General features: G+C 45.1%; 52 protein-coding genes (1 of these 52 running past the window's edge). 18 read left to right on the forward strand and 34 right to left on the reverse strand.

Going from position 1 to position 57,671, the window contains the following annotated elements; genetic code table 11:
• Positions 1–315 precede the first annotated feature (315 nt).
• The 3 genes from treR to gmhB form a co-directional block, all read right to left on the reverse strand.
• Positions 316–1,260, reverse strand: a complete 945-nt coding sequence (treR, locus tag AB6E51_RS15815) for a trehalose operon repressor TreR (RefSeq protein WP_102331962.1) — start codon at positions 1,258–1,260, stop codon at positions 316–318.
• A gap of 91 nt (positions 1,261–1,351) precedes the next feature.
• Complete coding sequence (locus tag AB6E51_RS15820) at positions 1,352–1,693, reverse strand: MliC family protein (RefSeq protein WP_017060761.1); 342 nt, start codon at positions 1,691–1,693, stop codon at positions 1,352–1,354.
• Positions 1,694–1,805: 112 nt separating this feature from the next.
• Positions 1,806–2,390, reverse strand: coding sequence for a D-glycero-beta-D-manno-heptose 1,7-bisphosphate 7-phosphatase (gene gmhB / locus AB6E51_RS15825; protein ID WP_017060762.1), 585 nt, complete (start codon positions 2,388–2,390; stop codon positions 1,806–1,808).
• Positions 2,391–2,597: 207 nt separating this feature from the next.
• Between gmhB and metN the strand changes: the two genes are divergently transcribed.
• The 3 genes from metN to AB6E51_RS15840 all read left to right on the forward strand — a co-directional run bounded on the left by metN (position 2,598) and on the right by AB6E51_RS15840 (position 5,181).
• Positions 2,598–3,632: a methionine ABC transporter ATP-binding protein MetN gene (gene metN / locus AB6E51_RS15830; RefSeq protein WP_017060763.1), complete on the forward strand. Its 1,035-nt coding sequence runs from the start codon at positions 2,598–2,600 to the stop codon at positions 3,630–3,632.
• The gene (locus AB6E51_RS15835) at positions 3,622–4,305 is read left to right on the forward strand and encodes a methionine ABC transporter permease (protein WP_017060764.1); all 684 of its coding nucleotides are present in this window, start codon (positions 3,622–3,624) and stop codon (positions 4,303–4,305) included. The genes metN and AB6E51_RS15835 overlap by 11 nt, the downstream gene beginning before the upstream one ends.
• Positions 4,306–4,371: 66 nt before the next feature.
• The gene (locus AB6E51_RS15840; RefSeq protein WP_017060765.1) at positions 4,372–5,181 is read left to right on the forward strand and encodes a MetQ/NlpA family lipoprotein; all 810 of its coding nucleotides are present in this window, start codon (positions 4,372–4,374) and stop codon (positions 5,179–5,181) included.
• Between the two features lie 120 nt (positions 5,182–5,301).
• Here the strand turns inward: AB6E51_RS15840 and AB6E51_RS15845 are convergent, their stop codons facing one another.
• Both AB6E51_RS15845 and syd read right to left on the reverse strand, forming a co-directional pair.
• The gene (locus AB6E51_RS15845; protein WP_017060766.1) at positions 5,302–6,078 is read right to left on the reverse strand and encodes a Zn-ribbon-containing protein; all 777 of its coding nucleotides are present in this window, start codon (positions 6,076–6,078) and stop codon (positions 5,302–5,304) included.
• A 4-nt stretch (positions 6,079–6,082) separates the two neighbouring features.
• Complete coding sequence (gene syd / locus AB6E51_RS15850) at positions 6,083–6,628, reverse strand: SecY-interacting protein (protein ID WP_050633962.1); 546 nt, start codon at positions 6,626–6,628, stop codon at positions 6,083–6,085.
• A gap of 131 nt (positions 6,629–6,759) precedes the next feature.
• On the opposite strand from syd, the gene queF reads away from it, so the two are divergent.
• The 5 genes from queF (at position 6,760) to xni (ending at position 14,133) form a co-directional block, all read left to right on the forward strand.
• Positions 6,760–7,605 (forward strand): NADPH-dependent 7-cyano-7-deazaguanine reductase QueF, encoded by an 846-nt coding sequence (gene queF / locus AB6E51_RS15855; RefSeq protein ID WP_171732499.1) that lies wholly within the window; start codon positions 6,760–6,762, stop codon positions 7,603–7,605.
• Between the two features lie 58 nt (positions 7,606–7,663).
• A complete protein-coding gene (locus AB6E51_RS15860) occupies positions 7,664–9,922 on the forward strand; it encodes a tetratricopeptide repeat protein (RefSeq protein ID WP_372057895.1) in 2,259 nt (752 codons plus the stop codon).
• 118 nt (positions 9,923–10,040) lie between these two features.
• Positions 10,041–11,606 carry a GGDEF domain-containing protein gene (locus tag AB6E51_RS15865; RefSeq protein ID WP_017069497.1) on the forward strand — a complete coding sequence of 522 codons (1,566 nt, stop codon included), beginning with the start codon at positions 10,041–10,043 and terminating at the stop codon, positions 11,604–11,606.
• A 243-nt stretch (positions 11,607–11,849) separates the two neighbouring features.
• Positions 11,850–13,214, forward strand: a complete 1,365-nt coding sequence (gene ppnN, locus AB6E51_RS15870) for a nucleotide 5'-monophosphate nucleosidase PpnN (RefSeq protein WP_010436397.1) — start codon at positions 11,850–11,852, stop codon at positions 13,212–13,214.
• A gap of 145 nt (positions 13,215–13,359) precedes the next feature.
• Positions 13,360–14,133, forward strand: a complete 774-nt coding sequence (gene xni, locus AB6E51_RS15875) for a flap endonuclease Xni (RefSeq protein WP_372057897.1) — start codon at positions 13,360–13,362, stop codon at positions 14,131–14,133.
• An 80-nt stretch (positions 14,134–14,213) separates the two neighbouring features.
• Here the strand turns inward: xni and rlmM are convergent, their stop codons facing one another.
• The 7 genes from rlmM to pomA form a co-directional block, all read right to left on the reverse strand.
• Positions 14,214–15,305 carry a 23S rRNA (cytidine(2498)-2'-O)-methyltransferase RlmM gene (rlmM, locus tag AB6E51_RS15880; protein ID WP_017070491.1) on the reverse strand — a complete coding sequence of 364 codons (1,092 nt, stop codon included), beginning with the start codon at positions 15,303–15,305 and terminating at the stop codon, positions 14,214–14,216.
• Positions 15,302–15,700 carry a DUF423 domain-containing protein gene (locus AB6E51_RS15885; protein ID WP_372057898.1) on the reverse strand — a complete coding sequence of 133 codons (399 nt, stop codon included), beginning with the start codon at positions 15,698–15,700 and terminating at the stop codon, positions 15,302–15,304. Before AB6E51_RS15885 ends, rlmM begins: the two co-directional genes overlap by 4 nt.
• The gene (locus AB6E51_RS15890) at positions 15,690–16,313 is read right to left on the reverse strand and encodes an alpha/beta family hydrolase (RefSeq protein WP_372057900.1); all 624 of its coding nucleotides are present in this window, start codon (positions 16,311–16,313) and stop codon (positions 15,690–15,692) included. The genes AB6E51_RS15885 and AB6E51_RS15890 overlap by 11 nt, the downstream gene beginning before the upstream one ends.
• The gene (locus AB6E51_RS15895; RefSeq protein ID WP_012604639.1) at positions 16,306–17,214 is read right to left on the reverse strand and encodes a transcriptional regulator GcvA; all 909 of its coding nucleotides are present in this window, start codon (positions 17,212–17,214) and stop codon (positions 16,306–16,308) included. Before AB6E51_RS15895 ends, AB6E51_RS15890 begins: the two co-directional genes overlap by 8 nt.
• Before the next feature lie 671 nt (positions 17,215–17,885).
• On the reverse strand, positions 17,886–19,334 hold the full coding sequence (gene thiI, locus AB6E51_RS15900) for a tRNA uracil 4-sulfurtransferase ThiI (protein WP_372057901.1): 1,449 nt from the start codon (positions 19,332–19,334) through the stop codon (positions 17,886–17,888).
• A 318-nt stretch (positions 19,335–19,652) separates the two neighbouring features.
• Positions 19,653–20,600: a flagellar motor protein MotB gene (locus AB6E51_RS15905; protein WP_017060777.1), complete on the reverse strand. Its 948-nt coding sequence runs from the start codon at positions 20,598–20,600 to the stop codon at positions 19,653–19,655.
• A gap of 12 nt (positions 20,601–20,612) precedes the next feature.
• The gene (gene pomA, locus AB6E51_RS15910) at positions 20,613–21,377 is read right to left on the reverse strand and encodes a flagellar motor protein PomA (protein ID WP_017060778.1); all 765 of its coding nucleotides are present in this window, start codon (positions 21,375–21,377) and stop codon (positions 20,613–20,615) included.
• A 297-nt stretch (positions 21,378–21,674) separates the two neighbouring features.
• Here pomA and xseB point away from each other — a divergent pair, with 297 nt between their 5' ends.
• From xseB to dxs, 3 genes are read left to right on the forward strand one after another with little or no spacing between them, the layout of a single operon-like run.
• Positions 21,675–21,917 carry an exodeoxyribonuclease VII small subunit gene (xseB, locus tag AB6E51_RS15915; RefSeq protein ID WP_004734405.1) on the forward strand — a complete coding sequence of 81 codons (243 nt, stop codon included), beginning with the start codon at positions 21,675–21,677 and terminating at the stop codon, positions 21,915–21,917.
• A gap of 20 nt (positions 21,918–21,937) precedes the next feature.
• Entirely contained in the window at positions 21,938–22,822 is an 885-nt protein-coding gene (gene ispA, locus AB6E51_RS15920) for a (2E,6E)-farnesyl diphosphate synthase (protein ID WP_102393211.1), read from the forward strand.
• Between the two features lie 21 nt (positions 22,823–22,843).
• Entirely contained in the window at positions 22,844–24,727 is a 1,884-nt protein-coding gene (dxs, locus tag AB6E51_RS15925; protein ID WP_102331960.1) for a 1-deoxy-D-xylulose-5-phosphate synthase, read from the forward strand.
• Between the two features lie 119 nt (positions 24,728–24,846).
• On the opposite strand, the gene pgpA is transcribed toward dxs, so the two are convergent.
• From pgpA to AB6E51_RS15995, 14 genes are all read right to left on the reverse strand, one after another.
• Positions 24,847–25,353 carry a phosphatidylglycerophosphatase A gene (gene pgpA, locus AB6E51_RS15930; protein ID WP_017060782.1) on the reverse strand — a complete coding sequence of 169 codons (507 nt, stop codon included), beginning with the start codon at positions 25,351–25,353 and terminating at the stop codon, positions 24,847–24,849.
• Positions 25,353–26,327, reverse strand: a complete 975-nt coding sequence (gene thiL, locus AB6E51_RS15935) for a thiamine-phosphate kinase (RefSeq protein WP_017066823.1) — start codon at positions 26,325–26,327, stop codon at positions 25,353–25,355. The genes pgpA and thiL overlap by 1 nt, the downstream gene beginning before the upstream one ends.
• 114 nt (positions 26,328–26,441) lie before the next feature.
• Positions 26,442–26,909, reverse strand: coding sequence for a transcription antitermination factor NusB (gene nusB / locus AB6E51_RS15940; RefSeq protein WP_004734399.1), 468 nt, complete (start codon positions 26,907–26,909; stop codon positions 26,442–26,444).
• The gene (ribE, locus tag AB6E51_RS15945; RefSeq protein WP_004741508.1) at positions 26,909–27,379 is read right to left on the reverse strand and encodes a 6,7-dimethyl-8-ribityllumazine synthase; all 471 of its coding nucleotides are present in this window, start codon (positions 27,377–27,379) and stop codon (positions 26,909–26,911) included. The genes nusB and ribE overlap by 1 nt, the downstream gene beginning before the upstream one ends.
• A gap of 295 nt (positions 27,380–27,674) precedes the next feature.
• On the reverse strand, positions 27,675–28,784 hold the full coding sequence (gene ribBA, locus AB6E51_RS15950) for a bifunctional 3,4-dihydroxy-2-butanone-4-phosphate synthase/GTP cyclohydrolase II (RefSeq protein WP_102398343.1): 1,110 nt from the start codon (positions 28,782–28,784) through the stop codon (positions 27,675–27,677).
• A 108-nt stretch (positions 28,785–28,892) separates the two neighbouring features.
• Positions 28,893–29,549: a riboflavin synthase gene (locus tag AB6E51_RS15955; RefSeq protein ID WP_010436361.1), complete on the reverse strand. Its 657-nt coding sequence runs from the start codon at positions 29,547–29,549 to the stop codon at positions 28,893–28,895.
• Positions 29,550–29,618: 69 nt separating this feature from the next.
• A complete protein-coding gene (ribD, locus tag AB6E51_RS15960) occupies positions 29,619–30,698 on the reverse strand; it encodes a bifunctional diaminohydroxyphosphoribosylaminopyrimidine deaminase/5-amino-6-(5-phosphoribosylamino)uracil reductase RibD (RefSeq protein ID WP_017060785.1) in 1,080 nt (359 codons plus the stop codon).
• Positions 30,699–30,738: 40 nt separating this feature from the next.
• Positions 30,739–31,188 (reverse strand): transcriptional regulator NrdR, encoded by a 450-nt coding sequence (gene nrdR / locus AB6E51_RS15965; protein WP_004734394.1) that lies wholly within the window; start codon positions 31,186–31,188, stop codon positions 30,739–30,741.
• Between the two features lie 156 nt (positions 31,189–31,344).
• Positions 31,345–32,595, reverse strand: a complete 1,251-nt coding sequence (locus tag AB6E51_RS15970; protein ID WP_017060786.1) for a glutamate-5-semialdehyde dehydrogenase — start codon at positions 32,593–32,595, stop codon at positions 31,345–31,347.
• Between the two features lie 66 nt (positions 32,596–32,661).
• The gene (gene proB, locus AB6E51_RS15975) at positions 32,662–33,846 is read right to left on the reverse strand and encodes a glutamate 5-kinase (RefSeq protein ID WP_012604650.1); all 1,185 of its coding nucleotides are present in this window, start codon (positions 33,844–33,846) and stop codon (positions 32,662–32,664) included.
• A 76-nt stretch (positions 33,847–33,922) separates the two neighbouring features.
• Positions 33,923–34,312, reverse strand: a complete 390-nt coding sequence (gene crl, locus AB6E51_RS15980; protein ID WP_017060787.1) for a sigma factor-binding protein Crl — start codon at positions 34,310–34,312, stop codon at positions 33,923–33,925.
• Between the two features lie 144 nt (positions 34,313–34,456).
• The gene (gene frsA, locus AB6E51_RS15985; protein ID WP_372057904.1) at positions 34,457–35,710 is read right to left on the reverse strand and encodes an esterase FrsA; all 1,254 of its coding nucleotides are present in this window, start codon (positions 35,708–35,710) and stop codon (positions 34,457–34,459) included.
• 89 nt (positions 35,711–35,799) lie between these two features.
• Positions 35,800–36,264: an oxytetracycline resistance phosphoribosyltransferase domain-containing protein Tet(34) gene (gene tet(34), locus AB6E51_RS15990; protein ID WP_009847475.1), complete on the reverse strand. Its 465-nt coding sequence runs from the start codon at positions 36,262–36,264 to the stop codon at positions 35,800–35,802.
• A gap of 84 nt (positions 36,265–36,348) precedes the next feature.
• Positions 36,349–37,638: an NCS2 family permease gene (locus AB6E51_RS15995; protein ID WP_017066820.1), complete on the reverse strand. Its 1,290-nt coding sequence runs from the start codon at positions 37,636–37,638 to the stop codon at positions 36,349–36,351.
• Positions 37,639–38,702: 1,064 nt separating this feature from the next.
• Between AB6E51_RS15995 and AB6E51_RS16000 the strand changes: the two genes are divergently transcribed.
• Positions 38,703–40,175, forward strand: a complete 1,473-nt coding sequence (locus AB6E51_RS16000; protein ID WP_372057905.1) for an aminoacyl-histidine dipeptidase — start codon at positions 38,703–38,705, stop codon at positions 40,173–40,175.
• 138 nt (positions 40,176–40,313) lie between these two features.
• Here the strand turns inward: AB6E51_RS16000 and AB6E51_RS16005 are convergent, their stop codons facing one another.
• Positions 40,314–40,853, reverse strand: a complete 540-nt coding sequence (locus AB6E51_RS16005) for a DUF3332 family protein (protein ID WP_048605541.1) — start codon at positions 40,851–40,853, stop codon at positions 40,314–40,316.
• Positions 40,854–41,124: 271 nt separating this feature from the next.
• Between AB6E51_RS16005 and AB6E51_RS16010 the strand changes: the two genes are divergently transcribed.
• A complete protein-coding gene (locus tag AB6E51_RS16010; protein ID WP_372057906.1) occupies positions 41,125–42,171 on the forward strand; it encodes a succinylglutamate desuccinylase/aspartoacylase family protein in 1,047 nt (348 codons plus the stop codon).
• 201 nt (positions 42,172–42,372) lie between these two features.
• Here AB6E51_RS16010 and AB6E51_RS16015 read toward each other — a convergent pair whose 3' ends face one another.
• Entirely contained in the window at positions 42,373–42,690 is a 318-nt protein-coding gene (locus AB6E51_RS16015; RefSeq protein ID WP_017069509.1) for a DUF3622 domain-containing protein, read from the reverse strand.
• Between the two features lie 354 nt (positions 42,691–43,044).
• Between AB6E51_RS16015 and AB6E51_RS16020 the strand changes: the two genes are divergently transcribed.
• Positions 43,045–44,055 carry an adenosine deaminase gene (locus tag AB6E51_RS16020; protein WP_102547986.1) on the forward strand — a complete coding sequence of 337 codons (1,011 nt, stop codon included), beginning with the start codon at positions 43,045–43,047 and terminating at the stop codon, positions 44,053–44,055.
• Between the two features lie 91 nt (positions 44,056–44,146).
• On the opposite strand, the gene AB6E51_RS16025 is transcribed toward AB6E51_RS16020, so the two are convergent.
• Positions 44,147–45,331, reverse strand: coding sequence for an NnrS family protein (locus tag AB6E51_RS16025; protein WP_017084194.1), 1,185 nt, complete (start codon positions 45,329–45,331; stop codon positions 44,147–44,149).
• Between the two features lie 308 nt (positions 45,332–45,639).
• Between AB6E51_RS16025 and AB6E51_RS16030 the strand changes: the two genes are divergently transcribed.
• Positions 45,640–46,194, forward strand: coding sequence for a gamma-glutamylcyclotransferase family protein (locus AB6E51_RS16030; protein WP_102495364.1), 555 nt, complete (start codon positions 45,640–45,642; stop codon positions 46,192–46,194).
• 46 nt (positions 46,195–46,240) lie between these two features.
• On the opposite strand, the gene AB6E51_RS16035 is transcribed toward AB6E51_RS16030, so the two are convergent.
• Positions 46,241–46,573: a tRNA-binding protein gene (locus tag AB6E51_RS16035; RefSeq protein WP_004734420.1), complete on the reverse strand. Its 333-nt coding sequence runs from the start codon at positions 46,571–46,573 to the stop codon at positions 46,241–46,243.
• 197 nt (positions 46,574–46,770) lie between these two features.
• Here AB6E51_RS16035 and AB6E51_RS16040 point away from each other — a divergent pair, with 197 nt between their 5' ends.
• A complete protein-coding gene (locus AB6E51_RS16040) occupies positions 46,771–47,769 on the forward strand; it encodes a substrate-binding domain-containing protein (protein ID WP_065205070.1) in 999 nt (332 codons plus the stop codon).
• A 219-nt stretch (positions 47,770–47,988) separates the two neighbouring features.
• Here the strand turns inward: AB6E51_RS16040 and galM are convergent, their stop codons facing one another.
• From galM to galE, 4 genes are all read right to left on the reverse strand, one after another.
• Positions 47,989–49,068: a galactose-1-epimerase gene (gene galM, locus AB6E51_RS16045; RefSeq protein ID WP_372057908.1), complete on the reverse strand. Its 1,080-nt coding sequence runs from the start codon at positions 49,066–49,068 to the stop codon at positions 47,989–47,991.
• A 111-nt stretch (positions 49,069–49,179) separates the two neighbouring features.
• Positions 49,180–50,340, reverse strand: coding sequence for a galactokinase (gene galK, locus AB6E51_RS16050; RefSeq protein WP_372057910.1), 1,161 nt, complete (start codon positions 50,338–50,340; stop codon positions 49,180–49,182).
• 279 nt (positions 50,341–50,619) lie between these two features.
• Positions 50,620–51,675 carry a UDP-glucose--hexose-1-phosphate uridylyltransferase gene (locus tag AB6E51_RS16055; RefSeq protein WP_102483416.1) on the reverse strand — a complete coding sequence of 352 codons (1,056 nt, stop codon included), beginning with the start codon at positions 51,673–51,675 and terminating at the stop codon, positions 50,620–50,622.
• Positions 51,676–52,015: 340 nt separating this feature from the next.
• Positions 52,016–53,035 carry a UDP-glucose 4-epimerase GalE gene (galE, locus tag AB6E51_RS16060; protein WP_372057911.1) on the reverse strand — a complete coding sequence of 340 codons (1,020 nt, stop codon included), beginning with the start codon at positions 53,033–53,035 and terminating at the stop codon, positions 52,016–52,018.
• Positions 53,036–53,428: 393 nt separating this feature from the next.
• Here galE and ebgR point away from each other — a divergent pair, with 393 nt between their 5' ends.
• Both ebgR and ebgA read left to right on the forward strand, forming a co-directional pair.
• Positions 53,429–54,412: a transcriptional regulator EbgR gene (gene ebgR / locus AB6E51_RS16065; RefSeq protein ID WP_017069515.1), complete on the forward strand. Its 984-nt coding sequence runs from the start codon at positions 53,429–53,431 to the stop codon at positions 54,410–54,412.
• A 324-nt stretch (positions 54,413–54,736) separates the two neighbouring features.
• A protein-coding gene (gene ebgA / locus AB6E51_RS16070; RefSeq protein WP_372057912.1) for a beta-galactosidase subunit alpha crosses the window boundary here: on the forward strand, positions 54,737–57,671 show its 5' portion. The gene runs 197 nt beyond the window's last position; 2,935 of the gene's 3,132 nt are visible here — the first part of the coding sequence; the start codon lies at positions 54,737–54,739; its stop codon lies beyond the right edge, outside the window.

The following is a 57,671-nucleotide window of genomic DNA, read 5'->3' on the forward strand; positions in this document are numbered from 1 at the left end:
CCCCCCTTTTTTTTCAACCAGAACACGGCAAACCCCATAATTGCTGCGGGCGCGGGGGCGCGGCGATTTGTAAAACAGACAGGGCTTGCTTGGCTATCTTACTCATACTACCCCCCCCCCCCTGGTTTCATTCAATTACTCATCTAAACCATGCAAGCTATAATCACTCAGACTTAGATTTATGGGAACATTCCCAATCACGGTTATTATAATGCCCGTATGAATGATAAATTAAAATGGGAACAATCCCATTAATTGAAAGAGATCACACTCTAATTTTAATCTAAGCCGTTCAATTTCGCTTAATTGAGTGGATTATAGAATAGGAGATTGCGTATGATGAGAGATCTCTGAATTGCCTAAAAGCTGAGAGATCAATAGATTAGCAGCCAACTTACCTGCAGATTGGTAACCAGGATCAATGCTAAATACTCGTGGGAATAAGAAAGAGAGAAGATCATTACCACCAACGCCAGTGACGACCACATCTTCACGTTGTAGTTCTTGCAGACGCTTGATTACACCAAGAGCCAGCGTATCACTGGCACAAACGATCGCTTGAGTCGCGGGAGTTAACACCTCATCCACCAGCTGATAAGCACTTTCGTGATGAAGTTGACCAGTACGATAGTTCGCAATTGAACCTGTATTTTCACACCACTCGAGATAAGCCTTAAGACGCAGTTCACCGGTTGATTTATCACTAGGATCAACGCCAATGAAGCCAACCTCAGAGATCCCCTGATCTGCTAAATGCGTTAACGCACTATTGATCACCTGTTGGTTATCATAGTTAATCGACGTCACGTTCTCGGTATCCAGAGCAATCACCACCGCTTTGTGTTCCCAAGCTTCGATTGCCGGAATATCGCAGTCAGTAAAACCAAATACAATAATGCCATCAACGTTACGACGCTTTAGAACTTGCAGGTGCTCATTGGCTTTATCTCTATCAAGTTGGCTTTCCATGATCACGACATCGTAATCCGCTCGATACAACTCGGCCAGCATCGTGCTAACGGCTTTGTTTTCAGAGGGAGAGTCCAAACGAGAGATAATCACGCCGATGACTTTTTGGCTGCCACCGCGCATCGATTGCGCAGATTTTGAAGGCGTGTACCCAGATTCTTGAATTACTCTTTCCACCCTTTCACGGGTTTCAGGTTTCACTTTTGGATCATTGGTCAGAACGCGTGATACGGTTGACTTACCAACACCGGACAGCTTTGCAATATCAAGAATAGTGAGTTTTTTGCTCATAAAAAGTCTAACGTTAAAGGGAAGAGAAGAAAAAGTGAGGGTAGATTCCCTCACTTAACTGTTTGTAAATACTAGCAGTTCTTACTATGACTTACTTTTGGCAATTTCGATAGACTACGCGACCAAGTTCTAGACGCGCATTGTCACCTTTCGTGCGCAAAGTGATGCTGTTAATCATCTCTGAAGTGCCATCATCTAAGATGTATTTGGTTCCTGAGCCCGCTGGAACTTGAGTCAGGCGGTATTCATTATCAGGCAAGCGTAGTACCGCTTTTTCATTATCAAGGTAAGACACATCAAACGAGACGTCAGACTCACATTGATAAGTCGCGAATTGATCATTCGATGTTGCGCTATCAGTCTCAGGGGCTGCTGATTTAGAGCACCCAACCAATGCTACTGTACATAGAGATGCTACCAACATAGCTTTCATACTTCGTTCCTCATCTTTATATAGTCAACGACACTTAGCCTATTCACAGGTTCGAACAAACCTAATGTAAGTGCCTAATGATAGGTCCATACCTTAGTGATAAATAAAACGTTTAGCCTTTTAAGAAAGCGGGTACGTCTTTAATGCTATCAAGTACCACGCTAGCCAACGCTTCACCTTTTTCAGTGATGGGTTTACCCGTTCTTACCAAGACTTTAGTACCAACACCTGCTGCTTCTGCAGCCATCATGTCTTCCGCTTTATCGCCGATCATGACCGAGTTAGCCATATCAATCTTCAGAAAGTCACGAGCAGAAATGAACATGCCTGGCTTTGGCTTACGACATTCACAATCTTGCTTGTAGTCACCAATACCGTGCTCAGCGTGGTGAGGACAGTAATAAATGCCATCGAGCTCGACACCATTATCAACAAAGTTCCAATCCATCCACTGCGTTAAAGAAAGAAAACGGTCTTCACTAAACATGCCGCGAGCAATACCAGATTGGTTGGTCACTAGCACCAATAAATAACCCATATCTTTAAACGCTTTCGCCGCTTCAAACACACCATCGATGTATTCAAAGTCATGCTCATCATGTACGTAGCCGTGATCAACGTTAATCACTCCATCACGATCTAAAAAAACAGCAGGTTTAGACAAAATTTTGTTCTCTATCAACTCTCTATTAATCATTAATTATTACACGCTTTATTTGCTTCATCACTATCTATTTAGTTTTGCGTTCGTTAACGATTTGTTTCTAGCTTAGCCATACAATCGACGTTTAGCCGTCTAGACGTAAAAATACCTATTGACTTAGATCATAGAACACCATAGCATCGTCTGTAAATCGAGCGAGCTATCGACATATTATTCTGTTCTACCTGCACGGGTTTCTCTATGATTAAAGTGAATCAAGTCAACAAGGTTTTTTATCAAGGCACTAAAGAAATCAATGCCTTAATTGATATCAACCTCCACATTCCTCAAGGTCAAATCTTTGGAGTCATCGGCTCTTCTGGTGCAGGCAAAAGTACCCTGATCCGTTGTGTAAATATGTTGGAAGCTCCGACCTCTGGTGAAGTGATTGTTGACGGTATCGACCTAACAAAACTCAGCAAATCAGAACTTAGCGAAGCGCGCCGTAACATCGGCATGATATTCCAACACTTCAACCTGCTGTCTTCTCGTACTGTATTTAACAATGTAGCACTGCCTCTAGAACTTGCTGGTAAAGATAAAGCGATTATTGAAGCGAAAGTCAGCGAGTTACTTGAACTGGTTGGCCTTGCTGATAAGCGTGACACCTACCCGGCAAACCTAAGTGGTGGTCAAAAGCAGCGTGTGGCGATTGCTCGCGCACTGGCCTCTGACCCGAAAGTACTGCTATGTGATGAAGCCACCAGCGCATTGGATCCAGCAACAACTCAATCTATCCTTGAGCTGCTGCGTGAAATCAACCGCAAGCTGAACATCACTATCCTGCTTATTACACACGAGATGGATGTGGTTAAAAGCATTTGTCACGAGGTTGCGATCATTGGCGGCGGTGAATTGGTAGAGAAAGGTACAGTCGGTGACATCTTTGCTCATCCGAAGACAGAGCTAGCGCATCAGTTTATTCGCTCAACGTTGGATCTGACGATCCCTGAAGATTACCAAGCACGTTTGCAAGAGACTCGCGTAAACAGCAGCTACCCGCTGGTGCGTCTTGAGTTTACTGGTGCAACGGTCGATGCTCCGCTAATGACGCAAATCGCACGTAAATTCAATATCGATGTCAGCATCTTAAGTTCTGACCTTGATTACGCCGGTGGCGTGAAGTTCGGCATGATGGTCGCTGAACTGTTCGGTAATGAAGCAGATGATAATGCTGCTATCCAATTCCTACGCGACAACAATGTAAAAGTAGAGGTGCTTGGTTATGTCCTTTAGTTTCAACGAGATTGCTGACTGGATCAGCCTTAACGGTAACCTTCTATTAGGCGCAACAGGCGAAACGCTTTACATGGTTGCTGTTGCAGGCATTGTTGGCTTCGCGGTCGGTATTCCACTAGGCGTGATTCTGCATACGACTAAAAAAGGTGGCCTGTTAGAGAACACCAAAGTAAACAAGATTCTAGGTGCGATTGTGAACGTGGGTCGTTCAGTACCTTTCTTAGTTTTGATGGTTGCGATTATTCCACTGACTAAGATGCTGATTGGTACCTTCATCGGTACAACAGCAGCGATTGTTCCACTGACGATTGGCGCTATCCCATTCGTGGCTCGACTTATCGAAAGTGCACTACTTGAAGTACCAACAGGTCTAGTGGAAGCGGCCCAATCAATGGGCGCAACACCAACACAAATCATCAATAAGGTTCTGCTTCCAGAAGCACTACCGACTATCATCAACTCAGTAACGATTACGCTAGTGACTCTGGTGAGCTACTCAGCAATGGCCGGTACTGTAGGCGGTGGTGGCCTAGGTGATGTCGCGATTCGTTACGGATTCCACCGCTACGATGTGACCATCATGGCTGTGACAGTAGTGATGTTGATTGTGCTGGTACAAATTATTCAATCAATCGGTGATTCATTAGTTCGCCGCGTTGACCACAGATAAAGACTCACACATAAAGATTAGAGTCGTCTGAACCTAATTAAATAGATTTATTAAAAGGAGATTATTATGAAATTTAACCTTAAAGGTTTACTAACTATCGCAGCAGCAGCTTCAGCGCTAGTTCTAGCAGGTTGTGGTGATAAAGAAGTGGATACTTCTAAAGTAAAAGTTGGCGTAATGGCAGGTGCAGAAGCGCAAGTTGCTGAAGTGGCAGCTAAAGTAGCGAAAGAGAAATACGGCCTAGACGTTGAACTGGTTACTTTCACGGATTACGTAACACCAAACGCAGCTCTAGATGATGGTTCTATCGACATCAACGCATTCCAACACGCACCGTACCTAGATCAGCAAGTGGCTGACCGTGGCTACAAGCTAACTATCGCTGGTAACACGTTTGTTTACCCAATTGCGGGTTACTCTAAAGAAGTGAAATCTGTAGACGAAATCCAAGACGGTGCTCGTATTGCTGTACCAAACGACCCTACAAACCTAGGTCGCTCTCTACTTCTTCTTGAGCAACAAGGTCTTCTTGAACTTCGTGAAGGCGCAGGTCTTCTAGCTACAGTTCGCGACATCGTGGGTAACCCTAAGAACCTAACGATTGTTGAACTAGACGCAGCTCAACTGCCACGTTCTCTTGATGATGTTGCTCTATCTATCATCAACACAACTTACGCGAGCTCTATCAACCTGACTCCACAAAAAGATGGCGTATTCGTTGAAGACAAAGATTCTCCTTACGTAAACCTAATCGTTTCTCGTGAAGACAACCTAAACGCTGAAAACGTACAAAACTTCGTTAAAGCTTACCAAACTGAAGAAGTGTACAACGCAGCTTCTGACATCTTCCAAGGTGGCGTCGTTAAAGGTTGGTAATCAACTAAACGACAGCACTGTATAGATACCCGAAGGGGCTGACATAACGTCAGCCCCTTTTTTAATGATAAAGATTTGCTAGAAAGTAAAGCATCTCAGATTTAAGCGAAACAAAGTCGATTACTTCAGGTGATCCCAAGAGATGTTTGACACCAATCGGCAGTCATCACACTTGAAATAGAAAATATCGTGGATAGGCGCATCTAGCAGCCATTCACCACCACATTGCGGGCATTTGCGCTCTTTTTCATCTTTCAGGCTGATCCCACCGACACGGTATAAGTAGTAGTAGGTTGGAACCTTAGTCAGATACTCAATGCGCCCTCTTAGACCCCAACCGCGTTTAAACAGCACACTCTTCGTGTCACTGATCTCGGTTAGCGTTGCATGTTCCGCGCGACAACCACCACCCATTTGTACTTCATCACAGGCTTGCCATTCGGTCTGCCATTTCAACACGGCTTTATGGTCGCCATTGAAGGTAGGTGGATTGCGATATAAAGGGATTGGTAGCAAGCTATCGCCACTACGCAGCGGTGAACAGGTGTGCACGAATGTCGTGTATAACACCTGCCAGCTTGGTGTTTCATCTTCTGCCACTTCTTCTGAGTTCAGATCTCGACCGAGCAAACGCATTTTAGGCGCTAGTAGGCTCGCGTTAGACAAGCGATCAAAACACACTTTCACAAAGTCTGAGTGATTCCGCGGGTGCAAGCTATCTTGCTCCGGGCACACAACGCGAACATAGAATTCCCCATCGCCCATCACGATTGGGAACTCACGACCTAACACTTGTCCGTTATAACGAAGTGCATCCATTAAGCCATTAACCGCCTTGTCGACAGCGCTTACCGTTGTGTTATCAAAACACTCAAATTGAAGTTCTAGTACGTACATCTATTTATACCGCTGGTTGTAGCTTTTCTAAAAATTCTGCCAATGTCTCGGCGAGCACATCACGATTTTTGGTACCTAAGCGCTCCAAAATCACGTTACCCGTTAGGTTACAGATAGAGATAACATCCAGCTCAGCATCGGTCGCGGCAATGAAAACCGTTGGTTTTAGCTTCAAGCGACGCTGAGTTACTAGGTGACCCAAAATGTTTTCTTGTAGGCATTCGAAGTCTTCATCACTCCAAATCTGTAACAGAGTCAATTCGTTACCATCGAAAGTTGCGTTCATATCTGCGCTGAATTGTGCGCCGTAGAAAGTTTTGATGTCTTCATGCAGAGTCAACTCAATACCGGTTTCAACGTTGGTGAAATCCGCGAATTGCTCACGTGGATAGTGCTTCCACAACACGGCATCGCCACTCTTTTCTTCTACGCATGGCGATACGATGTCCACCAACTCCTCATTACGAGGTAAGCTTTGGTGTTTCTGCTGCCACGCGTCAACGTATCGCTGACTAAAAGAAAGTAGTGCGTCTTGAGCACGTTGAGTCATGAAAATCTCCTAAACACAAAATAATAAATAGAATCCGAGCCCTTTCCGCGCCGATTAAGCGATGACTTAATGACAGGGTAAGGGGGATTCAGTAAAATCGACCCCATTCTAATCGAATTTGAAACGAAAGTATGAGCAAATATTCTGACGCAAAAGAGCTAGCGGGTTTAACCCTTGGCCAAAAAACTGAGTACTCTAACCAATACGATGCAAGTTTATTGCAACCAGTGCCTCGTAGCCTTAATCGCGATGATCTTGCGCTAAACGGCGAGCTGCCTTTTGTTGGTCATGATATTTGGACGATGTACGAGCTTTCGTGGCTAAACACCAATGGTCTACCACAAGTGGCTGTCGGTGAAGTTTTCATCCCAGCAACCAGCCCAAATTTAATTGAATCAAAATCTTTCAAGCTGTACCTGAACAGCTACAACCAGACTCAATTTGAAAACTGGGATCAAGTAACCGAGCGCCTGACCCAAGATTTGTCGGCATGTGCAGGCGAAACGGTGATTGTGAATGTAAACTCAGTAACCGACTACACTAACCAACCTATCGTGACGATGGCAGGTGACTGTATCGACAACCAAGACATCCAAATCACTAGCTACGACTTTGAAGCGTCGCTGCTTGAAGGCGCTGCTGGCGAACAAGACGTTGAAGAAACACTGCACAGCCACCTATTGAAGTCGAACTGTTTGATCACCAATCAACCGGATTGGGGCAGCGTTGAGATCGCATATTCTGGTAAGCAAATTGACCGTGAAGCTCTGCTACGCTATTTAGTTTCTTTCCGTGAGCACAATGAATTCCACGAACAATGTGTTGAGCGTATCTTCACTGACATCATGAAATACTGTGCACCTTCGAAGCTAACTGTGTTCGCACGTTACACACGTCGTGGTGGTCTGGATATCAACCCATACCGTTCAACAGAGCAAGATAGACCAAGCCACAATAAGCGTATGGCTCGCCAATAATCAGGCGAGAACCACCCACACTTATTTGAACCTACCAAATCTTTAAAGGGACATTGAAATGCGTTGGTTATACGTTGTTAGTCTATTTATTTTAAGCTTAAGCACATCGGTCAATGCGTCGGTTTATTCGTCGGCGCTACTCAATGAAGCCAATAATTTGGTTGAGATCGAGCCGAGCCAAGCAAAACAAATGGCCAACAGCTACCTAACGCTGCATGTCCTTTCTGATCAACGCGAGAAAAGCCCTTCAGCTATTTCTCGCGAAGAGACAGACTCCTCGATTCGAACACCAAACAGCAGTATCGATGCGTATAAGATCTTAGCCAAAGCGGAATACAACCTTGGCAATATGCGTATTGCGATTCAGCACATCGACAAAGCCTCCGAGCTAGCGCAAACCTATAAGCTTGATTACCTAAAAATAGATCTTCAGATCCTAAAAGTTCGCTTACTTTGGCTGAGTGATAGAAAATCAGCCAAAGCAAAATCAGAGCTCACTAACATTGAAACAAATCTAGAGTCGGTGAATAAAACCTTACGCTTAACGGAAGGCATTACCTATCGCTTGATCATGTTGAAAGCCGACATCGCCTCTTACGACAACAAGATCGATGAAGCCGAAAAGTTCTATCAAGAAGCCAAAACCTATCTCGATCAACGTTACTCTGAAAAAGTCACCATCGACTACCATATCTCCGTCGGCGAGTTTTATCTGACTCACAAAGAGTACAACCACGCGTTATCCGAGTTGTTGTATGGCTACTGGAAATCAGTAGAGGGCAATCTAAGTTCACGTTTGGCCAAGGTCAACCGCCTACTTGCGCAGCTTTTCTTTGAGCGCCAAGTGTTGGATAAAGCGTTAGAACACCTATCTCAAGCCGCTGATTTCTATGACAACTTTGAAAACTCGCCTGTCTTAGCACAAGTGCTTAAGAAAATGGGGGATGTGTACTTCTATCAAGGGAAATATAACCTTGCCTTGGTACACTTCTTCAACGTTCTTGATCACGAAAGCACTGACCGAGATATCCACCAAGTCATTGATATCCGACTAAGTCTATCGGCGACCTACTTACGCCTTTATAACTACCCTCTAGCAGAACAGTACCTAACCCGTGCCCTTGAGCTGCTGGAATATACCGACATTCCAAAGCTGGAAGGCCGTGCTGCACTGTTATCTGCAGGGTTAGCGTATCACCTACAAGAAAGCGAAGACGTGATAAAGCATGCGACACGTGCACTTGAGATCTCACGCCAGATAGAGAACATGCGCCTTTCACAACGCTCGTACTACTTACTTTCTTTGGGTTATGAACAGGCAGGTCGTCCACAGCAAGCATTGGCAAACCTCAAGCAATACAACAGCCTTGTCTCTCTAGAGCAGCAAAAACTCAACCGTGTTGGCGAAGACGCGTTCCGTCAACAGAAAGAATTTGCCGAACAAACCCTGCACTACGCAGGCCAAGCGCAAGAGCTAGAGCAATACAAACTGGAGCATCGTAAGTTCCAAAAAATATCGTTCGCCCTATTCCTGTTCAGCATTGTCTTGTTCTTCTTTGTTCTGCGCCGTGGCTATCTCATTCAAACCTTAGCCAAAGAAGTGGACTCACTGCGCACCGACCTATTTACGCACTCACGTTCAAAGCTTCCGAACTTAAGAATGCTCAATGCGAAGCTCTCTAACTCGCTGGAACAAACCAGCCAGACCTTCGAACAGTGGCAACTTGGCGAATTGATTCATGAGCCACTCAACGACCGCTTACGCTTCGTGATGATTGATTTACCGTTCTTACGCAATATGTACACGCAGAACGGTTACAAAGCCGGTCTAGAACTGGAAGACGCTTTCGGTGAATTCCTAAAATCTAAGCTTGAAGGCCCAGCTCGTGTCTACCACTTCTCGGATGCGAACCTGCTTTATATCGAGCCAAACGCGGACCGTGATTTGTCGCCTGAGGACATGTTCAGAAAGATTCAGTCTTGGGTGAATGACTTCGAAACAGAGCGAAACATCAACCGAACGGTCCGTATGGGCATCGCTGACTACCCATTCTTGCCACGCGCTTACACCGCAATTAACGATCAAGAGCTGCTCGACGTATTGTTGATGTCGACCAATCTCGCCCGTGAGATCAGTCTCAAAGAGCGCAGTAGCCAATGGGTCTATCTAAAAGCTATCGATAATGCACCAGCAGCGAGCCTTGCAACTGGTAACATAAGAGAAGCGTGTAAACATGCGATTAATCAAGGGTTAATAAAAATACAATCCTCGTACCAGAATGAGGACAACATCAAAAAAATGCTAAAAGATGACTGATTTGCGAGCGGTTAAGAGCAGCAAGTCGTGACCTTATTTTTAGTTTTGTTATTATCGATGTAACGGAATTTCATCAAAATGATCGAGATCGGTCTACGCGGCGCTAATAAATACATCTATGGGCATTCTTGAAAAAGACATTCAGGCGCAACTCCACCAGCTGAAATCTCAGTTGGAGCAGGTCCGTTTGACGCAAAGAGACACCTCGTTCAAGTTTATTAGAGAACAGAAAGTTCTAAAGCGTATCGTCACGTCTTTAAGTGATGCATGTGTTGGTAGTAACAGCCATTTAGATGAAAACCTCATTGCCCTTAGGGAAGAGCTAGAAAAGCAAAAAGACATTAGCTCAATGATCCCAAAACTGGCAGTATTAGAAAGGATGCTTAAGCAGAAAACGTTGGCTATGGATAAACAGAACGGGTATCTGGACGATAGCATTAAGCACAGTGGGGAAACGCTGCAGCGCATAACTGGCCTTCCAGCACAGCTCAAACGCGACCTACGAAACTTACTTAGCTTCTCCGAATGCAATGGCAGTCAGAAAGTCGACCACGCCATGAAACTTCTCGGTATTTATGAGCGTGCCATAAAGATTATGGCGAATAACTCACGCACCCATTTTGCTGACGCTGCGCACTCTCCGGAACAAGAGCTCCTTTCCGACCTATCAAACGAACTACAACATCTGATCACTGAACTCGACTTCGAGGGTGAATCGGGTGATCTGCTTACCGATATTCGAGCGAAGCTGCTGCTTGGTGTTTCCACACAAAACCTACTTGAGCTAACACTTCAGATCCTCAAACTGGTTATTGAAGGCACCAACCTAGAACGTAAGAAGTCTGAACAATTCATCGATCAGCTTAATTCTTCTTTAGCGTCCAGCATCAAAACGGCAGACCAAAATGCCGACCAGAGCCAGAGCTACTTTGAGCACCGACAAGGTCTAAACTCTGAGTTAAATGAACTAGTCACTAGAAGCCAAAGCTCGGTAGATAAAGCGAAAGATATTGATAGTTTAAAGCTGTCGATTAATCCGCTACTCAGTGAAATCGCCTCTCTTTCGGAAAGGCTGAACCACGCAGAGCAAAAAGAACAAGCTCTGATAGAGAGAATGAGTTACGGAAAGACTCAGTTAGATTCACTCTATGAAGTGACGCAAGATTACCGTAAGCGCTTGGAAGATCAGGCTCAGCGTATGCTGCTTGATCCTCTAACCAAGGTTTACAATCGCACTGCCTTTACTGATCGCTTAGAGCTTGAGTATCGCCGCTGGATCCGCGCGCAACACTCGCTACGCGTAGTACTGCTCGACATCGACAACTTCAAAGCAATTAACGATAGCTTTGGTTACACCGCGGGCGACAAAGCACTCAAGATCATCGCAAGAACTATTACCAAAGAAGCAGGCACCACCGATACTGTGGCACGTTTTTCAGGTGAAGAGTTTGTGTTATTGCTGCCAGAGCAAACCGATGAATATTGCCATCAGGTGATTCAGAACATTCAAACTCAAGTAAGCCGCCTGCCCTTTAAATTCCGTGACCAGCAAATCACGATCACTTTATGCGCGGCAAGTACTCAGTTTAAAGAGTCAGATACACCTGAAGAAGTGCTAGAGCGACTCAATAAGACTCTAAATAAAGCAAAACAACGCGGTACCAACCAACTTGTTTGGCACTAGGCCAGCCCTAGATTTAATTTATTTCATTTTTTCAAATACTTATCACATACCATTTCCCTCAATGTTTGCTAAGCTAATGATTAACATTCGCTTAACAAGCATTCATGGCAAGCAACGCTGTCGTATCCGTTTCGTCTGGTTAACTCTCTCCTACCTTTAACCAAACACTTTCAACGTTTGCTTCTCACTCTCGAGCCAGAGGGTCACTTCAACGTCCCCTGCTCTTTTCAACAAGGAGGCACTATGATCACTCATATCAGCCCTGCCGGTAGCATGGATTTACTCTCTCAACTTGAGGTTGAGCGTCTTAAGAAAACCGCGTCTAGTGATCTATACCAACTGTATCGTAACTGTACGTTAGCGGTACTCAACTCAGGTAGCCACACCGACAACTCCAAAGAGCTACTCGACAAGTATCAATCGTTTGATGTTGAGGTAGTGCGACGTGAGCGTGGTATCAAACTCGAGCTGAGCAACCCACCAGAGCATGCCTTTGTCGATGGTGAGATCATCAAGGGTATCCAAGAACACCTATTTTCAGTGCTGCGTGACATTGTTTACGTCAACATGCACCTCGCAGATAACCAAAGGCTCAACCTGACTAATGCCACTCACATTACCAACCTCGTATTTGGTATTCTGAGGAATGCAGGCGCACTTACGCCGGGCATCGAGCCTAACCTGATCGTGTGTTGGGGTGGTCACTCAATTAATGCCACTGAATACCAGTACACTCGCGAAGTGGGTAATGAACTGGGCCTACGTGAGCTGAACATCTGTACGGGTTGTGGACCAGGTGCGATGGAAGGGCCAATGAAAGGTGCGGCTATTGGTCACGCTAAGCAGCGCTATACTGAACATCGTTATTTAGGGTTAACTGAACCATCAATCATTGCGGCTGAGCCGCCAAACCCGATAGTGAACGAACTGGTGATCATGCCCGATATCGAGAAACGTCTTGAAGCGTTTGTTCGTATGGCACATGGCATCATAATCTTCCCTGGAGGCCCAGGAACCGCCGAAGAACTGCTGTACATCCTAGGTATCATGATGCACCCAAACAACGCAGACCAACCGATGCCTATCGTTCTAACTGGCTCTAAAGAGAGCGAGGCTTACTTCCGTTCAATTGATAAGTTCATTGGTGAAACATTGGGTGAAGAAGCGCAAAAGCACTATGAAATTGTCATTGATGATCCAGCACGTGCTGCGAAAATTATGAAGCAAGCAATGCCAGATGTACGCTCTCACCGTAAAGAAACAGGCGATGCTTACAGCTACAACTGGTCACTGCATATTGAGCCTGAGTTCCAACTCCCCTTCGACCCTACTCACGAATCTATGGCGGCACTCGATCTGCACATGGATCAGAAAACAGAGAGCCTTGCTGCGAATTTACGTAAAGCGTTCTCAGGTATTGTGGCAGGTAACGTCAAAGCCGAAGGTATTCTGGAGATTGAGAAGCATGGGCCATTCCTCATTGATGGCGACAAAGAGTTGATGACTAAGATGGATCAACTGCTAAATGATTTTGTTGAACAAGATCGAATGAAACTGCCGGGTGGTACCGACTACGTTCCTTGTTATAAAATTGCGCCAAGCAGCTGATGATAATATCTGACTGATAACAAAGCCGTAAGCATAAAGCTAAACAAGTCATGACGTTTACGTCACCAGCGTTTCAACTCACCAAGTGATACGTTACTATAAGGGGCTAGCAGCCCCTTATTTATTGCCTATTTAGTGGAAACTTATGTCTATCCATCTTGTTATTATCGATGCCTTGAACCTAATCCGACGCGTTCACTCAGTTCAGCCGGATCCAACCGATATAGCAAGAACCATTACTACCACGACTCGTACTCTTAATAAGATTCTTGCGGAGTCTAAACCAACTCACATCATCGCGGTATTCGATCACCACTTACAAGATCGGGGCTGGCGTGCAGAAGTCCTTCCTGCCTATAAACAAAACCGAAAGCCAATGCCTGAGCCATTACTGAAAGGCCTCGATACTATCCAACAAGCTTGGTGGGAATTAGGTATTGATTCGCTGTTATCTGATGGCGATGAAGCTGATGACTTAGTAGCAACACTCGCAAAAAAAGTGGCTGACCATGGTGAAAAAGTTACGATAATCTCTACCGATAAAGGTTACTGCCAACTGTTATCACCTACACTACAGATCCGCGATTACTTCCAACATCGCTGGTTAGATAAGCCCTTTATCGAAGCTGAGTTCGGCGTAAAACCAGAGCAACTTGCAGATTACTGGGGATTAACGGGCGTTAGTTCAAGCCAAGTACCTGGGATCCCAGGCGTGGGACCAAAAGCAGCCAAAGAGATCTTAACGACTTACCCCGATATTGAAGCCGCATTCCTAGCTGAAGATTTACCTAAAAAATATCGTAAGAAGTTCGATGAACACATCGAATCCGCACGAGTGTGCAAGTTGGTTTCAGCTCTAAAAACTGATATAGATTTAGGGTTCAACCTGCAAGATATTCGTTACGAAGCAAACGCTTAAGTCGCTGTGACTCGATAATATTGATACAAAAAATGCCCCTTAAAGGAGCATTTTTTATCACTGACACACTAACGTAAATATTAGTGCGGTGAGATGTTTGAAAGCGCCTGAATGTGGACCGTGATCTCTTCGCGATCGTGGTAAAGGTGCTTAGCCTGCATCTTGAACTTCACTTTGTTCTCAATCAGGAACACTTTTAGGTTCTCGATATCTTGCAGTACTTCATCGTAACGGCCTTTCATAGGCAGTTTAAGGTTGAACAGTGCTTCTTTCGCCCAGCCTTTGATGATCCACTCACCCATAAGGTGAGCAACACGAGCTGGCTTCTCAACCATGTCACAGATAATCCAAGTTACGTTCTTACGGTCTGGTTCAAACTTAAAGCCATCCACCATGTGGTGCTTAATTTGACCTGTTTCCATTAGGCTGTCTGCCATCATGCCGTTATCAACACAGTGAACGAACATCGAGCGCTTAACCAATTGGTAAGTCCAACCACCTGGACATGCACCTAAATCAACACCCCACATACCTGGAGCCAAACGCTCGTCCCACTCATCACGAGGGATGAATACGTGGAATGCTTCTTCTAGCTTCAATGTAGAACGGCTTGGCGCATCTGATGGGAACTTCAGACGAGGGATACCCATAAAGAACTGGGAGTTGTTCGTTGGGTAAGAGTAACCAACAAAACAGTGGCCCGGAGCGATGAAGCATAAATGAAGCACAGGCTTCTTAGCGTTATCTTTCGCTGTCATCAGGCCTTTACCACGCATCGCTTGACGCATCGGCACGGTAAATTTACGGCAGAACTTCAAAAGCTCTTTTGCTTCGTTAGTATCTGGCGTTTCAATACGGATATCACCACAACGAGGGAAACCTTCTTTCTCAGAAAGCGCCTCAAGAATTGGAGAAATACGATCATCAGTCGGCAGATCTTTAATTTCAACAGCCACTGCCAACATTTGACGAGCAAAGATCAGTGATTGGAAATCGATCTCTTTGATCAACTTGTCCGCTTCACCTGCTTGGTAACATTCAAACAATACAAAACCTGTATTGTTCTTTAGGCGAGGAAAACCAAACACTTCCAGTTGTGTTGCCTTGTCTTGAATTTCGCCAGCACATTCTTTTTCAAAACCAGAGCGACAATAAAGTAGTACGTGTTTCACTGAGTTACCTCTTTTATATTCAAAGCAGCGAAGGAGAAGACTCCCCAACCAATGATAAATAGTAGACCACCAAACGGAGTGATAGGGCCAAACCATTTTATTCCTGTCAGTGCCAAGCCATAAAGGCTGCCACTAAAACAAAGGATGCCGATGATAAAGCAAATTGCCGCAATGAAAAAATATTTTTGTGATTTAGCGCCAAGTTTCATCTGCAGCAGAGCGCCACACGCCAATATCGCTAGAGTATGGATAAATTGGTACTGAACACCCGTCTCAAACACGCCTAGCAGATATTCAGACAAGATAGCTTTCAAACCGTGAACTGCAAAGGCGCCAAGCATCACAGCAACCGCACCAGAGATGCCAGCAAACGTGAGTAAATACTTACTTCTCATTGAGTACCTCTTTGATAAACGCTGATAACTTCTCAACGGTTAACGCAATATTCTGCTGCTCGGTGTAACCAGAACTCTTACGAGGTTTAAAGCTGTGGTCGCCATCGGGAATAAATTCAACACGAATAGAATCAGACAGATCAAAATCAGCAAACTCTTCACGCTTACCAAAGGTATCGCGCTCACCTTGTAAAATGAGGCATGGCTTTGCTAACTCAGCCAGATGCTCACCTTTGTATTTCTCGGGTTTACCTGGTGGGTGGAAAGGAAAGCCTAAACACGCCATTGCGGCCACCTTATCAAGTTCAGACAAATGGCTCGCCATACGCCCTCCCATCGACTTACCACCAATCACAAGCTTATCGGCATCAACCTGTCCGATAATATCTTGGTAAGCTTCGAGCAGTTTAGGGGCTCGATCAGGTGGACGACGCTTACCATCTTCAGCACGTTTAATCATGTAAGGGAAGTTGAAACGAATCACTCGTATCCCTTTAAAGGCTAACCCTTTGGCTACCGACTGCATGAACTCATGCTCCATGCCTGCGCCAGCACCATGGGCAAAGATAAAGGTGATGGGATTGTCTTCACCATCAATGATGACGTTATTCATCGAGTAAGTCCTCTTGTTCACTTTGCGCTTTCGCTAGCATCCAGTCGCGGAAGGTAGCAATACGACCCATGTCGGCTTGTTTCTCATGACAAACCACATAGAAGGCGTTCTTACTCACCAACACTTCATCAAAAGGCGCAATCAAACGACCCGCTTCGATTTCAGGCTGCGCCAACACGTTGTTACCCAGAGCAATGCCCTGGCCGTGAGCCGCTGCCTGCAGCACCATGGTTGAGTGACTGAAGATAGGGCCGTGATTAACGTTTACCCCATCGATGCCATTTTGCTTAGCGAACTGTTTCCAATCCTTTCGAGAAGTATCATGCAATAGCGTATGACATGCTAAATCACTGAGAGATTCTAATGGTTTTACTCCTAGCAGCACGGAAGGTGAGCAAAGAGGAATTAAGTATTCTTGGTAAAGTTTATCGGCTCTGAGCCCCGACCAATTCCCTCGGCCATAATAGATAGCGACGTCTACATCATCGGTTAGCGAGCCTTCATCCATATCAACGGCTTTGATTCTTACATCAATATCAGGCTCTTGCTGATTAAAGTCAGCGAGCCTTGGTACCAACCATTGAATAGCAAAACTCGGCGGTAAACTGATGGTCAATGCGCCCTTCTCACTTCGCTCCAGCACTTTGTCTGTCGCTTCTGCTAGTGATGTGAAAATATCTTTGATATCTAAGAAGTAGCTTTGACCTTCTTCAGTTAGCAGCAAAGAGCGGTTTCTTCGGCGAAACAGCTTCAAAGATAAGAATTCTTCAAGCGCTTTGATCTGATGACTGACTGCCGCTTGAGTAACAAACAACTCTTCTGCAGCACGCGTAAAACTCAAGTGTCGAGCTGCAGCTTCAAACACTCTTAGCGAGTTTAATGGGGGTAATCGACGAGACATAGTTACTCTCTAAATAAGCATTAGTTTTTTTTATCTGAAACATTATAATTTGTCCATTGCCTAGCAGCCAGAGAAATTCTATATTTCATCCCGCAGCAGCTAGCCTGAACGGCTTGATTCTCTCTAGAATCAATTGGCTTAGCTCCTGCGATGTTGTGTTTGCAAACTCGTTCTTTTCGAGTTGGGTAGAGTTCTACCAAATGTTTTGTTGCAGTTTATACTGAAACGAGGCATGTACTTCCTGTATTTATTTTGACCTGTCTGTCAAATTTGTTTACACCGCCTTATGGGCGGTGTTTTTTTATGTGCAAAGAAATGTAACAACAAGTTTATCAATAGCTGTGCTAATTAATCTTTATTATTTTTCATCGCCAATCACAGAATCAGACACCCACTCAAATAATCAACTGAACACATACAAATAGCACCATTGAGTTGCACTAAAAAGTAACAGAATACTTCAAGATACTCACACTTCTTCGGTACTTATAAACCCGTTTAGAACACACTCTTTCTATCAATCAAAAATTTCAAAGCTGAGCATGACGATAGCACGCCCAAACTCACGCCTCTGTCTGACTACTGTAAATCATTCACAATAGAAAATAAAAAAGCCGCTTACTTTTCAGTAAACGGCTTTGCAAAATGATTAACGCTTGGTCAACACACCACTATGGGCGGTAAACCTTAACGTTATGGAAGCCCTGCTCTTGTAGGTAAAGTGCCTGTAGACGGCTCATTACACCACGGTCACAGTACAGCAAGTACTCTTTCGCTTGGTCTAGGTCGCCAAACTGAGTCGAAAGCTTGAAGAATGGGATGTGTTTAATTTCAACACCCTCGACCTCTAATGGGCTTTCGTCTTCTTCTTCTGGGCTACGGATATCAAGAACGATAGCGTGCTCAGCAACAGCTTGAACTTGTTCAACTTCAGGCGCTTGCTCTTGGCTCTCTTTCTCGATGTCACGGATATCCATAACACGAGCGTTCTCGATCACTTGATCCAGCACTTCAAAGTTAAACTTAGCTTCTTCTGCTTCCAGTTTGCCTTTCTTCGCTTTCACTGTTGGCTTCTTAGAAATAACACCACAGTACTCAGGCATTACCTTAGCGAAGTCTTCAGTACCGATGATACGAGAAAGGTCGATGATGTCTTCTTTATCCCAGTTGATAAGCGGACGAAGAATCAAAGTATCTGTCACGTTGTCGATGTGGCGAAGGTTAGTTAGCGTTTGGCTAGAAACCTGACCAAGTGCTTCACCCGTTACTAGAGCTTCAATACCGAAGCGCTCTGCAACCATACCACCAGCACGCATGAACATACGCTTAAGAACAACGCCCATTTGGCCGTCTTCTACGTTCTCAAGAATTTCAGCAACCACAGGTTCAAAGTCTACAGAAATGAACTTCACCTTTGCAGATGAGCCGTATTTATTCCATAGGTAGTGAGCCACTTGTTTAACACCAATCTCGTGCGCTGGGCCACCAAGGTTGAAGAAACAGTAGTGAACCTTAGAACCGCGTTTGATGTGCAGGTAGCTTGAAACACCAGAATCAAAGCCGCCAGAGATCAAGCTCAGTAGATCTTCTTGAGTACCAAGAGGGAAGCCACCGAGGCCTTTGTGACGAGCTAGAACTTGGTTTAGCTTGTCGTTAGCCACTTCAACCTTAACGGTTACATCAGGGTTCTTAAGTCGAACTTTCGCTGACTCAACTGCTTGGTTTAGACCGCCGCCTACGTAGCGCTCAAGTTCAATAGAGGTAAAGTCATGCTTACCACGACGCTTAGCACGTACAGAGAAAGTCTTGCCTTCAATGTCAGCACGGCTGCGTTCTAGTACTTGCTCGTAAATATCGTGCAAGTCTTTGAATTCAGACTGTTGAACTTCAAGAGAGTGGTGAATACCTGGAGTGTGAGTCAGAGCCTCTAACACTTCTGCGTAGTACTGGTCACTCTCAGACGTCACTTCAATATGATCGCGACGGTTGAATACCGCAACACTTTCACAGCGACGTTGAATAACGTTACGAATGTTGCACTCTAGAATCCTTGTGAAGCGCTTACGCACCGATTCACTTTTTACAAAAATTTCCGGATGGGGCTTAACAATAAATTTCATAGTACTTTCACAACATTAATGTTCAAAATTTTGAAAACGCTCATCGCCAAGTAAATTAGAGAATTTACACAGCACTTGAAGCAAGAATAGATCATATCTAAATCTAAGGGCGCGAATTATACATGAGAAAGTGAAGCAAGGAAAAGAGTGCTTGCTGTAACACCATCATTAAACCGCTTGTTATTAACAGTAGCAGGTTTCGAAACGACATAAATGCCGCAGAGAGAACCATTGAAGACCAGCAAACAAAAAGCCCAACCTCATTATAAGGTTGGGCTTTCGATGCTATCTGCATGTTACCGTGTGTACACGTATCGGCTATTCATTAATAACAGGCACTTCGTCACTGTAAAGCGGCTCGCCCTGCATGATGCTGATTTCAACGCGGCGGTTGAGGCTACGTTGCCATTCAGTATCGTTCGGCTCGACTGGCTCGGTATCCGCCATGCCGCGTACTCTCAAGCGTTGATGAGAGAAACCACGCACCTTTTCCATCTCTTGAGCAACAGACACTGCTCGCTGTGATGACAAGTCCCAATTAGATCGATAAAGCTCGGAATCAAGACGTTGATTATCGGTGTGCCCTGAGATTCGAACGATACCCGGAACATCTTTCACCAACTCAGCAACCTGTCTCACCAAAGGTCGGAACTTAGGCTGTAGGAAAGCAGAACCCGATGGGAATGCACCCTTCTCACGAATTCGAATCACAATCTGCTGGCCAAGGTTTTCAACTTCAATCGCGCCTTGGTCTATCTCTCGTTCCAACGCCTTCTTGATGCTTTCCATCAAGGTTTCCATCTCTTGCGATTGAGCTTCAGCTTGTTGTTGCTGTTGGTCTGACTCAGAGTTTTGATTGTCGTGAGTCGAAACCTCTGGCGACTTGCCTCCGGTCATCTTGCCTTGATCACGCATGGTACCGCCAGCACGCTCAGATTCACCTTCATGAAACTCAAGCGTTTGCTGCGTAATATCAATCGTCTGCTGCATGATCACATCAATCGGTGTCGGCTCTGGACGACCAGGTCGAAACTCTTGTGCAATGATGCTGGTGCCTTTAGGAATGTCTTTCACTTCCAAGCGGTTTTGTACACCAAACGCAAATTTCATCGAGCCAGCGATCTGTTTGAACTTCAGTACGTCCATCTCAGAGAATGAGAGCAGCAGTACGAAGAAACACATCAGCAGTGACATCAAGTCAGCAAATGTCCCCATCCATTGAGGCAACCCCGGAGGAGGACATTTACATGGATTTTCTTCATCCATCTTCAACTCCTCTTACGCAGGTTCACCATCAATCGTACGCTTACCTTCGTTTAGGTAGCTCTTCAGGTAACCATCGATTACTCGTGGGTTCTGACCATCTTGAATCGCGAGTACGCCATCCATAACCAAACGACGGTTGAGTGTCTCTTGGTCACGACGCAGCGCAAGCTTGTCGGCAATTGGGAAGAACACCATGTTCGAAAGAATCGCACCATATAGGGTGGTTAAAAGTGCCACCGCCATCGCAGGGCCGATCGCTTTTGGATCATCCATGTTAGAAAGCATGGCAACCAAGCCAACCAAGGTACCAATCATACCCATCGCGGGTGCTACATCACCAAATGCAGAGAACACCTTCGCGCCCTGCTCATGACGCTCTGTGGTTAATGCGATGTCTTTTTGCAGTGCAGCACGAACTACATCTCCATCATGGCCATCCACCAAAAGATCGATGCCCTTTTGCATGAAACTGTTGTTAATTTCCATCTCTTCCAGTGCTAAAAAACCACCTTTACGAGCCGCATCAGCCATCTCTACAACTTTCGCAATAAGATCTTCAGGCTCATCCGCTTTAAACATAAAAGCTTTGCCGGCAATCTTAGTCGCGCCAAAGAACTGTCCCATGGTGAACTTCATCAGAACAACAAACGTTGAACCACCAACCACGATCAATATGGATGTCGTGTCATAGAACATCCCGAGGCTTCCACCTAGGATCATTGCCATGATTACAAAGGCAAATCCACCAATCAAACCTATTAGGGTTGCTAAATCCACTGAGCACTCCTCATGCTTTTTTGTAGCTCTATGTCGACGATAATCTTTTTATCGGCAAGACTATAAGATCTTTTAGTAAATTCTTGGCCTAAGTATCACACTTTTGCTTTTTGTATCACAACTATTACCCGCTTCCCCGTTCTCGAGCAGTCATAAACTCGATAAAGGTGAGGTTATTAGATGAAAGTGGCTTCAAGCCTCTTAAAAACGAACTTTCTAGCAAAATTTATTGGTTACATTTGACCATCTCAACGCCCTAAGGTAACGTTCGTTCATCTTTCCAAACGCAGATTTATTATGGCTACTAAGAAACCTGAAAATATGAGCTTTGAAGCGGCAATCGAAGAGCTCGACGGCTTGGTTGATCAACTAGAAAACGGTGATCTAGCTTTAGATGATGCGCTGAAAAAATTTGAACGAGGTATCTCCCTCGCTCGTGCCGGTCAAAGCAAACTAAACGATGCTGAACAGCGTGTTAGCATCCTACTGCAAAATGATGAAAACGCAGAACTTAGTGACTTTAACCCACAACCAGAATAACGAATTGTATGAGATCCCCTATGATCGAGACTTTATTGTCTTATCAGGCACGTAATAACGAGCAACTGAACCTTTGGCTTGATCGCCTGCCACACCAAAATCAGAACCTGATCAACGCAATGCGTTATGGGTTACTTTTAGGCGGCAAGCGCGCGCGTCCATTTCTTGTCTATATTACAGGGGAGATGCTCGGTTGCACCGCTGAAGAACTCGACACTCCAGCTTCTGCAGTCGAATGTATTCATGCCTACTCTCTGATTCACGACGACCTGCCAGCAATGGACGACGACGAACTGCGTCGTGGCCATCAGACCTGTCACATCAAATTCGATGAAGCGACCGCCATTTTAACGGGCGATGCCCTACAAACTCTGGCATTTACTATACTTGCGGAAGGTACATTAAGTGCTGACGGTGAAAGCAATCGCGTTCGAATGATTCAACGCCTAGCCGAAGCCTCTGGTGCACAAGGTATGTGCATTGGACAAGCACTTGATATTGAAGCTGAAAACCGCTCTGTCACGCTAGAAGAGTTAGAAGAAGTTCACCGCAATAAAACGGGCGCGCTAATGAAATGTGCGATTCGTTTAGGTGCTCTGGCTGCTGGCGAAAAAGCGTTTGAAGTGATGCCTCAATTAGACAAGTACGCCGACGCCATTGGATTAGCATTCCAGGTTCAAGATGATATTTTAGATATCACTGGCGATACTGAAACTTTGGGTAAGCCACAGGGTTCTGACCAAGAATTGAACAAAAGCACCTACCCTTCTTTGCTAGGTTTAGAGGGCGCTCAAGAAAAAGCGCAAACTCTGCTACAGGAAGCGCTTCAAGCTTTGGCTGCAATCCCATACAATACCCAGTTACTCGAAGAGTTCGCCCGATACGTCATCGAGCGCAAGAACTAAGACAATAAGCGCGCATTACCTATGACTCTTGATATATCAAAGTACCCAACTCTTGCTTTGGCTGATAAGCCAGAGGATTTGCGTCTACTTCCAAAAGAGACGCTGACACAGCTTTGTGATGAATTACGTACCTATCTTCTTAACTCAGTGAGCCAGTCAAGTGGTCACTTAGCGTCAGGCTTAGGTACAGTAGAGCTGACAGTTGCTCTGCACTATGTGTACAACACGCCTTTTGACCAGTTGGTTTGGGATGTTGGTCACCAAGCATACCCGCACAAAATTCTTACAGGTCGTCGCGACCGCTTGTCGACTATCCGTCAAAAAGATGGACTGCACCCATTCCCATGGCGTCAAGAGAGCGAATACGACACCCTTTCTGTTGGTCACTCTTCAACATCGATCAGTGCTGCACTTGGTATGGCTATCAGTTCGAAGAAAGAAGGCAAGAACCGTAAAGTCGTGAGTGTGATTGGTGATGGCGCGATTACCGCAGGTATGGCCTTCGAAGCCATGAACCACGCGGGCGATATTCACAATGACATGCTGGTTATCCTTAACGATAACGAGATGTCGATCTCTGAAAACGTCGGTGCTCTAAACAACCACCTCGCTCAAGTTCTTTCTGGCAGTCTTTACACGTCAATTCGTGAGGGTGGCAAGAAAGTGCTATCAGGCGTTCCGCCGATTAAAGAGCTGGTTCGTCGTACAGAAGAACATCTAAAAGGCATGGTTGTCCCTGGCACCATGTTCGAAGAGTTAGGCTTTAACTACATTGGCCCAATTGATGGTCACGATGTCAATGAGCTGATTAAAACGCTTAAGAACATGAGAGACCTTAAAGGCCCTCAGTTCCTGCATATCATGACTAAGAAAGGCAAAGGCTACGAGCCAGCTGAGAAAGATCCAATCGGTTACCACGGCGTACCGAAATTCGATCCAGCACACTCAAGTCTGCCTAAGAGCACCAGCTCTAAACCAACTTTCTCTAAGATTTTTGGTGACTTCCTGTGTGATATGGCGGCGCAAGATCCTAAGCTAATGGCGATCACGCCTGCAATGCGTGAAGGTTCTGGCATGGTGCGTTTCTCGAAAGAGTACCCAGAACAATACTTCGACGTAGCAATTGCTGAGCAGCATGCTGTGACCCTAGCAACGGGTATGGCGATTGCGGGTGATAAGCCGATTGTCGCTATCTACTCGACGTTCCTACAACGTGGCTACGATCAACTGATCCACGATGTGGCTATCATGGACTTACCGGTCATGTTCGCTATTGACCGTGCAGGTCTTGTCGGTGCTGATGGTCAAACACACCAAGGTGCGTTCGACTTAAGCTTTATGCGTTGTATTCCAAACATGGTGATCATGGCGCCAAGCGACGAAAACGAATGTCGCCAAATGCTTTACACTGGCCACCAGCATACAGGTCCAAGTGCCGTTCGTTACCCTCGCGGTAATGGTATGGGTACTGAGATACAAAATAAATTTACCGCGCTTGAGATTGGTAAAGGTCGTATCGTTCGCGAAAGCGAAAAAACAAAAGATGGCTCGAAAGTCGCTATCTTAAGCTTTGGTACTTTCCTTGAGAGTGCACTTCAAGCCGCTGACGTCATCGATGCGACAGTTGCAGATATGCGCTTTGTGAAACCACTCGATGAAGCTCTGATCAAACAACTTGCTGCTGACCACGATGTACTGGTAACTATCGAAGAGAATGCGATTGTAGGTGGTGCGGGCGCAGGTGTGATTGAGTTCTTGATGCAAGAGAAACTGCTGATGCCAGTATTGAACCTTGGCCTACCAGACAAGTTCATTGCTCAAGGTACGCAAGGCGAACTGCATGAAGAGCTTGGTTTGGACGCGAAAGGCATTGAGAAGTCTATCACTGACTATCTTGCCAAGTAGCTTTAATACGTAAGCTCGTAAGCTCCGCAAACAAAAAAGGTTGGCCCTAGGGTCAACCTTTTTAGTATCTGCTAATTAGTTTGGTGTATCGCCAACTAAACCTTAGCCCTTCAGTTAACTCACACTAACCAACCTGCGAAATGTGCCACGGCATACAACGAAATAGCCGCCATAATACCCGCTACAATATCGTCAATCATGATACCCAAGCCGCCGTGAATTCGCGCATCTAGCCAACCAATCGGCCAAGGTTTTACCATGTCAAAGAAGCGGAAAAGCACAAAACCAGTCAGAAGCCATTTCCAGTCATCGGCAGGGATATTCAGCATAGGCACTAAGCTCATGGTGATCCAAAAGCCCGCAAACTCATCCCAAACGATAGAACCGTGGTCATGCACGCCCATATCATCAGACGTTACTTGGCAGATCTTAATACCAATAATGCAGCTTACCACCACCACGGCAACGTAAGCAGGAAACGGTAGCTGAACCAACAATAGGTACAACGGAATTGACGCAAGCGTGCCCATTGTGCCGGGAATAATAGGCGATAAGCCACTGCCAAAACCCGTTGCTAAGAAATGCCAAGGATTTTTAAGAGAAATAAGAGAAAGTGGGTTTGTCATCAATTAACCTTAAAGTGATCGTAACCAGTTAAGTTCCAGCTTAGTGGTTCACCATTATTGTGTAATTCAAAATATTCTACAGGTCTTATCTGGCCAATGCAGGTGACTTTTGTACCAGTGTGTGACAAAGCACTTTCCAGCGACCCTTTATTCTCTTCTGGTACAGTAAAGCACAGTTCGTACTCTTCACCACTCGTTAGCGCATACTGCTGAGCTGAAGTGATATCAGGAGCGAACTGACGTAACTCTGGAGAGATAGGCAGCGTGCTTACATCAATACTCGCGCCAACTTGAGAACGCTTAAGGATATGTTTTAAATCAGCAATAACGCCATCAGAGATATCAATCGCAGATGAAGCAAGGTTCACTAGAGCCTGACCCGCTAACACTCGTGGGGCGCTCACATAATGTCTCTCTTCAAGCTCAGCAGCATAGGGCTTCGCTCTGTTCTGCTCAGGGTTAAGTAACACTTCTAAGCCAGCTTTGCTGTCACCTAGATTACCTGTTACGTAAATCCAGTCGCCCACTTTCGCGCCATCTCTGCGCAGCGCTCGTCCTTCAGGAACAAAGCCCTGTACCGTCAGTGTCAGGCTTAGTGGACCTTTGGTTGTGTCGCCACCAATTAACTGAATACCAAAGTAGTCTGCGAGTTTAAAAAAGGAGTCACAGAAGGGAGCAAGCCATGCTTCATCGATTTCAGGCATGGTTAAAGCAAAAGACACCCAAGCAGGCGTCGCGCCCATTGCAGCAAGGTCACTGATATTGGAAGCCAACGCTTTGTGTGCCACCCAAGCCGGATTCGCCTCAGCTAAGAAATGGGTACCAGCCACTAAGGTGTCCGTGCTGATCGCTATCTCAACATTGCCCGGCGCTTTGACCAAAGCACAATCATCGCCAGCAGCTAGAAGAACGTCTTTACGTTGTGGTTGTCGATTTACAAAATATTTTTCAATCAGGTTAAATTCGCCAGACATCACATGCCCTATCTTTAGTCTCATAAAAATCGCCGTAATCATGGATATTACAGAAATTTAGTTACAAAAAAGGCCAGCATAAAAGCTGACCTTTAGATTCAATATACGAACGTCTTATTTCTTACGAACGTGCGGTGCAGCTTTATCAAGCACACCGTTAACAAACTTATGGCTGTCTTCTGCTGCAAATACTTTTGCAAGCTCGATAGCTTCGTTGATAACCACTTTGTATGGTACATCTTCGCGACGAGTCATCTCGTACATAGCTAAACGTAGAAGCGCTAGTTCCATCAGATCCAGATCTTGCATAGGGCGAGATACGAATGGACGAAGCTTGCTATCAAGTTCCATGTGGCTAAGAGCAACACCAGTTAGTAGGTCGCGGAAGTATGCAACGTCTGTTTCTGGCATAGCAAGAGCAGGCTCTGCAGCATGATGCTCTTCTTCATCATACTTACCACCAGATAAGAACTGTTCTTCAACGGTAGCAATATTTTCTTTAGTAATTTGCCAAGAATAAATTGCTTGTAGAGCAAATTGACGTGCGTTACGACGTGCGGCTGGTTTCACACTGGCCCCCATTAGGAATCGATTTCAGAAAGAACGTTGATCATCTCAAGTGCGCTAAGTGCTGCTTCTGCACCCTTATTACCAGCCTTGGTTCCTGCGCGTTCAATAGCTTGATCGATCGTATCAACAGTAAGAACACCAAACGCTACTGGAAGAGAATATTCCAGAGACACTTGTGCCAAACCTTTATTACATTCACTACAAACATAGTCAAAGTGAGGTGTACCGCCACGAATTACTGTACCAAGAGATACAATCGCATCGAACTTACCTGTTTTTGCAACGCGCTGCGCTACAAGTGGAAGTTCTACTGCACCAGGGCAACGAACAACAGTGATGTTGTCTTCGCTTACTTGTCCATGACGCTTTAAAGTATCGATTGCACCAGAAAGTAAACTTTCGTTAATAAAACTGTTGAAACGAGCAATAACGATAGCAATTTTTGCATTTGGCGCTGGGAAGCCACCCTCGATCACTTTCATAAGCCTTCCTTTAACTATTTTCATCAAGTGAGAATCGCCGGATTCTAGCACAAAACTGTGAGCAATATCTAATGGTAATTTAGAAGAACAGACACCGGCAATGTAAAGATGATAATGCAGCGCTGATCCCAAGCATATAGGAACAGCGAGTAACCAAGTTTGTGTATTGAACACGTATTGAGTCGAACTTGGCTACTTTGCTCTTTTGGCAAGATTTATCACCAAAAGAGCCACTGAAATCATCGGTAAATTATGTCGCTACAAACGGAGAAACGTCTGCTCGCTGACGCATGATTTATTCGCAAACGTACTCAACAACGTTAAGACCAAAACCACCCAATGCGTGGTAACGCTTAGAGCTTGAAGAAAGCAGACGCATATCGTGCACGCCTAGGTCTTGAAGAATCTGAGAACCGACACCAACACGACGCGAGGTACCCTGCTTCTTCGCCATAGTTGGCTGCTCGTTCTTGTCTTGCGCTTCGAATGTCTTCACTTTGTGAATCAAAGAATCAGACGACTCTTCGTTGCCAAGAATAACCAACACACCGCCTTCGTCGCCAATGCGCTTCATCGCTTTATCTAGCGACCAGCTACGCTCCGTACCACGGTCTGAATGAAGCAGATCGGTGAACGTGTCATGCAGATGAACACGTACCAAAGGAGCACCTTCAGATAGGTCACCTTTTTGCATCGCGTAGTGGATCTGGTTATCAATTGTATCGCGGTAAGTCACAAGCTCGAAATCACCAAACTCAGTTGGCAAATGACATTGGGCAACGCGCTCAATCGTTGTTTCTGTGTTGTTGCGGTATTCGATCAAGTCAGCAATTGTGCCTAGTTTGATGTCATGCTTTTCTGCGAACACTTCAAGATCTGGACGACGAGCCATGGTGCCGTCGTCGTTTAGGATCTCAACGATAACCGATGCTGGCTCACAGCCTGCTAGACGAGCTAAATCACAACCTGCTTCCGTGTGACCTGCGCGTGTTAGAACACCGCCATCTTGCGCTGTCAGTGGGAAAATATGACCAGGTTGAACAAGGTCAGCCGCTTTCGCATCTTTCGCCACTGCAGCTTGAACCGTCACTGCACGGTCTGATGCAGAGATACCCGTTGTTACGCCCTCTGCCGCTTCAATCGAAACAGTAAAGTTAGTGGTGTACTGTGCGTTGTTATCTTGAACCATAGGCGCTAGGCCCATGCGGTTTGAACGCTCTTTAGTCAACGTTAAACAGATTAAACCACGGCCGTACATCGCCATGAAGTTAATCGCTTCTGGCGTCACATGTTCTGCTGCCATGATCAGATCGCCTTCATTTTCGCGATCTTCATCATCCATCAGGATAACCATTTTTCCTAGGCGAATGTCTTCAATAATTTCTTGAGGAGTACTAATTGGCATTGTTCTATATCCTTTGAAATGGTTCTGCTTCCTAGAACCGACACTATTTAAACCTGATGATATTGCTTCGCTTTACAAAGTCTCGCTTAACGCACTTTGTATCAACGGTTAGGCAAAACCATTCTGCTGTAAGAATTCCATCGTTAATCGAGATTCAGGCTCAGATTCTTGTTGCTGACCTTGCAGTAAACGCTCCATGTAACGTGCTAATACATCAACTTCTAGATTCACTTTACGACCGACATTGAATTGGTCGATGGTGGTTTCTGAAGAAGTATGAGGAACGATAGTCAGCTTGAATGCGTTCTTACGTAAATCGTTCACAGTCAGGCTAATGCCATCAACTGTTACTGAGCCTTTTTGAGCCACGTATTTTGAGATTTCTGCTGGCATTTCTACCCAGAATTCAATCGCACGGCCAACTTGGTTACGTTCAACAATCTCACCCACGCCATCAACGTGACCAGACACTATATGTCCACCGAAACGCGTGGTTGGTAACATTGCTTTCTCAAGGTTAACTTTATCGCCCGCTTGGTAATCGACAAAACCCGTTTTTTTCAGGGTCTCAAGCGAAAGATCTGCACTGTAGCTGTGGTCGTTATATTCAACAACTGTCAAACACACACCATTGGTAGCGATACTGTCGCCTAACTTAACGTCAGCCATATCAAGCTTACCAACATTAACCGTTACGGTGATGTCTTCTCCGCGGGGAGTGATTGCACTCAATGTACCTACGGCTTCTACAATTCCTGTAAACATTTTAAAACTCTTTTTGTTGTCAACGACACGTATGTAGTTGGAGTAACTATTTCCACTGTGGTTTCGTTACTATCTGTTTCGAAATACGGGTTTCGCAACGATGCGAATATCCACACCAACCTGTCGAACATCTTTAATTTCTAGGTCAATAACGTCAGACATTGAAGTGAGCCCTAATGCCCCCATCAAACCTCGTCCGTCACTGCCCATAAGTTTAGGTGCTAAATAAAGGATTAGCTCATCCACCAGCTGCTCTTCAATCAAGCTTTTTGCCAATGTTGCGCCCGCTTCGACCCAAATATGGTCGATATGATTGGCAGGTAATTGACGCATCAGATCGTGCAAATCGAGCTGACCTGCATCTGTGGTTGCGACTTCAATATCAGCAGATGCTTCGGCAACTCTCAACACCGATGTTGGAGTCTGGAATAACTTGAGTTCAGGACGCAGTTGGTTTTGACGATCAAGAATCACGCGAATCGGCTGACGCAGCTCGTCTTCAGCGTAATGACCTTTGATACTGCTTGGCAACTCTGCCCAACGAACATTCAACGACGCGTTGTCTTCAATCACCGTCTGGCTAGTTGACAACACAGCGCCTGATTTTGCTCGGTAGTTCTGAACATCACGACGTGCTTCTGGCGATGTGATCCACTGGCTTTGACCATTTTCCAATGCCGTTTGCCCATCAAGGCTAGCCGCCATCTTTAACTGAACGAATGGCATGCCCGTTTGCATACGCTTGATAAATGCAGGGTTCAAGTCGAGAGCGTCTTGCTCTAGCAAACCGATTTCAACCTCAATACCCGCATCGCGTAGCATTTTGATACCACGACCTGCGACTTTTGGGTTTGGGTCCTGCATGGCACAAATCACTTTGGCTACTTGAGCCTTAATCAAACCTTCAGCACAAGGCGGCGTTCGACCGTAATGAGAACAAGGCTCTAGCGTGACATAAGCCGTCGCACCTTTTGCTTTGTCGCCTGCCATTCGCATGGCATGTACTTCAGCATGAGGTTCGCCAGCTTTGGCATGAAAACCTTCACCAACGATCTGACCGTCGGTTTGTACAATGACACAACCCACATTAGGGTTTGGCGCAGTAGTGTAAATGCCGCGTTTTGCTAACTGAATAGCACGCGACATCATTTGAAAATCTAGGGGAGTAAAGTTTGACATGATTGAGGAGTTAATCCTCTAATTTAGCGATTTCTTCGCCAAACTCTCGGATGTCTTCAAAGCTGCGGTAAACAGAGGCAAAACGAATGTACGCCACTTTATCCAATTCTTTCAATTGGCCCATCACAAGATTACCAATCATCTCGCTTGGTACTTCACGCTCACCAGTTGCACGGAGTTGTGACTTAATCGTACTGATCGCAAGTTCAATCGCGTCAGCACTCACTGGGCGTTTTTCTAGGGCGCGCTGTACACCACCCACCATTTTATCTTCATTAAATGGTTCGCGGTTTCCATTCGACTTTATGACTTTAGGCATCACAAGTTCTGCCGATTCGAACGTAGTAAAACGTTCACTACATGCAAGGCATTGACGGCGACGACGAACCTGATGGCCATCGGCTACCAGTCTTGAATCGATTACTTTAGTGTCGTTCTCTGAACAAAAAGGACAATGCATATCACCTCCAAATAATTGAATATCAGTGTAACGGAATTGCCAAACGTTAGGAAAGAAAAAGGGCCAATTAAGGCCCTTTTGTGTGGTGATTCATTGATTATTGCTACTCGACCGCCATTTCAAAAATGAGCTGAGGAGTAAAATTAACGACCAGCGTTAACCGCGGACTAAATAGTTCGCTTTACCTACCCATTTGTAGCTTGTCAGCTCTTCTAAGCCCATTGGGCCGCGAGCATGCAATTTCTGAGTAGACACGGCAACTTCAGCACCTAAACCAAACTGTGCTCCATCAGTGAAACGTGTTGATGCATTCACATAAACCGCTGCAGAACCAACAGAGTTAATGAAACGCTCTGAGCTCTCTAAGCTATTGGTCATGATCGCATCTGAATGACTCGCGTTGTGTACACGCATGTGGTCAATCGCTTCTGCCACATCCGCTACCACTTTCACGCCTAGCGTGTAGCTTAGCCATTCAGTGTCAAAGTCGCCTTCAACCGCATCACGTTGGTCTTCAAAACCCGCTAGCAGCGATTTTGCACTGGTATCAGCAACTAAGGTTACCTTGCCGGCTAAACGCTGTTTCAGCTTAGTTAGGAAAGCTTCAGCAACCGCTTCATGCACTAGCAGTGTATCTAACGAGTTACACGCCGATGGACGTTGAACTTTTGAGTTTTCGACCACATCGACAGATTTCTCAAGATCAGCGCTTTCATCAACGAAGATATGGCTGATACCAAAGCCGCCGATGATTACTGGGATGGTGCTGTTCTCTTTACACATCTTGTGCAGACCAGCGCCGCCACGAGGAATGATCATATCCACGTAGTCGTCCAGTTTAAGCAGTTGAGAAACGAGTTCACGATCAGGCTTCTCGATGTACTGAACAGAAGCGGCTGGAAGCTCCGCTTTCTCTAATGCAGACTGGATAACCTTAACCAGTTCCATGTTCGAGAAAAACGTCTCTTTACCACCACGTAGAATGCTTGCGTTACCTGTCTTCAGACACAGAGCTGCAATATCGATGGTTACGTTCGGACGCGCTTCATAGATAACACCCACCACACCAAGTGGCACGCGGCGGCGAGACAGTGACATACCGTTTTCTAGTACTTTGCTGTCAATTTCGCTGCCAACTGGGTCATTCAGGCTAATCACGTTACGAACATCGTTAGCGATACCGGTTAAGCGCTCTTCGTTAAGAAGTAGACGATCGAGCAGTGCGTCAGTTAAACCCGCTTCACGACCCAGTTCGATGTCTTTCGCGTTCGCTTCTAAAATCGTTGTTGCGTTTGCTTCTAGCTCATCAGCGATAATCGCCAATGCTTTATTCTTTTGCGCCGTAGATGCGGTCGCTAGGTGGAAAGCAGCGTCTTTTGCTGCGATACCCATGTTAGTTAAATCCACGTTTAACTCTCCCTAAATTCTGTCTGTCTTTGGATGCAAAAAGGTGATTCACCTTATCATCACGAGCTACTCTTGGATTACAACTAGGTCGTCACGGTGAATGACTTCTGACCCATAATCGTATCCAAGGATGTCGCCAATATCTTTACTGTGCTTGCCTGCAATTTTTGCTAGGTCTTGGCTTGAATAACTGGCGATACCACGCGCAATTACTTTGCCTTTGCTGTCTGTGACTTGGGTAACTTCACCACGAGAGAATTCGCCTTTAACTCGAACAACCCCTTTCGCCAACAAGCTGCTGCCTTTGGTGTTGACTGCGTTTACTGCGCCGTCGTCAACCACGATGTCACCTGCTGAAGCAGGGCCCGCTAAAATCCAGCGTTTACGGTTTTCAAGCGCTTCCGCTAAAGGCAAGAAACGTGTGCCTTGTGGGTTATCACTCAGTGAATCAAACACCACATTTTCAGCACTGCCCGCAGCAATAATCACTTCGATGCCTGCGCGACGAGCAATGTCAGCCGCCTGCAGTTTTGTCGCCATGCCGCCAGTACCCAACGTAGTACCGCTGCCACCTGCGATCTTACGCAGCGTGTCATCAATGGTTTTCACTTCTTTGATGAGCTCAGCATTTGGATCTTTACGAGGGTCAGCCGTAAACAGGCCTTTTTGGTCTGTTAGTAGCAAAAGCTTATCAGCACCGCACAAAATACCCACTAAGGCCGACAAGTTATCATTGTCGCCCACTTTAATTTCGTTGGTTGCTACTGCGTCGTTTTCGTTTACTACCGGAATAATATCGTGCTCAACCAGTGCGTTGATCGTGTCACGTGCATTAAGAAAACGCTCGCGATCATCGAGATCAGCACGAGTCAGTAGCATCTGGCCAATCTTAAGGCCATAGATAGCAAACAAAGACTCCCAAACTTGAATCAACTGACTTTGCCCAACTGCCGCAAGCAACTGTTTGCTCGCCATTGAGTTGGGAAGTGCGGGGTAACCAAGGTGCTCACGTCCTGCTGCAATTGCACCAGACGAAACCATAACCACAGAGTGGCCTTGTTTTTTTAATTCAGCACATTGACGAACCAGCTCAACCATATGAGCGCGGTCTAATGCCAATGTTCCACCAGTTAAGACACTGGTACCCAGTTTAACAACGACAGTTTTACGCTGTGTTGTTGTCCCGCTTTGATGATTTGTTGTCATGAAGTCTTTTATGGATAAAACAAATAAGAGGTGATGTTTTAGCAATCAAAAGGGGAATTCACAAGCAGAAAAGGTGCGAAATCGCACCTTTTTGCTTTATATAGAAGAGTAACCTTTAAAATTAGACGAATTCGACAGACTCTTCGTCTAATTGGATACTGATTTCAAACTTACTTTGAAGTTCATCGACCAGTTTCTTGTGGAAGGCTTCTTGAGTTCGAGAGACCTCAGCGACCGCCTTTTTAGGTAACGGCAAAGAATCCCAGTTACCATCGATGTTGTACTTGCCGATATTGTACTTCGCCGAATATCCCTCTTCCGACTTATCCAATTCCAGCCACCAGCCCCAGAACTCGCGTTCTTCTGGTGATTTTTTATCGTTCACACATACAGACAAGCAATCAAAGATATAGTGGCCTTCTTCTGATTGCGGTTCCCTTAAGTAAGGCCCGATCGCCTTTAAAACATTCAACAAGCGGTAATGCGTAGGTTGTTGTGTCACTTCTGACATATTGAATCTCCATTTTCAATGTTAAGAATGACGTTACTCAGACTGTTATACGTAGAAACTACGCATTTGGATTTTATAAATAACCTCTGAGTATCAGGTACTTAGTTTGTACATTTTTCATGCTTAACTAATTTAGGAGAAATGTCATCTAAATAATTCATCCTCAAGCCACTTTATCGCCAATTCGAGGGATTGCTCATAACCTTGTGTAATTGACTTAGCTTTGATTTTCTTCGCTTTTCCGTAATCACTGTAAATAGCAACCAGTTGATTATCCATTGGCGGTGAAACCGGGTCGCCTTCCAGAGCCAATGCCAAGATAGGAACACTGGTTTTACTGTTTGACAGCAAACCTTGTACCTTGAGTGACCACGCCATCAACTGCCCAGAAAGGCTATTGATATCGACCGCCCCTTTACCAAGGCGCGAAGCCAACACATCTAGATGCATTTTAGGCATCTGCTTAAGTTTGTCTGCATGAACAAAGATATCGTGAATTGGCGCGCCTAAAGAAATACACGCTTTAATCTTATGTTGCTCGAGGAAAGATAATCTCACCATCGCATTGCCACCGAAGCGGAAACCAAACAAGCCGACTTTGTGGTGATCGACCCATGGGATGTTAGGCAATTCATTCAGCACTGCTTGGTGAAGACAAGATGAGTCTTCTGTTAACGGCCAATGTGCACTGTGCCCTATTGATGGCATGTCTACCGTTAACATAGCAATGTTCTTAGGTGCTAAATAATCCCTAAACAGGCGCCACATATCGGTTTGCAAGCTATCTAGACCCGCGCTGACAATCACAACCGGTTGTGGTTTATCTGTCTTGGTTAGATGCAAGTTCGCTTTGATCTTCTTGTTTTGGTATGGAATATCAATCTGCTTGACGATCAACTTAGTGTGCTTGATCGCTTCAGAATACGCTGCGTTGGCCAACACTTGAGCCTGAGCTGCCAAGTTGTCGTTCTTGAGGTGTGGGTAACCCGCAATACTGAAGCACAACGATGCGGAAAATAGCTCTTCAGCCATATCTTCACCATTCTTCTCATTAGAACGATTTTGATGCTGCATACCCAGCTTGGTCCATTCGTATGCCCAGTTACCACTTCGGTAACCCATGACCGTATCAAGCCACTCATCGGTTGTACGAGAGTTATCTGATGACGCGATGCGAGCCAATACCGCTTCCTGCTCTATTGGATTAACGCCTTGCCATACCCACTGAAGACGTCTTAGGTTTCGATACCATGATGAGTTTTGCTGTTCACGTTTCTCATCCAATAGCGCTTCAGAGCTTGGCATGTATTGTGTCAACATTGAGGTCTCTTTCGCTTGCTTGTGCTTTACAAACAAAGTTTCCGAAAGGTTCGAGCTCGTTTCTTCTGGTTCAGACATTGGGATACTTAATAAGAAATGGTTGTCACTAATAATATAAAAAAAAATGACCCTATAAAGGGTCATATCTCAAAAAACTAAGTTTACGCTTATTTTGACTTGCGATTTACTGGCTCTACGTAGCTTAGGCTAGTATCCCAAGGTTGCTCAATCCATGTGTCTTGAGCGATATCAACAATGTACTCGTCTAGCAAATCAGCGCCAGATGGTTTTGCACATACAGCGATCAGTTTCGCTTTAGGGTACATTTCGCGAAGCTTACGTGCAGTGTCACCACTATCAACCAAGTCTTCAACGATTAGGAAGCCTTCGCCGTCACCTTCAGGTGCTTTAACTACTGTCATATCACGTTGGTGATCGTGGTCGTAGCTAGAAATACAAATCGTATCTACGTGACGAATACCTAGCTCACGAGCCAAGATTGCACCAGGAACCAAACCACCACGGCTTACTGCCCAGATGCCTTTCCACTGCTCTGCTGGCATTTGCTTTTCAGCAAGTTGACGGCAGTAGGTCTGCATGTTGTCCCAAGTGATAACGAATTTGTTGCTCATAGTATAAAACCTAATAATTTTGTCATGTTATTAGAGGCTATTTCAAACATAGCCTCTTCAGCGATTAAGCAGAAATCTAGACGATTAAGCGAAAATGTATTTAAGAATAAAGATAGCCGACATTACCCACACAGCAGGTGAAACGTCGCGACCTTTACCACTTAGCAGCTTAATTGCAGCGTAAGCGATGAAACCTAGTGAGATACCCTCAGCGATAGAGTACGTCAGCGGCATAAGCAGACATGTTACCACGACTGGTGCTGCTTCCGTAAGATCACGCCAATCAATGCCAACTAGGCCAGACATCATCAGAATTGCTACATAGAAAAGTGCACCTGATGTTGCGTAAGCCGGAATCATACCTGCAAGTGGCGAGAAGAAAAGAGCCAGTAGGAATAAGATACCAACAACAACAGCCGTTAGACCGGTACGGCCGCCTTCAGCAACACCCGCAACACTCTCAACATAAGAAGTAGTATTTGATGTACCTAGCAGTGCACCAATAGATGTTGCTGTAGAGTCAGCAAGCAGTGCTTTGTTCAAGCGAGGTAGTTTGCCGTCTTCTTTGATTAGGTTTGCTTTCGTTGCAACACCAACCAGAGTACCCGCTGTATCGAACAAATCGACGAACAAGAACGCGAATACCACTGAAATCATACCGATTTCAAATACAGCAGAGAAATCAAGCTGCATGAATGTAGGAGCAAGGCTTGGTGGTGTAGACATGATGCCGCCGTATTGAACGTCACCAATAACAATGCCAAGAGCTGTGATAGCTAGAATCGCAATCATTACTGCCCCTTTCACGCCACGGTGAACAAGAGCAATCGTTAGGAAGAAACCAATTGAGCCTAGGATAGGAGCAATCGCGGTAATGTCGCCCAGTGAAACTTTAGTTGCTGGGTTAGAAACAACGATGCCTGCATTGCTAAGCGCAATAAACGCTAGGAAAAGACCGATACCTGCAGAGATACCAACACGCAGAGACATAGGGATCGAGTTGATAATCCATTCACGGATCTTAAAGATGCTTAAGAAGATGAAGATTACGCCTGATACGAAAACCGCTGCCAGAGCAACTTGCCACGTATAACCCATACCCATTACAACAGCGTAGGTAAAGAATGCGTTCAAACCCATGCCTGGAGCTTGAGCAATTGGGTAGTTAGCAACAAAGCCCATGATGAAACAGCCAATAGCAGCCGCTAAACAGGTTGCTACAAATACAGCGCCATGGTCCATACCAGCATCAGCTAGAATCATTGGGTTTACAAAAATGATGTAAGCCATTGTTAGGAAGGTTGTTAGACCTGCGATGATTTCAGTGCGCACATTGGTGCCATTTTCACTGAGTTTGAATAGCTTTTCGAACATTATCGAATCCTATAAGGGTAAAAAGTAAACGGTTGCGTAATCGATTGGCTGTGGATTATAAAGTTATCAAATAACAAATTCCAGATAGAATTAAGGCTCTAATTGATATTTATCAGAATGCCGTATGAAACAAAGCGATTAAAAATGAAGATATCATCGATAAATAACCATTAAAAACAAACAATTAACAACAATAGACTCACTAAAACTAGTTGGTTGTTTTTTCTACCATCGGTTATTTTCATTGATAATCTAGCCAGTAAATTCTGAATTCAAACTCACAATAGTTATGTATTTTTCAACAGGATCAGTAATAAGGCGCAAATTGATATTTCGGCGTTTAAAAAACAACCACGCAGAACAGCAAGGAAAGTGACAAGCGAAAGCGGTTTGGAAAAGTAGCAGGCAAAAAAAACGCCACTCAAAACTGAGTGGCGGTAGAATCTGTCAACCAAAAGGGCTGTAAAAGAATTCCAATATATAGGGGTGAACAAAACTGTTCGAGTTACATGCTTACGGTATTAGTAACCAAAGCTTGTAGGGTATGCAAAGTTGCTAGTGTAAACAGAGCTGTTAATCCAGAACATTGCAGATGGTAAACCTTTCATAACTATCACCTTAATAAATCAATAAAAAACGAATTTGATTTCTCGGTTCCTTGGAGGCGATAAAACGGACTCATCCTTTGAGCATTTACTCTTCATCTCAGAAGTTGGTTATTAATATACCCTAAAGAAAAAAGATTACAAGTATTTTTTGCTATACGTCACATTTTTGGCCATTTACGGTTATTTTACAAACTTATTTTTGTAATAAAATTACAGAATAGAATTAAACAAACGTTTGCGTGCTCCATTTATAAGCATCAAGGCGCTTAGCTGTGATCAGATGGACAAGATCGCTTTCAAAATTTGAGCTATTTGAGGTTTAGAACCGCTACTCGTCAAAACGCTCAAGTGGTATGCTGTTGCCATCAAAACAGACCCATATTTTAGATTTTTGTTCTAGGCTTTTCCCCATACAAAACCTAAATATATGGTTATTAAATAAAAAAGGAGTCATCCGTGTCTGAATTCCATTCTGAGATCAGTAAATTATCCCCTGCCCCTATCTGGCAGTTCTTCGATAAGATTTGCTCAATCCCACACCCTTCTAAGCATGAAGAAGAGCTTGCTCAATACATTATTGCTTGGGCAACAGAGCAAGGCCTAGATGTACGTCGTGACCCAACGGGTAACGTATTCATCAAAAAGCCAGCAACGGCGGGTATGGAAAACAAAAAAGGTGTAGTGCTACAAGCTCACATCGATATGGTTCCACAAAAGAACGAAGACACAGTTCATGACTTTGCTAAAGATCCAATTCAACCATACATTGATGGTGAGTGGGTTACAGCTAAAGGCACAACGCTTGGCGCTGATAACGGCATGGGCATGGCTTCTTGCCTAGCGGTTCTTGCTTCAAACGAAATTCAGCACGGCCCTATCGAAGTTCTACTAACAGTAGATGAAGAAGCAGGCATGACTGGTGCTTTCGGTCTTGAAGCGGGTTGGTTAGAAGGCGATATCCTTCTTAACACCGATTCAGAGCAAGAAGGCGAAGTGTACATGGGTTGTGCTGGCGGTATCGACGGCGCAATGACATTTGAAATTGCTCGTAATGCGATTCCAGCTGACTTCGTAACACGTAAGCTAACGCTAAAAGGCCTAAAAGGCGGTCACTCTGGTTGTGACATCCACACAGGTCGTGCAAACGCAAACAAACTGCTTGCTCGCTTCCTAGCGGGTCACGCAAAAGAGCTAGACCTTCGCATCGTCGAATTCAAAGGTGGTAGCCTTCGTAACGCGATCCCTCGTGAAGGTTTCGTAACGGTTGCTGTTCCTGCGGCAAACCAAGAAAAACTGGCTTCACTATACAACTACTACACTGAGCTGCTTTCAACAGAGCTAGGTAAAGTAGAAGACAGCATCGTGACTTTCAATGAAGAAGCTTCTGTAGAAATAGGCGCACTTGCGTCAGCAGACCAAGCTCGCTTTATCGCGGCACTTAACGCATGTCCAAACGGCGTGATTCGTATGAGTGACGAGATTGAAGGTGTTGTGGAAACGTCTCTAAACGTAGGTGTTATCACAACAGAAGAGAACTCAATCACAGTACTTTGCCTGATCCGCTCTCTTATCGATTCAGGTCGTAGCCAAGTAGAAAGCATGCTTCACTCTGTTGCTGAACTAGCAGGCGCTAACATCGCGTTCTCTGGTGCTTACCCAGGTTGGAAACCAGACGCAGATTCAGAAATCATGCATATCTTCCGTGACATGTACGAAGGTATCTACGGTCACAAGCCAAACATCATGGTTATCCATGCTGGTCTTGAGTGTGGTCTATTCAAAGAACCTTACCCGAACATGGATATGGTTTCTTTCGGCCCAACCATCAAGTTTCCGCACTCTCCTGATGAGAAAGTGAAGATCGACACCGTTGAGCTATTCTGGAACCAAATGGTTGCATTGCTTGAAGCGATCCCAGAAAAAGCTTAATTCGATAAGCTATGTTTGTTCAGTAAATGGTGTTTTACAGTAAACACCGTTTATCTGAGACAAAATAAAACAGGTACTCAATGAGTACCTGTTTTTGTATCTAATCTTTGTAGCTACTACTTGTGACTAAATAAACAATTAAGCGCGTGAAGCCGCGTAGCTTTCTAGCTCATCAATTGAAGTTTGTGCCACCACTTCGCCATCGATGAAGTACGTCACCATCTCGCCATCACGAACACCGATTAACGTCGCACGCTCACCAGACTGGTAAGTAATGTCCATTTGGATCGTGTTTTCATCAATCTGCTGCATTTGACCTTTTTCGATCACATCTGCACTCGTGATAGGACCCACTGGCGCTTCCGTTAGAGACGGATCAAGTTGGTGGTTGATGTCTAGGTAAGTATCAGTCTTAGTATCAAAGATGTGCGGAGCACCTGTTAGTGGGTTGCTACCAGTCCAGAACTCTAGTGAGTTGAATACTAGGTAATCGGCAGCAACTGTTAGACCGTATGCAGGTGCAAGTAGCATGTTCAAACCACCACGAGCGTAACGGTTATCAACAGCCTTGATGTTGAACTTCATTAGGTAACCCGTTACTGCGTTGCTACCAACACAGCCAGATAAAGCAACAGATACCACCGCTAGTGCTACAACTTTTGAAATTGTTTTTTTCATTTTGATCTCAATATTTGAATTTGGCCGCCAAAAAATGGCGGTGGATAATACCAACGAACTGAATGACAAATATCAGCTCTAAGTTAATGTATTGTCAGAAAATTCAAAATTTTAAACACCCTTCAATTAGCCAGATAAAAAACTGAAACCAATTCAGAAGTCCCTTCATAAAAAACTTTTGTCGTCACCGTAAAGCGATTGATTCGTACTAAAAATCAACGATTGCTACATTCCGTGTTAACGAATTATCACCATGTTGAGAACAACCTAAATGGCAAGACTAAAACCTAATCAACCATTCGAATTACTTGGTTATACTGTTCAGCCAGGACAACGAAAAGAGATTGAACTACAGGCAGCTCAGCTTTACACGCACTCTCCACTTTCGATCCCGATTGAGATCATCCACGGTCGCCAAGCAGGCCCAACACTAATGGTAAACGCTGCTATTCACGGTGATGAGCTAAACGGTGTTGAGATTGCACGACAGTTAACTAACGCAATAGAACCTAATAAACTGAAAGGTACATTAATTGTTGTGCCGATCGTAAACGTATTTGGCTTCATTCATAAATCTCGTTACTTACCAGACCGTCGCGACCTAAACCGTTGCTTCCCAGGTAGTGAGAAAGGCTCATTGACATCACGCATCGCTTACACCTTCTTCGAAAACGTAGCGAAGCACTGTGATTACATTTTGGATCTACATACAGGTGCTATTCACCGTACTAACCTGCCACAGATTCGTGCAAACCTATCAAATCCAGAAACATTACGAATTGCGAAAGCGTTCGCAACGCCAGTAATCATTGATTCACCTTTGCGTGATGGTTCACTGCGTAGCGAAGCTGAAAAACTGGGCATCCCGGTACTGACTTATGAAGGTGGTGAAGCGCTGCGTTTTGATCCTTTAGCGATTCGTGCAGGCTATCTAGGCGTTCATCAAGTGATGAAAGAAATAGGCATGTTGCGCCCTAACCGTAAGAAGTTGCCAGAGCCAGTATTGAGCAAATCCACCAGCTGGATCCGCGCTGAATCAGACGGCATCTTGCGTAATATGGTAAGACTTGGTGAGCAAGTTGAGGCTGGGCAAACTCTAGCTTACATCAGCTCTCCTTTGGGCCACGAAGAAGGCCAAGTGATCACAACCAAAGGTGGTATTGTGATTGGCCAGCAAACGCTGCCTCTTGTCAACGAAGGTGATGCAGTATTCCACATTGCTTACTTCAAACAAGACGATGAAGAAGTAGGCCAATCAGTAGAAAGCTACATTGAAGAAGTGGCAGAAGACGATTGGCTAACTGCACTGAATAACTGATCAGACAATGCTTAACAGTTTAAGAGCTCGACGTTAAAAGCGAGAAGCCAAACCGAGCTCTTAAACACAATAAAACAGAACTCCACAAACTAAAAAGCCCCAAAACACTTTTAACTCGAAAGAAAAAAGTTGTATCGGGGCTTTTTTTCACAAATCCCTTATCTTAAAATTAAGGGATCTATAAATTAGTCATGCACTGAATTATTCAGCGTCTTGTTGCTCTTCTGCACGAGCTTTAGCGCGCGCTTCACGTGCTTGCTCAGCTTTAAGCTCTTTAGTGTGACGTAGTTCGTCACGCTCTTTACGTTGCTCTGATTTACGCTCGTTACGTTCAGCTTGGTTAGCGATGAAAGATGCTAGCTCTTTCTCTGCCCACTCTTGTGCTAGAGCTTCAGTTTCGAAACCAGACTCACGCTTAGATACTGTAGTGCTGCGAGACGTTACTTGACGAGTAATCTCTGCACACCAACCGTTGCGTTTTTCTGTAAGGCGGATATCAAATTTTTTGTTCTTAGACATGTTCTATTTTTTCCTAAGGGAGATCATTAAGGGATCGGTCACTTTGATAACTCCATCTAAGTGAGCATCTTTTAACACCATCCCTTGGTAAGCGCGGTATTAGAGCACAAATCAATGAATATTGCTGCAAATATTTGCAGCGGATCACACTCCCATGCTGCAAATCGTTTGCGCCGGATTTCAATGGGTTCGTAACTCTCGATTCATCATCAACTTCTGTGCAATTTTATCGACAACAATGAAATGAACTATGCTCAAACAGAGATAAATGAAAGAGATAACCTGCAGGCTCAGGTTTACAGACTCTACTGTCTCGCCTACTCCGCCCATAATTAAAATAGCTAAGGAGTTGCTATGGATAGCTTCATCAAACATTTACCCAAGGTTGAGCTGCATTTACATATTGAAGGCACGCTAGAACCTGAGCTGATGTTCCAACTGGCCAAGCGCAATAACGTGTCGATTCCCTTTGATAGCCCAGACCAAGTAAGAGACGCGTACCAATTCCACAATCTTCAGTCTTTTCTCGATATCTATTATCAAGGCGCTAACGTACTGATTCATGAACAGGATTTCTATGACCTGACTTGGGCTTATCTACTCAAGTGCCAACAAGATAATGTGGTTCATACTGAGATCTTTTTTGACCCTCAAACCCACACCGAACGTGGCATTGCCTTTGAAGTCATCATAAGTGGGATTACTCAAGCTTTGAATCAAGCGGAGCAAGAACTAGGGATCAGCAGCCAACTGATCATGTGCTTTCTGCGCCATCTTGATGAAGACAGCGCTTTTGAAACACTCCAACAAGCCCTTCCCTACAAAGATAAGATCATTGCCGTCGGGCTGGATTCGTCGGAAAAAGGAAACCCGCCGGAGAAGTTTAAGCATGTATTCCAAGAGGCGATCAACCAAGGGTTCCTGACCGTCGCGCACGCCGGAGAGGAAGGCCCTGCGCAAAATATTAGTGACGCGCTGAGCTTGTTGGGCATCACCCGTATTGATCATGGCGTTCGCTGTGTAGAAGATGAAGACTTGATGGAACAGCTAATCGCTAAACGCACACCGCTGACCGTATGCCCGCTATCGAATACCAAGCTAAAGGTCTTCGACACCATGCAAGAACACAATATCGTCGAGTTGCTGAGAAAAGGGCTGTGCGTCACCATCAATTCCGATGATCCGGCTTACTTCGGCGGCTATATGAATGATAACTTCCTCGCCGTCGCCAATGCTCATCCACTGACGAAAAACGAATTAGCGCAATTCAGTATTAATGCTGTCGAAGCGAGTTTCATCTCGCCTCACGCCAAAGAAGATCTCATTGCACAAGTGCGCCAATATCTTGCCGAAAATACTCCCTAAGAGAATGGACCTTTGAGAATGGAGCTTTGCTGCGATCAAAAAAGGGAAGCTCAGTGCTTCCCTTTCAAAATGGGTTCGAAAATCAATAGGCTTAGCCTGGGTGACCATCCACTCTTGGCGTTAGAAGCATCATGCCGAACTTCCAGATAAACAACCCGAATGCTAACGTCCATAAACCCGCGCTGATGTTCACCATCTCAAATAAATACGCAGGGAAGAAAGTCACACCTACGCTGCGAACCAAAGCCGCGACAAAAATAGCCGAGAACGCTAACGCCATACTTGGCCCTTTATAGATAGCACGACCGGTATGCCCCATTGTCACGCGCGTAATCATCGCAAGAATTAACCCACTCAAACCGCCAATCGCAAACAAGTGCAGCATGTTGTGGCTCGCGAACGGGTTGTCTAATAAACCACGTAGCAGCAAGCTTAAAGGAATACATAGGTAAGCCGCATGCAGTGACCACACCAAGGGCTCAGATAACGTAGTCCAAGGCTTCCAGCGGATAAAGCGCACCAACTGAGTCACACCTGCAAATACCATCAACTCATTGCCGACTTGAGCAAAGGTCAATGGGAAGAAGCTCAATACAAATAAGCCAACCAAAGGTAGATTCGCTAACCATTCTAACCAAACCAGTGGTTGTGCTTTTTCAAAATCGAAGCGACGTGCCGTGAAGAACGGAATAACTCGCCCACCCATCACTGATAGCAGCAAGGTAAACCACCATAACATTGCGTGCCATACTGCAGACGATGGGAATGGAGGCATACCTTTAACGGTCGCGTAACTAGCAAAGTTCGCCACGATAGCCAATATAAACAGCGGCACAAAGAATAGATTCTTCCAGCCTTTCGATTTAACAACTCGGAAACCAATTTCGTAAGCGGCGAAGATTAAGAACAACGCCTCAACCGATGAGATCAGCCATAACGGTGCGGGGGTCCAAAACAGAATACGAGGTGCCAACCACAAACCAACCAGTACCGCTAATCGATAGTGTTTGGTTCCATTGACGCCCGTCCACGTTTGCACCGCAGTTAACACAAAACCGACCACAATCGCCATGGCAAAGCCAAACAGCATTTCATGTACGTGCCACCAAAGCGCCGGTACTTTTAGCATTTCTGGCTGACCGTTTTGGAACATGATGACCCAAGCCACAATCGCGATCACAGCATAGAGACTGCCTAAAAAGAAGAAAGGTCTAAAACCTAATCGAAGATATGCAGGAATCGCATCTTCTACACTTTTATCTGTGATATTTAACAAACTCGTTCCTCATTTCAGATAACAAGCCAAGAGTGGCTTCTGGGAATTGCTATTTCATAGTCAAATTCATGATGCAGTAATCATCACTGCAATATTGCCTAACGTAATGCATGAAACGCGCCAAAGGTATAAAGCCAATAAAAACAAGCAACAAGGAGTCTTTAGGCTTCAAAAAAGTGTCAATAAAACACACCCCATAAAAGTCATTTAGACTCATAAGTGTGCAAAGTAAAAAACTACTGACATTTGATGAAGCCAAACATATAGTAAGACTAGTCTCAAATACAAAAGAACAGACAGGGAACGCGATGTATATTTTTGGTTATGGTAGCTTGATCAACTCCTCTTCTCGTCAACTCACAGGTCAAACAGGACAAGCGATTCCTGCGATAGTGCATGGCCTAGTTCGTCATTGGAGTAAGATCGATGACAGCTATGTTTTGTCACCTTTGATCGTGAACCTCGGTGAGGGACAAGTGAATGGAGTTTTACTTGAAGTGGATGATATTGCGCTGACTGAGTTTGATCGCCGTGAGCGTGGTTATCACCGAATCGAATTAAAGGCCTCTCAGATAGAAAGCCAAAATAAGTTTAAACAGGATCAAGCGATCTGGGTTTACATCAAAGACGAGATTCAAGCACCTTGCGAAAACAGCCCTATCGTTCAAACCTATGTCGATACGGTCTTAGCTGGATGTTTAGAAGTGTCTGAAAGCTTTGCGGCGCACTTTGTTCAACACACACAAGGTTGGCATCACCCATTAGAAAATGATCGCCACCAGCCTAAATACGGCAATCTTGCTGGGGTTTCAGATCACCACCACAGTGTGATTGATGGCTTGATACTGACTGTTCGAAGCTAGTTGATTTAGGTTGGTGAACACATTGACTCACCAACCTAAAGCGATCTTAAACGACACGAATACCTGCAGGCATCGCACGTTCCGGGGTCAGCAATACACTTTCAGATTCATCTTCCGTTTCGGCACATAACAACATGCACTCAGAAGTGTGGCCTCTCATCTTCGCCTTCGCTAGATTACACAAAACAACAACCTGCTTACCCATCAACTCTTCTTCGGTGTAGTAAGGCACTAGGCTGGTCACCGTTTGTAGCGTCTTCTCACCGATATCCACTTGCACGATGTAAAGCTTGTCTGCGTTTTCATGACGCACAACCTCAATGATCTTACCGACACGCATTTCTAACTTAGCAAAGTCACCATAAGAGACAGTATCCATTTCTCACTTCCTATATTGATTTATTTTCACTCATTAAATCATTTACTAAAATTAAGTAAAGTGTAAATGTTTACACTAGCATTAAGCCTAATAATTACAAGCGGTAAAGATCTCATTACTGGAAGTAAAATGAGAGTTTCGTTGCCTTGCACTCATTGTCGGTGTTAAATAGATGCAGCAATGTATAGAGGTTAAAAATGGCAACAATTAAAGATGTCGCAAGGGAAGCTGGTGTTTCTGTTGCAACCGTATCTCGAGTCGTAAATAAGTCTCCGAAGGCAAGTGCGAACTCAATTGAATCCGTCACCAAAGCGATGTCTAAACTAGGCTATCGCCCGAATGCCAATGCTCGCGCGCTGGTAAGCCAGAGCACCAATACCGTCGGTGTGTTGGTTGGTGATATCTCCGATCCTTTTTTTGGCACGCTGGTTAAGGCTGTCGATAATGTCGCTCGTGAGAACGGAAAGCATATCCTCGTCGGTAATGGCTCACACGATCGTGAAGAAGAAAGACAAGCGATTGAGTTACTGATCAATAGCCGTTGCGACGCCTTAGTGATCCACTCAAAAGGCCTGACAGACGAAGAACTGATTGCCTACTCAAAAGAAGTCAAAGGCTTAGTGCTGATCAATCGCTATATTGCTGAGATTGCTAACCGTTGTATTTTCTTGGACAACAAGAAAGGCGCGTATCTTGCGACTGAATATCTGATCCGTCATGGTCATAAAAATATTGCCTGTATCGCTTCATCGCACAGCATTGAAGATGCCGATGAGCGTGTACAAGGTTACTTGTCAGCACTCTCGGATTACAAAATAGCGTTATCTGACAGCTATATTGAATACTCAGCTCCCACCAGTGAAGGGGGTGAATACGCGATGACTAACCTATTAACCAAGTCTCTGCCGATCACAGGCATTGTTGCGTACAACGATTACATGGCGGCAGGTGCTTTGTCTGTCCTAGATGAAAACGGTATTCAAGCGCCGGACAAAATGTCGATCATCGGTTTCGATGATGGCTTGATTGCACGCTATGTTCATCCAAAGCTAACCACCATTCGCTACCCGATTCAGATGATGGCAGAGAAAGCGACACGACTCGCGTTGCACTTAGCCAAAGGTGAAAACACCTCAACGGAGCCAATGATGTTCTCTCCGACTTTGGTGCGCCGTAATTCGGTAGAGAAAATCTAAGTTCTGGTCAACTCACCAAACAACAAACAAAAAAAAGCCCTAACAGAATCGCTTCTGTTAGGGCTTTCCTACCTTACTCTGATACCCAACAATCGCGCTTAATAAATCACACGCTTGTTGAGCGCCACTTTTGCTCATCCCCCAAGAACAACGCGATAACTCACATCGTTCTATTCACAAACAAAAGCAATTGGCATAACCGTTTTGAGCTAGAGCGTACTAGTTTGAAGAATCCCCCGAAAATTCAAACTGGTAACAGGTACGGTAGTTATATTCTTGTTCAGGCTTGAGAATACAACTGTCCTGCTTCCACTCTGGGTGGTTAGGAGAGTCAGGTAAGAACTGGGTTTCTAACGCCAATCCAGCGTAGTCTTCATAGCTGCCACCACTTCGGTTTGGTGTACCACCAAGCCAGTTTCCGGTGTATAGCTGCATCGCAGGTTTGGTTGAAAATACTTTTAGTGTGACGAGCGCATCTGGTGACGTTACGGTAGCTGCGCATTGAGTGCGCTTACAGCCATCAGCCAATAGGAAAGAGTGGTCGTAACCCTTTGCTGCTTTCTGCTGTTCATCACCCAACAAACGCTCTGAGATCATCATAGGCTGATTGAAGTCGAAGCTGGTCGATTTCACCGATTTAAGATTGCCTAATGGAATACCTACCGAGTTGGTCGGTAAGAACTGATTGGCGTTGATGCTCACAATGTGTGACAAACAATCGTGGCCGGCTTCTGCACCAAGTAGATTGAAGTACGCATGATTCGTTAGGTTGACTACGGTCGGCTTGTCTGTGGTTGCAGAGTAATTAATGGAAACTCGATTGTCTTCGGTGATGTCATAACGCACCGACACATTCAAATTCCCCGGGAATCCTTGGTCGCCATCAGCAGACTCAAGAGTAAACATCACTGACGTTTCGGTTTGCTCGGCAATATTCCAACGACGTTTATCAAAACCGTTCGGACCACCATGTAAAGTATTGCCCGCTTGGTTGGTTTCCAGCTTGTAGTTTTGACCATCAATTTTGAAACGACCATTGGCTATGCGGTTAGCATAACGACCAACAGTTGTGCCCATATAGCTGGCTTGTTTATCGAAGTTCTCCATTGAGTTAACACCCAACAAAACCTCTCTTTTATTTCCCTTTACTGGCAGGATACAGCTCAACCATGTTGCACCAATGTCCATGAATGTCACTTGCATGCCATGCGTATTTGATAGCGTCACTAACTGAGCGGGTTGGCCATCATAGGCTGGATTTTGTGTCATGGATTGATGCAGGTTTTGCTCTTGTGTCATTCTAAATTCCTTCTAGTGCCAGTAAAAAGCCTCTATCTGAAATAAAGGCTTTAGCATTTGGCCTACCATGATCTTTTTACTTGGTAAGCTCTATATTAAGTCTCGAAGCGTTTAGATTACTTCAACTAAGCCTGCTCCGTCTTTCGCTTGGCACACATAAATAGATTCTTTTAGACCCGTCGCCGCTTGATATTTCTGCTCAACGGTTGTTTTAATTTCATCAACCAATGCAGGTGGAACCAATGCCACAATACAACCACCGAAACCACCGCCAGTCATACGCACGCCACCTTGATCACCAATCACGTGTTTTACTAGCTCAACTAAGGTGTCGACTTCTTTGACTGTGATTTCAAAGTCATCACGCATTGACGCATGTGATTCAGCCATCAATTCACCCATGCGTTTCATATCATGAGTACGCAGAGCTTGAGCCGCTTCAACGGTACGGTCATTTTCAGTGATCACGTGACGAGCGCGTTTCGCGACCATTTCATCCAACTCAGACTCTTTCGCTTTGAATTGTTCAATAGTCACATCACGAAGTGCAAGAACACCAAAGATGCGCGCCGCTTCTTCACACTGTTCACGACGCGTGTTGTATTCGCTGTCGACTAAGCCGCGTTTCTTGTTTGAGTTGATGATAACTACAGCCATATCTTCTGGCATTGAAACCGCTTGAGTTTCTAGGCTACGACAATCCAAAAGCATCGCGTGATTTGTGCGACCTTCTGCAGAGATCATTTGGTCCATGATGCCGCAATTACAGCCCACAAATTCGTTTTCGGCTTGCTGACCATTTAGCGCCACTTCGGCTTGGCTGATCTCTAGATTGTAAAGCACCTTGAATGTCTGACCGATGACCACTTCCAGTGCCGCAGAAGAACTTAAACCTGCACCTTGAGGCACGTTGCCCGTTACAGAGATGTCTGCACCTGTAAATTCAAAACCACGACCTTTTAAGCACTTCACCACACCACGAATGTAGTTAGCCCACATCTTATCTTGTTGGAATGTGATCTCTTGAGTTAAGTCGAACTCATCCACTGCATTACCGTAGTCTACTGATACTACGCGCACGATGTTGTCGTCACGCTGAGCCGCTGCCACTACCGTTTGGTAGTTAATGGCACACGGTAGAACAAAACCATCGTTGTAGTCGGTATGCTCGCCAATCAGGTTCACACGACCTGGGGCTTGGATAATATGAGTCGCTTGGTAACCAAGGACTTGCTCAAAAGATGCTTTCACGTTTTGGATCAGGTCAGACATAAGTAAACTCTCTGGTTAAACTCTTTGTTCAATTGGTTATGGCCCCTTTACGGCACCACTTTAATTCTTTTAGATCCCCTATCTCGTTCATCTCTCACGGTAGGGAATGACAACATCGGCGTCTAAGCTCCTAAGCTCCTAAAAACTTAAGCTCTTAAGCTCCTAACTTATAGGCCTTTCACCTGCCGTCATTCCAGAATCGAGGGACGAGATATCAGGAATCTCGCTTTTTTATTTAGTAACCGAGTTATCGATTAGTTTTACTATCAACGGAACAGGCTATTCCTGCTCTTTGTAGTGAACGTCACTCAAATCACGAAGACGTTGTGCCGCTTGTTCTGCGGTTAAATCACGCTGAGACTCAGCCAACATTTCGTAGCCGACCATGAATTTACGAACCGAAGCACTGCGCAACAGTGGCGGGTAGAACAACGCATGTAGCTGCCAATGGTCGATGTCAGTACCTTCTTCGAAGAACGGCGCATAGTGCCAGCCCATTGAGTAAGGGAATGAGCATTGGAACAAGTTGTCGTAACGGCTCGTCAGCTTCTTAATCGCAAGCGCTAAATCATCACGCTGCTCGTCAGTCAGTTCACTCATACGGCGGATGTGTGTTTTTGGCAGCAACATGGTTTCAAATGGCCACGCTGCCCAGTAAGGCACCACAGCAATCCAATGTTCGGTTTCAACCACAGTACGAGAGCCGTCTTTCATTTCAGCTTCAACGTAATCCACTAAAAGATTAGAACCTTGTTGTTCGAAGTACTCTTTTAGTAGTTTTTCTTTGCGTTCAATCTCATTGGGTAAAAAGCTGTTTGCCCAGATTTGACCGTGTGGGTGTGGCTGAGAGCAGCCCATGGTCTCACCTTTGTTTTCAAACGCTTGAACCCACAGGTAGTCTTTACCTAGCTCTTCAATCTGTTCATTCCAGGTATCAATCACACCACGGATCTTGTTTACCGGAAGCTCCGGCAGCGTTTTGCTGTGGTCCGGAGAAAAACAGATCACGCGGCTCAACCCACGTACACCTTGAGTCTTGAATAGAGGGTTATCGGACTCTGGAGCATCAGGTGAGTCAGGCATCAACGCCGCGAAATCATTACTGAATACATAAGTGCCGTCGTAATCTGGGTTTTCATCGCCCGAAATACGCGTATTGGTTGGGCACAAGAAACACTCTTTCTCATACTCAGGAAGCTGCGCTGTCGATGGTTTTTCATCTTGGCCACTCCAAGGACGCTTTGCTCGGTGCGGTGAGACTAAGATCCACTGACCCGTTAATGGGTTATAACGACGGTGCGGATGGTCTACTGGGTTAAATTCAACTTTTGACATGTTTAGATTGCTCTCAAATTTTGTGTCTTGGTCAATTCACCAAGATGAATAATTCTTCTACAAGGAGATTCCCTATCACGCTCGTTCCTCGCTGTAGGGAATGACGTGTGATCTCGTTGTGCTATTTGTGCAAAGGCAACCACTTCATAGCCTTATGCTCATCCGTCATTCCAGAATAGAGGCACGAGATATCTGGAATCTCTCTTTTCTCATATCTTGTCTTTGCCTTCCCCAAAGAAATTGGAGTTGCAGCTAGGCAGCAAGATTTCCAATATCCATGAGCATAGATCTTCTATGTGATTGGAATTGGTAAGCGCAGCTAACAACGCTGCGGCTTCAATTACGAAGGGGAATAGCCGTTCGGGTTATTTGACTGCCAATTCCACGTATCTGCCGTCATCTCCATCACGCTACGCGTCGCCTTCCAGCCAAGCTCGCGCTCTGCTTTTTCAGTGCTTGCCCAACATTCAGCAATATCACCAGCGCGGCGTGGGCAAAGTTCATAAGGAACTGGCTTACCCGATGCTTGTGCGAAGGCTTCAACCATCTCGAGTACGCTTGAGCCTTTGCCCGTGCCTAGGTTGTAAATGTGTAAACCCGCCTTCTCGCCCACCGCTTTCAATGCGGCTACGTGTCCGTCCGCTAAATCCATAACATGAATATAGTCGCGAACGCCTGTGCCATCGACTGTTGGGTAATCGTTTCCAAAAACAGCCAATTTGTAGCGACGACCTACCGCTACTTGAGCAATAAACGGCATCAGATTGTTTGGGATACCTTGTGGGTCTTCACCCATAGTGCCCGATGGATGGGCGCCAACTGGGTTAAAGTAGCGCAGTAACGTCACGCTCCAGTCGTTTTCGGCGTTGAACAAATCACTCAAACATTCTTCGACCATGTACTTACTGCGACCATAAGGATTAGTTGTTGCACCCGTTGGAGAGCTTTCAGTAATTGGCACCACTTCTGGATCACCGTAAACGGTAGCCGAAGAGCTAAATACAATGCTCTTCACACCCGCTTTCTTCATGCTGCGAGCTAACACTAATGATCCATTGACGTTGTTATCGTAGTACTCCAAAGGCTTGGACACCGACTCCCCAACCGCTTTCAGGCCAGCAAAGTGAATCACAGCTTGGATATCGTTTTCTGAAAAAACGCTATCTAGAAAAGATTGATCACGAATGTCGCCAAGATAAAAAGTTGGTCGCTTACCGGTCAATGATTCGATTCGCTCCAGTACTAGCTCTTTGCTGTTGCAAAGGTTATCAACAATGATCGGCTCCATACCTGCCTGTATCATTTGAATGCATGTATGACTTCCGATGTAACCCATGCCGCCCGTAACCAGTACTTTCACAATCAACCTCTCTTTGTCGTCATTCGTGGGCTAACTCGAACTGACATTCAGCTCAGTAGCACCGTATGTCAGAAATAGTAGCAGCCATTTTGACTATAATTCTGTGATCAAAACCACGAAGTGTAAACGTTTACACTAACTTTCATCATTGGTACTGCTCATGACATAGAGGGAATGTATAGCTGTTAACCTCTAATTTATTGAATTTTAATAAGATAATTATAGATAGTTAGATTTGAGACATCACAGATGAGTTGAGCATTTATTTTACTAAAAGTTAATGCAATGACGTCCAGTTTGATTACAATAGGTCTGTAGAATAAAGAGGTGCATTGCTTTTTTACTAAATACCAATTTCAAAGCAGCGCAATGTTCCAATAACAGGAAGTGAGTATGGCAACGTTAAAAGATATCGCGACTGAAGCGAATGTATCATTGGCTACAGTTTCAAGGGTTCTCAATGAAGATCCAACATTAAGCGTCAAGGAAGAGACCAAAAGGCGTATCTTTGAAATTGCAGAGAAGTTGGAATACAAAACCAGCAGCTCACGAAAAACCGTTAGCAGTAAAAAACAAAACCATCACTTCCTAGCACTGTATAACTACAAGCAAGAAGCGGAAGTTAACGACCCTTACTATCTATCGATTCGCCACGGGATTGAAACCCAATGTGAAAAGATGGAAGTTAAGCTAACCAACTGTTATGAAAGTAAAATACAGATCAATTCAGCACCAATCACAGGTGTTTTGTTGGTGGGTAGAATGACACCAGAGGTTATCGAGCAAGCTAAAAAGCTGAGCGATAATATCTGTTATGTCGATTTTACCGATCACTCAGAACCTTATGACTCTGTCGATATCGACCTGGCTTTGATCAGCAAAGAGATCACCAACTTCTTTATCAACCAAGGCTATGAGCGCATCGGCTTTATTGGTGGCCAAGACGACGTCAATACCCCTGATATTCGTGAAGTCGCTTTTGCTGAATATGGTGGCCTCAAGAACGTTGTCAGTGAGCAAGACATCTACCGTGGTGACTTCTCTAGCTCATCAGGTTACAAGCTTGCAAAACAGATGCTCGCGACGGGCGACTACCCTAAAGCCATGTTTATTGCGTCAGATTCCATCGCAATTGGCGTTTTACGAGCAGTTCATGAGCACGGATTAAACATCCCTGAAGATATTGCGCTGATCAGTGTAAACGACATCCCAACAGCTAAATTTACCTTCCCATCTTTATCAACGGTTCGTATTCACTCTGAACTGATGGGAATTCAAGGCGTTAACCTGCTGATTGAAAAAGTACGCGACGGCCGAACCATCCCGTTACGCGTCTATGTACCAAGCAAACTTAAGCTGCGCGATACAACAAAATAATTAAACATATCAAGTAGATAAATAAAGGCTACCTTTGTTGAAGGTGGCCTTTTTTGTGCCCGTCACATACATCAATCGACACATATCTCCCTCTTTAACCTACTGCGTAAATCAGCCAATAGCATTCTTTTAAGTGGATCACACAGCACCGTAAAAAGACCAAAAAAAACGTGATGAAGTTAAAGTAAAACGTTTTCACCAATTTCATTTAGTAAAACTTTTACTAATAATTACCTCAGTCCAAAAATATTCGTATTCACTACGACCCAATTACGCATAAGAACGTCGGTCAGCAAACTGCATTCAGACCGAGAGAGAGGCAACGTGAACAACTGGGAAAACTTCCTGAACTTACATGAGAACCGTATGGCACCGCGTGCATACTTCTTCTCGTACGCATCAGAAAAAAATGCAAAAACGTTTCAGCGTGAACTGAGCAGCCACTTCCAACTATTGAGTGGCCAATGGAATTTCAGCTATTTCACCAATCCGCTATTGGTTCCTGAAGAGTTCTATTCTCAGGAAATGAGCGACTGGGGAAACATCACGGTTCCAAACATGTGGCAAATGGAAGGCCACGGCGATCTTCAATACACAGATGAAGGTTTCCCATTCCCAATTGATGTGCCTTTCGTACCATCAGACAACCCAACCGGCGCATACCAACGCTCTTTCTTCCTTGGCGAAAGCTGGGACGAGAAACAAACCATCATCAAATTTGATGGCGTTGAAACTTACTTCGAAGTTTACGTAAACGGCGAGTACGTGGGCTTCAGCAAAGGCAGCCGCCTAACCGCTGAGTTCGATATCTCTAGCCAGGTAAAAGCAGGCAACAACCTACTTTCTATTCGAGTGATGCAGTGGGCCGACTCTACCTACATTGAAGACCAAGACATGTGGTGGACGGGCGGTATCTTCCGTGACGTTTACCTAGTAGGTAAAGAACAACTGCACGTTCAAGACGTTACCGTTCGCACTGACTTCGACGACGCTTACCAAAGCGCGACCCTGTTATGCAAAGTGGAACTAGAAAACCTAGCAGCAGCGGCAAACGCAACCCTTGAGTACGCATTGCTTGATGGCAGCCAAGTTATCTCGCAAGGCTCAGTAGATAACCTAACTGTTCCTAACCAACAGACTGGCGGCAATGCCGATACTCAATTCTCTATCGATGTAGTTAACCCTGTCCAATGGAACGCTGAGAACCCTTACCTATACCAACTGCTGCTTACGCTGAAAGATGGTGACGGCAAGGTGTTGGAAGTGATTCCACAGCGCGTTGGTTTCCGCGACATTAAAGTTCGCGATGGTCTGTTCTACATCAACAACAAATACGTGATGCTGCACGGTGTAAACCGTCACGACAACGACCACCTAAAAGGTCGTGCGGTTGGCATGGATCGCGTAGAGAAAGACTTAGTGTTGATGAAGCAGCACAACATCAACTCAGTACGCACGGCGCACTACCCGAACGACCCACGCTTCTACGAACTGTGTGATATTTATGGCCTATTCGTTATGGGCGAAACCGATGTTGAAACACACGGCTTTGCTAACGTTGGTGACCTAAGCCGCATCACTAACGATGCTGCATGGGAAGCGGTGTTTGTTGAACGTATCGAACGTCATATCCACGCTCAAAAGAACCACCCTTCTATCATCATGTGGTCTTTAGGTAACGAATCAGGCTACGGCTGCAATATCCGCTCTATGTACGATGCGGCAAAAGCGATTGATGACACCCGCTTGGTTCACTATGAAGAAGACCGCGATGCTGAAGTGGTCGACATCATTTCAACCATGTACTCACGTGCTCAACTGATGAATGCCTTCGGTGAATTCCCACACGAAAAACCACGCATTATCTGTGAATACGCACACGCAATGGGTAATGGCCCAGGTGGCTTAACCGAATACCAAAACGTGTTCTACAAGCACGATGCAATTCAAGGTCACTACGTTTGGGAATGGTGTGACCACGGCATTCTAGCGCGTGATGAAGCGGGTACTGAGTTCTATAAGTACGGCGGTGACTACGGTGACTACCCGAACAACTACAACTTCTGCATGGACGGTTTGATCTACCCAGACCAAACACCGGGGCCAGGCTTAAAAGAGTACAAGCAGGTTATCGCACCAGTGAAGATCCGTGACTTCAATGCTGAAGACGGCACCTTCACAGTAGACAACAAACTTTGGTTCTCAAACATCGATGACTACACCATCACTGCGGAAATCCGTGCTGAAGGTGAAACCATTGCTGTGCAACACATCAAGATTGAAGAACTGGCAGAAAACTCGAGCCGTGAACTGACACTTAACTTGCCACAACTTGATGAGCGCGAAGTGTTTGTGAACTTTACCGTGCGCAAGGATTCTCGTACGCCTTACAGCGAAGCGAACCACGACATCGCGGTGTATCAATTCCAAGTGAAAGAGAACACAGCACAGCTAGAAGCCTTCACTAACAACAATGCGACAGCACTGAATGTGGAAGAGTCTCGTTTAGCTTACCTAATCAAAGGCCACAACTTCGCACTGAACTTCTCGAAAGTGAACGGCAAGCTGACGTCATGGTTGGTCAATGGCGAAGAGATGATTAAGTCAGAACCACGAATCAACTTCTTCAAGCCAATGATCGATAACCATAAACAAGAGCACGATGGTTACTGGGAGCCTGCACACTTGCAAATTATGCAGGAGCACTTCCGTAGCATTGACCTTGAATGCGTTAACGTTGAACAGGTAAATGGCAAGGTAGAGATCACCACCACCAGCATCATTGCTCCACCAGTATTCGATTTCGGCATGCGTTGTGAATATCGCTACCAAGTTAATGCTGAAGGCCAATTGAACGTTGAGCTAAGCGGCGAACGTTACGGTGAGTACCCTCATGTAATTCCTGTGATTGGTTTTGATATGGGCATCAACGGCGACTTCGACCAAGTCCAATATTACGGACGCGGCCCTGAAGAGAACTACCAAGACAGCAAGCAAGCCAACATGATTGATGTGTACCAATCAACCGTTGCAGACATGTTCGAGAACTACCCGTTCCCACAGAACAACGGCAACCGCCAACACGTTCGTTGGGCTGCGCTTTCAAGCCGCGCGGGTAATGGTATTGCAGTAAAACCACAGCAAGAAATCAACTTCAGCGCATGGTTCTACACCAACCAAAACCTGCACCAAGCACAACACACCATTGAGCTAGAGAAAAGCGGTTACATCACGTTAAACCTAGATCACCAAGTGATGG

Source organism: Vibrio sp. 10N.247.311.47, assembly GCF_041467535.1.
Classification (GTDB): domain Bacteria; phylum Pseudomonadota; class Gammaproteobacteria; order Enterobacterales; family Vibrionaceae; genus Vibrio; species Vibrio crassostreae_C.

What these genes read in the sequence shown, in the direction of transcription:
- treR (WP_102331962.1), bottom strand. Translation starts at nt 1,260, where the DNA reads ATGAGCAAAAAACTCACTATTCTTGATATTGCAAAGCTGTCCGGTGTT.
- AB6E51_RS15820 (WP_017060761.1), bottom strand. Translation starts at nt 1,693, where the DNA reads ATGAAAGCTATGTTGGTAGCATCTCTATGTACAGTAGCATTGGTTGGG.
- gmhB (WP_017060762.1), bottom strand. Translation starts at nt 2,390, where the DNA reads ATGATTAATAGAGAGTTGATAGAGAACAAAATTTTGTCTAAACCTGCT.
- metN (WP_017060763.1), top strand. Translation starts at nt 2,598, where the DNA reads ATGATTAAAGTGAATCAAGTCAACAAGGTTTTTTATCAAGGCACTAAA.
- AB6E51_RS15835 (WP_017060764.1), top strand. Translation starts at nt 3,622, where the DNA reads ATGTCCTTTAGTTTCAACGAGATTGCTGACTGGATCAGCCTTAACGGT.
- AB6E51_RS15840 (WP_017060765.1), top strand. Translation starts at nt 4,372, where the DNA reads ATGAAATTTAACCTTAAAGGTTTACTAACTATCGCAGCAGCAGCTTCA.
- AB6E51_RS15845 (WP_017060766.1), bottom strand. Translation starts at nt 6,078, where the DNA reads ATGTACGTACTAGAACTTCAATTTGAGTGTTTTGATAACACAACGGTA.
- syd (WP_050633962.1), bottom strand. Translation starts at nt 6,628, where the DNA reads ATGACTCAACGTGCTCAAGACGCACTACTTTCTTTTAGTCAGCGATAC.
- queF (WP_171732499.1), top strand. Translation starts at nt 6,760, where the DNA reads ATGAGCAAATATTCTGACGCAAAAGAGCTAGCGGGTTTAACCCTTGGC.
- AB6E51_RS15860 (WP_372057895.1), top strand. Translation starts at nt 7,664, where the DNA reads ATGCGTTGGTTATACGTTGTTAGTCTATTTATTTTAAGCTTAAGCACA.
- AB6E51_RS15865 (WP_017069497.1), top strand. Translation starts at nt 10,041, where the DNA reads ATGGGCATTCTTGAAAAAGACATTCAGGCGCAACTCCACCAGCTGAAA.
- ppnN (WP_010436397.1), top strand. Translation starts at nt 11,850, where the DNA reads ATGATCACTCATATCAGCCCTGCCGGTAGCATGGATTTACTCTCTCAA.
- xni (WP_372057897.1), top strand. Translation starts at nt 13,360, where the DNA reads ATGTCTATCCATCTTGTTATTATCGATGCCTTGAACCTAATCCGACGC.
- AB6E51_RS15885 (WP_372057898.1), bottom strand. Translation starts at nt 15,700, where the DNA reads ATGAGAAGTAAGTATTTACTCACGTTTGCTGGCATCTCTGGTGCGGTT.
- AB6E51_RS15890 (WP_372057900.1), bottom strand. Translation starts at nt 16,313, where the DNA reads ATGAATAACGTCATCATTGATGGTGAAGACAATCCCATCACCTTTATC.
- AB6E51_RS15895 (WP_012604639.1), bottom strand. Translation starts at nt 17,214, where the DNA reads ATGTCTCGTCGATTACCCCCATTAAACTCGCTAAGAGTGTTTGAAGCT.
- thiI (WP_372057901.1), bottom strand. Translation starts at nt 19,334, where the DNA reads ATGAAATTTATTGTTAAGCCCCATCCGGAAATTTTTGTAAAAAGTGAA.
- AB6E51_RS15905 (WP_017060777.1), bottom strand. Translation starts at nt 20,600, where the DNA reads ATGGATGAAGAAAATCCATGTAAATGTCCTCCTCCGGGGTTGCCTCAA.
- xseB (WP_004734405.1), top strand. Translation starts at nt 21,675, where the DNA reads ATGGCTACTAAGAAACCTGAAAATATGAGCTTTGAAGCGGCAATCGAA.
- ispA (WP_102393211.1), top strand. Translation starts at nt 21,938, where the DNA reads ATGATCGAGACTTTATTGTCTTATCAGGCACGTAATAACGAGCAACTG.
- dxs (WP_102331960.1), top strand. Translation starts at nt 22,844, where the DNA reads ATGACTCTTGATATATCAAAGTACCCAACTCTTGCTTTGGCTGATAAG.
- pgpA (WP_017060782.1), bottom strand. Translation starts at nt 25,353, where the DNA reads ATGACAAACCCACTTTCTCTTATTTCTCTTAAAAATCCTTGGCATTTC.
- thiL (WP_017066823.1), bottom strand. Translation starts at nt 26,327, where the DNA reads ATGTCTGGCGAATTTAACCTGATTGAAAAATATTTTGTAAATCGACAA.
- nusB (WP_004734399.1), bottom strand. Translation starts at nt 26,909, where the DNA reads ATGGGGGCCAGTGTGAAACCAGCCGCACGTCGTAACGCACGTCAATTT.
- ribE (WP_004741508.1), bottom strand. Translation starts at nt 27,379, where the DNA reads ATGAAAGTGATCGAGGGTGGCTTCCCAGCGCCAAATGCAAAAATTGCT.
- ribBA (WP_102398343.1), bottom strand. Translation starts at nt 28,784, where the DNA reads ATGCCAATTAGTACTCCTCAAGAAATTATTGAAGACATTCGCCTAGGA.
- AB6E51_RS15955 (WP_010436361.1), bottom strand. Translation starts at nt 29,549, where the DNA reads ATGTTTACAGGAATTGTAGAAGCCGTAGGTACATTGAGTGCAATCACT.
- ribD (WP_017060785.1), bottom strand. Translation starts at nt 30,698, where the DNA reads ATGATGTCGCGTGCTATTCAGTTAGCAAAACGCGGCATTTACACTACT.
- nrdR (WP_004734394.1), bottom strand. Translation starts at nt 31,188, where the DNA reads ATGCATTGTCCTTTTTGTTCAGAGAACGACACTAAAGTAATCGATTCA.
- crl (WP_017060787.1), bottom strand. Translation starts at nt 34,312, where the DNA reads ATGTCAGAAGTGACACAACAACCTACGCATTACCGCTTGTTGAATGTT.
- frsA (WP_372057904.1), bottom strand. Translation starts at nt 35,710, where the DNA reads ATGTCTGAACCAGAAGAAACGAGCTCGAACCTTTCGGAAACTTTGTTT.
- AB6E51_RS15995 (WP_017066820.1), bottom strand. Translation starts at nt 37,638, where the DNA reads ATGTTCGAAAAGCTATTCAAACTCAGTGAAAATGGCACCAATGTGCGC.
- AB6E51_RS16005 (WP_048605541.1), bottom strand. Translation starts at nt 40,853, where the DNA reads ATGAAAAAAACAATTTCAAAAGTTGTAGCACTAGCGGTGGTATCTGTT.
- AB6E51_RS16010 (WP_372057906.1), top strand. Translation starts at nt 41,125, where the DNA reads ATGGCAAGACTAAAACCTAATCAACCATTCGAATTACTTGGTTATACT.
- AB6E51_RS16015 (WP_017069509.1), bottom strand. Translation starts at nt 42,690, where the DNA reads ATGTCTAAGAACAAAAAATTTGATATCCGCCTTACAGAAAAACGCAAC.
- AB6E51_RS16020 (WP_102547986.1), top strand. Translation starts at nt 43,045, where the DNA reads ATGGATAGCTTCATCAAACATTTACCCAAGGTTGAGCTGCATTTACAT.
- AB6E51_RS16030 (WP_102495364.1), top strand. Translation starts at nt 45,640, where the DNA reads ATGTATATTTTTGGTTATGGTAGCTTGATCAACTCCTCTTCTCGTCAA.
- AB6E51_RS16035 (WP_004734420.1), bottom strand. Translation starts at nt 46,573, where the DNA reads ATGGATACTGTCTCTTATGGTGACTTTGCTAAGTTAGAAATGCGTGTC.
- AB6E51_RS16040 (WP_065205070.1), top strand. Translation starts at nt 46,771, where the DNA reads ATGGCAACAATTAAAGATGTCGCAAGGGAAGCTGGTGTTTCTGTTGCA.
- galM (WP_372057908.1), bottom strand. Translation starts at nt 49,068, where the DNA reads ATGACACAAGAGCAAAACCTGCATCAATCCATGACACAAAATCCAGCC.
- galK (WP_372057910.1), bottom strand. Translation starts at nt 50,340, where the DNA reads ATGTCTGACCTGATCCAAAACGTGAAAGCATCTTTTGAGCAAGTCCTT.
- AB6E51_RS16055 (WP_102483416.1), bottom strand. Translation starts at nt 51,675, where the DNA reads ATGTCAAAAGTTGAATTTAACCCAGTAGACCATCCGCACCGTCGTTAT.
- ebgR (WP_017069515.1), top strand. Translation starts at nt 53,429, where the DNA reads ATGGCAACGTTAAAAGATATCGCGACTGAAGCGAATGTATCATTGGCT.